This is a genomic window from Gemmatimonadaceae bacterium (genome assembly GCA_035633115.1).
GTDB lineage: Bacteria > Gemmatimonadota > Gemmatimonadetes > Gemmatimonadales > Gemmatimonadaceae > UBA4720.
Window position 1 is genome coordinate 1 of sequence record DASQFN010000102.1, and the last position, 57,671, is coordinate 57,671.

Consider the following 57,671-nt stretch of genomic DNA (forward strand, 5'->3'; position numbering starts at 1 on the left):
CACGAGCTTCGGCACGTCGGAATCGGCCGCCAGCGACCATCCAGCACTCGCTGTTAGTAATCACGCGCGTAATAGAAACCGCGCGGGCTAGCCGCTACCCCTTTACGACGACCTTGACAAAATCGGCCTCATAGAAGCTGCAAGCGAAGTTCCAACGTTGCTTCAACTTACCGAGTCCTGGTCCGCGAGAAATGCCGGTTTTGTATCACCCGACTGTTGTTTTTCTATCATTTTTTGACGTTCCCGTAAAAGGTTTGTCAATAAGTTGGATCCTGGGAAAATGGAAGCGTCGATAGACAACCAGTCGTCAGATGGGACACGGCGCGTGCAAGCGGGTGAGATTTTGGCTCATGGATACCGGAGGTCGATCAAATTTTGGTAAACTTTGTACTTTGCTGATCATCGCCGCAGGCTCGGTTGCCGGCGTTGCGCTCAGCAATGGCCCCCCGCGCTGCGCCGTCGATGAGAATAGCAGGGCCGGCCTTGAGGATAGCCTGTTCGACGGTTATCCCGTCCTCAAGTAAGACCGGACCCTGTCTTAGTCTGGCTCTCCGTCGAAGGCGCTTCCACAGGAACCTCTTCTTTCGCTCGACGCCGCCGCCGCTCTGCGCGTTTGACGGTTTTCTCGGCAGCGTCAGCGCGATCTCCTTCCAGAATGTCCCTCTTTAGAACTTCCGCGATGAGCAGCTTGCGTATTTCGTCCTCGCTCACTTTGAGCCCCGGGAAAAGCCCGCGGAGCTGCCTCCTGATCATGGCAAGAGATGGTGCCTGCAAAATGATTTGTGCTACAACGTAACGACTCGTAGCCTCTTTATGCTTCCAATACAGATCGATCTGCGACGCGTTTCCGGCCTCCTTGCTGATTAAGTAAAGCCTCTCGAGTATCTCCGCGGTTTTGGACGACTGATCCAACAAGTCGATCTGAAAAACCAGATCATGATCGATGGGTTGCTCGAAGCGGATGCGGTGAGCCTGCCAAGCCACTCCATTTGTCAGGATTATCCATTCTACGCCCTCGCGCGATCCGTACTCGATCGCTTGGCGCAAATGGTTGTCCTTGAGATCAGTGCCGATGGATTTGACTTCGATTAGGTACTGGAGTCGCCCCCGGACCTTGACAGCGAGATCGCAGAATGTGCTGCGGATCGCGACCTCTGTTGTAATGTCCTCGTATTTGTCGTAACCGAGGATGTCCGAGAGCATATCCTTCACAATTACGGAGGTGTCAGACTCGTTCACATCCCGCTTCCGGGCGGATTCAAGAATCCTCTGGTATTTGCGTAACCCAGTTTTTGCCCGTACTTCGAAGCGACTCGGAACCAATGTCATGCGCGCCTCACGTTTTGCGTCCGCAACAACATGCGTGCTCACGCAAGTGCCAGCAACCGCGGCGTGAAGTGCCCGCCAAAGTTCGTATCGTCCCAGACAACCGCCGCTCTGCCAACGCCCTCCGTGACTAACGTCGAGGAGCTGCAACGGAACTAGCAGTTACCCTAGCGTTCGGCTCACCGGCCACCAAACCGTCCTTTGAGCTTGTTCAGCGGGACTTGATACAAAACCGGCAGTCCACCGATATAAAACCAGCACTGACAGCCAGCCTAGTTTGCGCTACGCTTGGTGGCCGACGAACGAATACGGGGCGGAGCGTCGAATAACATCGCGCGCGGACGTGATCGCATTCGATAACTCATTACGCTCGCCGGCAAAAATGGATCTGCTTCGAAGGGCGTTTTGAGGAGTTCTCGTAGCGCAGTCAAACTAACGTTGCCTCTGGAGGCTCTGTGGCTGAAGAAAGGCTTGTCATCTGGCATGGTATTCCAACCGGATCGCTTCTAAAAATCCTGGTCACGCCCGAAATGGCTACCGTCGAAGGCAGAGGCTTCTTCAAATCAGCATCGGGAAGCAAAACGCCGCTTCGATTGGGCGTGACGGAACTCGTTGATAACCCCCTCAGGGTCCCCATACGGCAGGGCGACCAATTCTTTCTGTTAATTGAGATGACCTACTTGTCGCCATCGGATACAAGTGTGGTCGTTGACGCGTCCATCGCAGATGCAGATGGGCAGCCAGTGACGAACGCGGATGGAAATGTGGTCACGCCGTTTCGTTGCGAGTATACGGGCAGCCTAGGCGGTGCAAACGCCACGGATGAAGTCCAATTCAACGTTCGAGGCGCGCGATGACCGGGGCGTGTGCTCGATGGAGTCTAATCCTCTGCATCTATCTTCTAGCGACACTGCCCGCGCAAGCTCAGCTCAATCAGACGTGCCCCGGAACAATGACGATCGGAGATTGCCTGAAACGCTTGATGGGCGAAGGTGCGGTCAAAGATGAAACTGCCAAGGCGGCCACCGGTGCAGATCTTCAGTCGGGCACCTTGAGCTCAGCAATTCGCGATTTCCTGCCGCGTGTAGCTGGCGCCGTTGTACGCCCGGGCGTAGAGGAGGACCGTACAGGTCTCGCCCTTCGTTTCAATCAACGCATTGCCTCAGCGACTGCACAGGTTGGTGTTGAGCTCAACGCCCCGGCGATTTACGCACCGTTGCTCGATTCAGTTCCCGGATCGGTTCGTGATGCCACGAAAGAGCGGCTTGAGAAATCCCTCAAGGATCAAGACGACGTCAGCGCGACGCTTGCGATAAACTGGGAGAGCCAGCGTCTCGGGCGAACGTTCGCGCCTCACCGCACGGAAGTCTCTCGACTAGTAGCGTCGATAGCAGAAGCTGGCGGCGTGGATGACGTCCTTGCACTCGGATCAATGACCGAGTTGGACGTTAGTGGGAAGCTGCAGCCAGCTCGACGCTCTGAGGAAGTCTGCAAGGATGCTAATGCTGCGCACGTTCAACTTGGTTGTTACCTACCGGCATTTGCGGACAGCGTGCGCAATGCACTCCGAGCCGAAGCGGAAGGCCTACTCGCAAGGCGTCAGTTGCGTCGAGCAGCAATGGCTGATGCAGGTCTTGACGCAATCAGCGCCTTACTGAACAATCAGCCGCAACTAAACGTGTCCGCCTCGTACCGTTACCGCGATGATCTCGTCGGTCCGCGCGAAGTTAAAGCTTCGTTTCGTTATGAGGGAAGCACGCGTAATCTCAACTGGCTGCGTAGTCAATGCCGGCGACTGACGGGCGAATGTTTCACGCCACTCGTCAACGACGAGGGAACGCGTGACGCTATCGCGCGTGCCGCCCGCTACTGGTTCGAGGGAAGCTTCGTTTATCGCCCGGCGCACGATATCTCGTTACCGCCTGACCTTGTCGCTATCGAGGAAACGCGTTCGAGTGAAGCGAACTTCGGAGTAGGCTATGGACAGTATTTCGGGAAATTGGCTGAAGGCACAAACCGACCTCGCATCGACCTCGACGCTTCCTACCGGCATCAGCTAACAGGAGAAATTCGTACAAATCGGGCGATCGCCAAGATTGCTTACACCCAGCCATTCGCAGACGCGGTTTCAGGAATCTTCCGGCGTGACTTGGGCGAACAAGCCGGAATACTTAGGCGAGGTACAGAAAGGCCGTCTCCGCCACGTTCGGGCTGACGTATAAGCTCGTCCAGTCGGGATAAAGAGAAGTGACCCTCGACGTTACCGCCGCTCTTGTGGAGCCGCCTTCAGAGCCGGTAGGTGACCCGAACGGTAAAGTGGGATCTGAGCGAGTCGAAGCACCAGCTCGGAGCGCGCCGGTCACAGATCCGGGTTTAGGTCAATGGCAGGACCGTTTGCGTCCTTTTATGCAGCGGATGTTGGGTTTGCTTAGCGGTATTTTCGTTATCGCCCTCTTCTGGCAAATGCACACCGTACAACAACGAGTTTTAGAGGGCTCGGAACTGAAACTGGATTCCAGCGCACTCGCCGGAATCGATTGCAGTTCACTTGGTCAGTCAGCCTTTGCATGTGCTCGATGGCGCACTCTCGCTGCTTTGGAGGCTAATGTAATGCAGCGCCGCTATCATCAAGCCACGGCGGCCTTGCTCGCTCGTTTGTGGTTCAAGGCACTGGGCTTCATCACAGGGATGATCCTCTGCCTCGTTGGGGCAGCGTTCATACTTGGCAAGATTAGCGACACGACGCCAGCGCAGTTACAAGGTGAGGCGCCCTCAGCAAAATTTCTGCTGACCACGACTTCGCCGGGAATCATTCTCGCAACACTCGGCACATTGCTCATGGTGGTCACGATTACCTCGAACCCTCCCACAGAAGTCAAGGACGGGGCGGCCTACAGCATTTACGATCGAATGATCGTTGGACCAGATACCGGGCTGTCGCCAACGACCGCCACCCCCCGACCGACTTACATCCCCGGGTTCACTGACACCGCGGCCAGTCCACCGGGGACACCGTGACGTCGTTAACCATTCCTTCATCCGCCGGTTTCTTGTTTCAGACACCGGGAGGTATCGTGCGAATACATCTTCGACTGGTTCTTTCGGTGCTCGCGGCAGTAGTGATCTGTGTTTCTCCCGAATCGGTCGGAGCGCAGGCACCGCCCGCTGCCGTCTTCGCCGCATATAATGCTGACCACTTCGATGAAGCCATGCGTCTCCTAGAGACCCATAGAACCCGACACGGGCCAACCGTCAGTGGAGATTTTCTCTTCGGTTCATCGCTCTGCCGAATGCGCAATGCACCGCAAGCTCAGATATCAAGAGGAATAGATCTGCTGCAGTGGATGGTATCGGAATGGTCGGCGCGTGAAGGCTACAAGATCACGCGAAGGGATTGGGACGCTGTACAGAAAGAAATCCGCTTCTGTGAAAGCCGCTTACCGTCGGTCGACGCGACCTCGATTGGACGCTTAGGATCCAGGCCTTTGGTTGTCTCAACGGCTCCAAGCACCGATTCCCCCGGCATTCGTTTCCGACCCGTCGATGCGTCGATGCTGCTAAAAGCAAGCGACCTGTCCCGAACCCTGGATTTGCTGAAAACGTCTGACGAACTAAGCAAGGTGCTGGAACGGCTTCGTGAAGGAACTAAAGGTACCTTGGCGATTCCAAAGCAATAACCGCATCAGGCAGCGCCATGGCTGCGCAGAGTTTTCTTATGAGTCGGAGGAATCGCCGATGTCACCAAGACCACGCAAACGAATCATTACCTGCCGGCCGAAGTATTTGCCGCAGGAGCATTGGATTCGCGCGGCACGTCATGCGGTCGCAATCAATCCGATGAATCACTCGCCCGGCGAAAGGATGTCGGCGGCAATGCCGGGATTCGTCGATGGCCCCATGCGAATTGCAGTGAGAACGAAAAGATACTGGGGGCCCGCGGGCGTTCATCTTACCGTCGGCTTTCTCGACAATCCCCCGGCTGCTCTCCGCAAGAAAATTCTGCTGCACATGAACGCCTGGAACAAGATGGCGAACGTGAAATTTTCTCTCTCGAACACTGATCCGGTCGTGCGTATCGCGCGCATCGAGAATGACCCGGAAAACGACGGGTATTGGTCTTATCTCGGGACAGAAATCAAAGAGATAGAACCCGATCAGCCAACGATGAATCTCGAGCAATTCACGCTGAAAACGCCGGATGCTGAATTCTACCGAGTCGTGCGACATGAAACCGGGCACACGATGGGGTTTGATCACGAGCACATGCGGCGTGAGCTAGTGCAATTGATCGACGTCAAGAAGGCCATCGCGTTTTACCGCGAAGACCAACACTGGAGTGAGCAGGAAGTGCGCGATCAGGTTTTGACCCCGATCGAGGAGAGGTCTATCCGGGGAACCCTTCATGCCGACCCAAACTCGATCATGTGCTATCAGATCGACGGCTCGATCACGAAAAACGGAAAACCGATCTTGGGCGGTCTGGACATCGACAAGCTCGACTACGAATTCGCCGGCCTGATCTATCCCAAAGCGGTGCTGGCGCACGCCAGTAAGGCGAAGAAAAAGTCCAAGAAGAAGACCCGTAGGCAGGCGTAGACCGGGAGGTACACATGCCGAAACAGATACAGACTGACGTCGCTATCGTCAGCCTCAACGGTTTACGCGCTGGCTCGGCTGCAAGACCGAAGGCCCGAGCTGCAAGAGAACTTCGCTCGGCAGCAGCGACCACGTCGGAGTCGAATGTGGGAGTGGCACTCGCAAGGAGTTTGACCGGCCAGCAGCTCGAGCTTGTTATAGAGCTTCCGTTCGTACGGGAGGCAACTGCTCGGCCATCCAAGGGAGCGAAGCGTCGTATGACTCGTCGTGCTTCAACGCCCACGGCGACTGATGATAGACCGGGGCTAACGCTTGACGTCAAGCTTGCAGATGGCGAAGAAGCAGTGATCCTACTCGAGGAGGATGGAGTTTTTTCGTGGCACCTACAAAGCGAAGAAGTGACACCGCCGGAAGCGCATCACGCGGTGCTGCGGCAGCGTGCCATATCCGGAAGACGCGCTCCGAAAGGCACTCCGCGACTCCGTGTCAAACGTTTCACCCTCACACTTCCGCCAGCGAGTAAGCCGTTAGCCCAGTCCATTGCCGGGCGTCGTCGCGGGCTGGGATCCGCCATCGGCGGATTCGTTGTCAAGAAAGTCGTAGCTCGTGTATTTCGTTTCGTCGCTGGCAAAATCGTCGGACCGATCATCCATCACATGGAACGGAACGTTCGGACTGGATTGATCCGGATGGCCGATGTCGACTGCACCAAATGGCGTCTCATGAACGACTCTGAGCAGCTCGACCTTCCAGCCGGCCGTCCACCTCGCGTACTCCTCTGGTTCCACGGCACGTTCAGCAGCACGATGGGTTCTTTTGGAGCCCTCTCTCAAACGCCCCACGGCAAAGCGCTACTCAAAGCAACGCTGGCCAAATACGACGCGGTAATCGGCTTCGATCACGCGACGATGAGCGTCGACCCTATGCAGAACGCCAGCGACATGCTCGCTCGGCTGGAACGTCAGAAGTGGCCGAAGCCGCCGGTGTTCGACGCAATCTGTTTCTCGCGCGGTGGTTTGGTATTTCGATCACTTGTCGAGTCCGCTCTCCCTGCGTCAAACTTCAAGTACACCGTTGAACGAGCCATCTTCGTCGCATCGACTAATGGCGGAACCGAGCTTGCCCGCCGCAAAAACTGGAACAGACTGATCGATCGCTACACCAATCTGGCGTCCGCGGCCTGCGCTGCGATTGGAGTAGTGACAGCCAGCTCAGTCGCGACGAAGATCCTGGGTGAGGCGATAAGAGGTGTAGGCGCGCTTGTGAAATCGCTTGCGGTCGTGGCGCTCGATGAAGGGGGCGTTCCCGGTCTCGAGGCGATGGATCCGTCAGGCGGATTTGTCCGGAAAATCAATGACCTTCAAGCTGGCCAACCTCAACCAGCCAGCAGCTACTACTGCGTCATCACGTCCAACTTCGATCCCGACAAAGCGCAAAAGACCGGGAGTACACCCGAGTTCCCGCCCGGTTGGTGGCTGCGACTAGCTGACAATCCAATCGACGAGCTGATGAATAAGGAAAACGATCTTGTAGTGGACGTTCCGTCGATGTCGGAAATCGACCTGGGCGTCGGGGATTTCATCAAGAAACGTTTCGACTTCGGCACTAACGGGGCGGTTTATCACACCAGCTATTTTCTCCAGCGGGACACATCCGCCGAATTGGCTGAGTGGTTACAGCTCGTGGTGCCTTCGCCGATGGCAGCGCCGCGGCGGCAGAAGAAACGCGTGAAGCCTCCGGCGAAGCGGCCCCAGGCGCGCGCTCGATGACCAGGCACTATCGGCGAAGCCCCTTCGGTGACTCGCCGCTGGTGGCTCAGCTCCTTTGGGATCCTGATACGAAAGCAGCAATTGGATGATAAGAAACCCGCATTGCCTGGAAGCGAACAGCCCGCATCTTAGCGATCAGGGATCACAACACGGTAATGAGGCAACTCGCGGACGCGACCCTCATCTGAAACTTCTCGTAAGCAGTGTCCTACACCTTCGACACAATTATCCACGCTTTCCGTCGCTTCATTCAGGGCGCAAGGAGAGGCAACATGCCAAAATCAGCAGCCGGCGGAGACAATGGTGAGACAATTTACGTGGACCTCACCAAATCTGAGAATGTCGATCTAACCAAGAAATCAAAGGGCCCGGCGCCGCGAGTTGTCAAGTGGGACCCTGTCCAAGCAAAGACGCAAGGCGGGCAGTGGATCGCAAAGGGAATTGTTGTCATTTTCGGCTTGTCGATTCTGTATTCCGTAGTCGTCACTAGCCTCGGAGTGTGGCAACACTCCACCGCCTCTTCGGGAGTAAAGGAGTTTGGGGATGGCCTCGATGCCATTGCGAAATTCGGCACGACGCTCTTCTCGCCTCTTCTCTCGTTCATCTTGGGATACTATTTCGGCGAGAGGAACTCAGCACAAGCGAGTTCTCCACCTCCAAACGGCAACGCCGCGAGTGATGACAGTACCGAGCTCGAGCGCAATGGGTCGCCTAGTGAGCAAGAACCAAATTCGGAACCAGCGATCGATGAAGAAACCAAAGGAAAGGAACCCCTTCCTGCTGCCGAGAAACTCGATACAGCAAGCGGGACCGGTGGCGAAACATTGCCTGTCGCAGAAGCGGAACTGGCAGCCGAAACTGCAGCGCCGCCAGTTGACAAACCCGTGAAGGAGCTGACGCCCGCTCGAGACGAACGCAAGTCGCAGTGAACCAGAGAAGACACCACGGCCACCAGAGGCTCAGTAAGCAACACTAAAAACCCGCACGTCGCCGGAGGGCGACTATTGCACGGGAAGGTGGCCGAGCCAGTCCTACTTCGGAAGAACGATTTGCTTCATGACCTTACCGCCAGGCGTTGCCACGGCGATGACGTTTCCCTTTTCCGATTCATGATGAGCGATTTGCGTTAGGCTGAACGCAGTCCGAATTACATCCGTCAAACTGCGGCCCTGTTTCGCGGCAATCGTCTCCAATTCCCGGTACACGTTGTCCGGAAGGTTCACATTGAGGCGTTTGGACATGAGACTCTCCCCTAAGGCGAGTAGTAGTTGAGTAGCTAAACCTCCGATAATGAGTAAAAGATACACATAAACAGCCGCTATTGCAAGAGTGGATTCATGTACGCTCGCATCTCCTAATCCATTTTGCCTTTTGTCAAGGCGACATAAAACCAGCACTAGACATATACAAAACCAGCATTGTCGAGCCCCCATTCCTCCCCATGTTGAGGGTGGCGTGCAGACCACTGAGATAGCGCGTCTCACAAAGAGGAGTCCGATGGCTTCCAAACCAAGAACGAGAGGCTCAAAGCCCTCGAGTTCGAACGAGTCTTAGACCTCAATGTATATCTCACTTGCTTGGGCTCCCTTCAACGAAGCGAACGCCCATCAAATCGAGGCGGAGGTCATAGCTGTTGTGATGGGTGGTGAATTCGTCAACGTGTACGTTCCGTTCCACCGATTCATCCTCGCGAACATACGCAAGGGCAAAACGAGGGATGAAATCAAGGAGCTTCAAACAGACCTGCGGGTGATTGCCAAGGACCGCTTCTCATTCATTATCGCTGCTTCCCCCTTGGGATGGTCGATGGCCCGATCAACCGACATTCCCAAAGACAAGTGCGACGGAATATCCGACTATGGGTGACCCAAACCTCAAATTCTGGAGCGTAGTACTCCCAGTCTTGGTCATGGGAATGACGCGAACTGCCCACAGTCAAACGGATGCGGGCGTTGCTAGCGCGACTCCGCCGATCGTCTTCCTCGAGAAGGCCTATTTCTCCCTTGGAACTCCGACGGGCAAGAAGCTGCTCTTTGAAGGGCAGCCCAGCGCTCACTTTTTCTTTCGAAATGGGTTGAGCAATCCGGTGTGGCAGAAGCGCGGCGGCTGGCAGTACGCCGTGCCGTTGTCGGCGTTGTTTCTCGTGCGCATGAAGGACACGGTATCGGCGCCAGTCCTGACCCCGTCGTACCGAATTCGCCCTCTATACTTACAGCTATTTCACCTCTCACGCTCTCGCAACAAGCCAGCAGATTTCCGACTCTTTGGCATTGGACTGGGGGCTACGCATTACTCGAATGGTCAGCGAGGTTGCACCTACCTTGGGTTTTTCCGCACAGCGGGAAAAGAGGAATGTGAAGTCAGCGATCCCGTCTTGGCGGGCCAGTCGAAGGCGAACCTTGAGGATGGTGACTTCTCGACAACCTATTTCTCCTTAGCTGTGAACGTTCGTTGGGGCCGCCTTCAAGCGCCCCACTCGCCGTTGGCGCGACAACTGACCATAGGCGGCGAGTTTCAGGCGCATCCCTTCAACGTTCGCCCCGGCGGGATCAATGCCGCACAGGCACGGGAATGGGGCCAACATCAGTGGAGTCTTTCGGCGGAATGGGAATATCGAATTCAAGCCCGCAGATGGCCGGGTGTCACGAGGCTAGCGGGAGATTTTACACAGCGCTTCGGTGGGCAAGTCGATAGTCCACTTAATGCTACGACGCTCGAAGCTTCTTACGTTCTCGACCGCGTAGAGCATCTTGGAATCTTCGTCCGCCAACATTTCGGATTTGACTACTACAACATCCACTTTCAAGAGCGAAAGCCGTTTTTTGCGATCGGAGTGCTGTGGGATCCTGGTCGACTGGATGTGCTAGAAAGTGACTATGACGGTCAGTAACGTATTTTCGCTCGCTCTGAAGGAGGCTTGATGCCGCAGGAACAACGAGGACGGACTCGTCCACTCACGATCATTGCTCAGGATCCCAGCGTTAAGGGAAGGGATCGCAAAATTCTTCGTGCGTCGGTCGAAATCACGGTTGAGGAACTAGGCCCGGGTCCCTGGGGTCATCGCGTTCAGGTGATCGACTCAGACGCATCTACCGGCGCGCTTTACGAGCCGCTTACGCTGCCAAAACCAGCGCATGCGATATCGACGCCAGCAGATGACCCGTTCTCTGCAGCAACAGATAAGGAGCTTTTGTCCAATCCAAAATTCCACGCGCAGAACGTCTACGCGATTGTAATGCGAACGTTGCGCCGGTTCGAGTACGCCCTCGGCCGCCGAGTGAGCTGGAGTTTTCATGGGCATCAGCTGAAAGTCGCGCCCCATGCGTTTGCGGACGCGAACGCATTCTACTCGGAGAAGGATCAGGCGCTCTTGTTCGGATACTTTCCATCGATCATCGAGGATGGGAAAACCGTCTTCACGTGCTTGTCGCACGATATTGTTGCGCATGAAACCACCCACGCATTACTGGATGGCCTCAGGACACGCTACACCGACCCGTCTTCTCCAGACCAAGCTGCCTTTCACGAAGGCTTTGCCGACGTCGTCGCCCTGTTGGCTGTGTTTTCGCTCAAGGGCGTGGTCGAGGCGTCACTAGACGCTATCGACACCAAAAAAGTCGCGGGTCCAAAGCCTCGCAAAGGCGCGCTCAAACGTGCAACTGTTGATCGGGATCAGCTCAAGCCGGACAACCTCTTGAAGTCCGCCATGTTTGGCCTGGCTGAGCAAATGGGAGGCGAGCTTAGTGCTATTCGCGGCGATGCGCTTCGCCGATCCGTCATGCTGGCGCCTGACGCCAAGATTCTTGATCGGTCCGAGTTTCTCGAGGCACACAGGCGAGGAGAGGTTTTTGTTGCGGCGATCATGCGGACTTTCGCAAAGACTTGGTCGGCGCGATTAGATCGACTAGGAGACGTGGCGCCTGGCAAGGTAGACCGTGACCGAGCTGCGGAGGAAGGCGCGACGATAGCGGATTACCTCCTCACGATGGTCATTCGTGCTCTCGACTATTTGCCTCCAGTGCACCTGGAGTTCGGCGACTTTCTCAGCGCTGTTGTAACCGCCGACGTAGAAGCACATCCTGATGACGAGCGGTATCAATTCCGCGAGCATCTTCGTCGGAGCTTCAAAGACTTCGGCATAGCTCCAGCTTCTCCCATCCGCGATCCTGAGGCTGGCCTATGGGAGCCAATGTCGGCTACGGACTTCCTTTATGATCGTACGCATTTCGATGCGATGCAGCGCGACCCGGACGAAGTATTTCGCTTCATTTGGGAAAATGCGGAGCGTCTCCGCCTTTCCCTTGACGCATACAGCCAGGTCCAAAGCGTAAGACCATGCGTTCGAATTGCCCTGGACGGCTTTGTGTTACGAGAGACAGTCGTCGAGTTCATTCAGATTCTCAAGCTGTCAGCAGCTGAACTCTCCTTTTACAACATTTTTCCACCCTTGGATATGCCTCCGTCCACAGAGGTAACTCTCTACGGGGGAGGGACTTTGATCTTTGATGACTATGGTCGGCTCAAGTTTGCTGTACACAATCGACTCATGAATTCGGAACGCCAGACTCGGCGTCTTGCGCATCTGTGGCGATTCGGGGCATATGAAAAAGGCGCCTCACTTCGTGGGGACTTTTCTGCGGTTCACCGTGTGCGCGCCACCGGCGCGCTCATTGAACACGATAGGTGGTGACGTATGGCAAGTTCATCCGGCAAGTCAGCAAAAATCGATCAGCCCGTCGCAACCTCGGAGCGAGAAACGCCGACCGCCCTCCCGCTCGACGGAGATGCGTCTGTGTATCGGAACCGACGAACAGGATCCAGTCGCCGGCGAACATTGAAAAAGCGGCCGACTCAGCCCAGCCGACCACGTAAAACCACAAAGTCATTGAAAAAAGGAGCTGCCCGGACTTCCGCGCGTCGCGCGGCGAAACGAATTCCTGGAAAAAACGGAAAGGGTAAGAAACCGAACTCTCTTACGATTCGCTCATATCAGGTCGGCTTCGGCGATTGCTTCCTACTTTCGTTTGGATACAAGCAGGGTGACGCTCGGCACCTACTGATAGACTATGGAACCACTGGTGTACCGAGGGGCATCGAAGCAGGCAAGCAGATGCAACGCATCGCTGACGACATCGTGCGACAGGTGGGTTCCGAACCTTTTGCGGTCGTAGCCACGCATAGACATCGCGATCATATCAGCGGTTTTGCGACGGCCGCTAACCATAAGGGAACAGGCGATAAGATCCGGGCCTGTAACCCCAAGGTTGTCGTCCAGCCATGGACCGAGGATCCTGCCCTCGCGCCTAAGGCGACGGGCCCGTCGGCCAGCGATGGGCCAACACTTCGCGCGCGAGGTTTTACGGCTGCTCTAAGCAACATGCATGGAATCGCGGAAGCTGCCGTGGCCGAGGCACAGAGACTCGATCAGCGTGCGCCACGCAGCTTGGTGAAGCAACTGGCGTTTCTCGGTCAGAACAACCTCGCAAATGCTTCGGCAGTCAAGAATCTGATGACGATGGGGGCCGTGCAGCGATATGTCCACTTCGGCAGTAAGTCTGGCCTTGAAAGATTCCTGCCGGGGGTGAAGACTCGCGTCTTGGGCCCGCCGACGCTCGAACAGTCGGACAAGATCGGGACTCAGCGAAGCAAGGATCAAGATGAGTTCTGGCATCTGCAGGCCTTGGCGCAGACATACGTCAGGTGGGCCACCGCTGGACGAGCAGATGCAAGCGGAGAAAGCTACCCCCGATCTGAGGCTGAACTATTCCCTGATGCTGCTCGCCTCGAGTCTCGACTTCCGCCGTACGCGCGGTGGTTTGTTCCACGCATCCGTGCTCTGCGCGCTGAGCAAATGCTCGGCATAGTGCGATCTCTTGATGACGCACTTAACAACACGAGCGTGATTTTGCTTTTTGAGGTTCGGGGCAAGAAGTTCTTGTTCCCTGGCGACGCGCAGATCGAGAACTGGCAATTCGCGCTTTCCAAGCCGGCGATTCGCAGGCTGCTCCGGAAGGTCGATTTCTACAAGGTCGGTCATCATGGAAGCCTTAACGCAACTCCAAAGACGCTTTGGAACCTGTTCGAACGGAAGACGTCACTGGATAAGGTCCGAAGCCGCCTGCGAACAGCAGTCTCGACAATGAAAGGGAAACACGGTGATTCACGACGCGGTACGGAAGTCCCGCGCAGAAAACTGATTGAGGCATTGGAACAATCCAGTAATTTCACCACCACTCAGACTATTAAGGCCTCAGCGCTGTTCGAAGACATCTCGTATGAATTCAAATAACGCTCGAGTCGGAACTGTTGGTGATTCTTAGCAAAGAGCCAAAGGAGACAGCATGGCTCGGCCCGTCCCAGAAACAGACATCTATGCTCGGATTGGAGATGTAGCCGCCGGCAGTCAGGTGGCAGTCGGTCATCACATCGTGCAAATCGGCGATGTGAAAGGCGGCATAGTCTACGTCCAGAAGGAAGACCCGCGTCCTCCGCGTCCACGGCCGCAGCCCGTTTCTCTACGCCCGCGAGCATTCCCCGGCTTGCTCGACCGCGCTGACGAAACGGCCGAGAGCGTCCTCGCCCTTGAGTCGAACGAGTCGCTCGAATGCACCGGCGAGTCAGGCGCCGGCAAAACCAGCTTCCTTCGCCACCTCGCTCATCAGCCGCAGCTCGCCGGCTTCTCGGCGGGCGTGATCTACTCTCAGGTCAATCAGCAGTCCAACGCGGATCTTCTGAAGTCGCTCTTCGACGCTTTCTTCGAATACGACTCGCCAATCAAACCGACCGACACTGAGATCCGCCATTATCTGCAAGACTTCAAGGCGCTGATTCTGCTCGATGATGTAGACAGCACTGCCGAGCAGATTCAGCAGCTGATGAATATTGCGCCCAACTGTACCTTCATCACCGCTACGTCACAGCGAAGTCTCTTCGGTGAAGCGCGCGAAGTAGCGTTGAAGGGACTGCCAACCGCCGACGCGATAAGCCTGTTCGAGCGAGAGTTGGGCCGGACGTTATCCACCGAAGAACGGAATGCCGCCGAGCATATCTGTGAACTGGTGGGTTGTAATCCGCAAAGAATCTTGCGAGCGGCCAACCAGGCGCGCGACGAAAAACGTTCACTGGTCGACATCGTCCCGCCTGATCCATCTGTCCCTCTCGATCAGGTGCTCGCGGCGGCGGAAATTGAATCGCGGTCAGAGGATGAAAAGAAAGTCCTTTCCGCTCTCGCCGTTTTCTATGGAGCTCCCGTCGCAGCGCAACATATCGGCGCAGTTGCAGAGGTTTCAGGCGTTGAACGGATACTCGACGATCTCGAGCGACAGGGGCTCGTTCAGTCTCACGACAAGCGCTACGCATTGTCGAGCGATCTGAAAAACGCGCCGCTGGGAAATCTGACTTCGCAGCGAATGCGTGCACTTTCACATTTCAGTGAGTGGGTCGACAAAGAGCGGGGCAATCCTGAAGCAATCGCGAATTCCGCGCAGCCCATCCTTCTCATCCTGAAGTGGGGTGCCTCGGCCAAGTTCTACACCGAGGTCACACGCCTCGGTCATGGAACCGACGAGGCGCTGACTCTGAGTGGAAAGTGGGACATGTGGGGGGCCTCGTTGGAGTCGATCCTCGAGTCCGCTCGTGCCGAGAAGAATCGCGCGGAAGAAGCTTGGGCGCTTCATCAGCTTGGCACCCGCGCTCTCTGCCTCGGAGCTACTTCGGAAGCCAAGAGCGCGCTCACCAGCGCGCTTGCTCTGCGCGAAGCGCTGAACGACCAACGGGGAGCAGCGGCGACACGGCACAATCTGAACATTCTTCTAGGCCCGGCACCGCCACCGGATTCCGATGGCCCGGGCCGCGAGCCAGGACCGGGTGGGATTTCGCCTCTGATCAAATTCGGCCTGCCCTCGCTCGCAGGGGCCGGGCTGCTGGCTGTTCTTCTGTTCGGGCCTTTCCGCAGTAGGAATGACGGCTCGATCGGCGTCGTCGATATTCCTGCGCCGCCACCACCGACTGCGCCGCAAATCACGAGCTTCGCCGCACAGCCGAATTCATTGACCGATGAGGGAAGCGTCACGCTTTGCTATAACGTCCTCAACGGCGACGCATTGGAAATAGATAACGACGTTGGCCAGGTCAGACCTCCGAGCGCGGGCTGCATTGCCACCACGGTGAAAGAGACAACGACTTTTACGTTGACCGCCACGGGCAGTGATGGGCGAGTTGTGACGCAACAGGCGAGAGTCGACGTCGCGCATCCCGATATTGGCCTGGAGTTCACAGCGGAGCCTCAGACCGTTACTCGGCCAGACTCAGCGTTGCTCTGTTATCAGGCGAGCCGGGCGAGCTCGCTGACCATAGATCACGATGTCGGCCGAGTCCAAATGCCGTCGCCCGGACAGAGAGTCTGCATCGCCGTCCGGCCGAGTGAAACGACAACCTACACCTTGTCTGCAATCGGATCGTTCAACCGTACGGCGAGTCGTGAGCTTACCGTTTCGGTCGACGCGCCGCCCCCCGAGCCGCCAAAAGAATCGATTAGAATCCAATACTTCAGGCCGACGCGTCAGATTATCGTCGTCGGTGACACAGCCATACTCTGCTATAGCACTGTCGGCGAAGGGACGGCGACAATCTCTCCACAGCCTGGCAACGTCCGGCCTTCGCTGAGGGCGTGTGTGAAGGTGATTCCGAAAGTCACGACAGATTATGAGCTTAGCGTGACTGGACGACTGCCGGAGCCGAGCAGGAAAGTGAGAGTCATCGTTAACATCCCAGTGGAGTGATCCGTTGAAATCGAGGAGAAATCAATGACTGACGAAGCGAAGTCGGGAGATCGCATCCGAGCCACGGTTGGGAACGTCGGCGCGCGAAGTCAGGTGGCAGTTGGCAAGGATATCAGCCAGGAACAGACTCACGTTGCGGCGGCGGCGCTGACGCCTGCCGAAATGGCTCAGCTACACTCTATGTTCGACGAGCTGCGAATGAAGGTCGAGCAGGAAGCGCCGCCGGAGGAGAAGGAGAAAGCGCTCGAGCGCGTGGAAGAACTGAAGGAGGCTGTCACTGCCAAAGAGCCCGACTTAACCACTATTGAATACGTAAAGAACTGGTTTGTGAAACGTCTCCCAACCCTGGCAGGCTCAGTAGTTGGGCTCATCGTGCACCCACTCGTGGGTAAACTCGTGGAAGTAGGAGGCGAAGCTCTTGCTTCGAGTTTTCGTGAGCGCCTCGGAGTCGAGAAGGCCTGAGAGAGCTTCGGACTCACGCGCTCCCGTACAATGTCACGAAACATCGTAATCTGCTGCGACGGGACCGATAATCAGTTCGGTCCCTCCAACACGAGTGTCGTTCGCCTCGCACAGGTAGCTGTTCAGGACCCCGAGCGACAACTCGTTTACTACGATCCCGGAGTGGGAACGCTACCGGCGACATCTGCGCGGTCGAGAGTCGCGAAAGTGCTCTCGCAATGGAAAGCGCAGGCGTTCGGGGCAGATATCGACGACAAGGTGTGCATCGCTTACGGGCACCTCATGGAATTCTGGAAGCCCGAAGATCGTGTGTTCATCTTCGGATTCAGCCGCGGTGCATACACAGCTCGTGTTCTCGCCGGCCTGCTGTACTCGCTCGGACTTCTGCCGCCAGGGAACCAGCACCTGCTTCCGTACGCCATGCGGATTTTCAAGTCCCTCAAGACGAACACCAAGGGATATTGGGAGCTGTGCAACAATTTCCGATGGTCGTTCGCTCGACCGGTACCCGGCGACGATCAACGGCATTTCCCAGTTCAGTTCGTCGGCCTGTTCGACACCGTTTCTTCGGTAGGATGGATCTGGAATCCCACGAAATACCAGTACACGTTCCGCAATCCTACCATAAAAACAGTTCGTCACGCGGTCTCGCTCGATGAGCGCAGGGCTTTCTTCCGTCAGAATCTTTTCGGAAACGTAGACGGCCAGGATCTCATGGAGATGTGGTTTGCGGGTGTCCACTCCGACGTCGGTGGTGGATACCCTGAAGCCGGCGGTGGCCTGTGGCGGGTAACCTTCAACTGGATGGTTGCCGAAGCTCAGCTGAGTGGATTTCTCGTCGACTCCGATCGGCTCGGGGCGGTGTTGACTCGATCAATACCGCCGGCGAATCCGTGGGCCGAGCCACAGCATAATTCGCTCACAGGCGGCTGGTGGATTGGCGAGATAATTCCCAAGCAGGTGTACGATGCGCTCACCAAGACATATCGCTGGAAGGCCAACTTCGGCAAACACCGTTCGGTTTGACGCTCCTGCGGATCATCGCAGGGCTAGATCTCGGATACAGTGGCGCGGTTTCTGTCGCAGATAAGCCAGTTATTGGGCCAAGCCGAAGAGTGGGAATCGTCTTTCAAGACGCCCGACTCTTGCCATGGCTAAGAGTAGAATCCAACGTCGCGCTGGCGGCTCCCAAGAGCCTTTCGAAGGCAGAGCGCATTGATCTAGTTCGCTCGTCGCTACAATCCGCTGGATTGGAAAGCGGCCGACATTCCGCTTGGCCGCTCGAACTGTCTGGTGGCGAAGCTCGCCGGGCTGCGTTTGCACGCGCAATTGTGACCTCACCTGAGGTCTTGTTGCTCGATGAACCGTTTAGCGCCTTGGATGCATTGTCTCGAGATCAGCTCTATTCGGCGATAGTCGCTTTGGTGGATCCTACGCCGCCCCTCATAGTCACGCCGCCCGCATCCCGGCCGTCGGTCGTTCTTGTCACGCACGACACGGTCGAAGCAGCTCGAATCGCCGATCGAGTGCTTATTTTGGCGCGCGATACTCCGACGACTCTCGTAGCTCAACTCGCCACGGAAATCCCTCGGCCTCGCACGAGCCACGATCCGAGAGTCCAGCAATTCGCGAAGAGTATTGTCGAAGCTATCGTTCGCGATGAACGCTCCGACTAGGTGTCTCCGCGTGAGCTAAGATCACCTAGCCGTCGCGGGATGGTCCACGAATCCGCGCACCGGCGCCACCAGATCCGGCTACGTCCGTCCGTCGCCCGTAGGTCCTCGGCTCGAGAAGAAGCTCACTCAATATATGTGCGGCTAGTATCGGTGTGTCGACCCAACAATGACCACGCTATCCGCATCGCGCGGATCAGTTACGCTGAACGGCGCGTACCCCTCGTATGATCCTTCCCGTGTTGTGAAGTTCTGATAGCCGAGGTTGCCAGGCCGCTACGATGCCGACTGCGAGAAAAGACTCCACTACGTATCGACTCGTTGCCTCTTTGTGCTTCCAGTAGAGATCGATTTGCGATGCGTTCCCCGCCTCCTTGCTGATCAAATAGAGCTTCTTGAGTATCTCGCCAGACTTAAAAGATGGATCCAGCAGATCCACATGGAAGACGAGATCATGATCGATCGGCTGCTCGAACCGAATCCGGTGAGCCTGCCATGCTGCTCCATTCGTGAGGATCACCCATTCGACGCCCTCGCGCGATCCGTACTCAATTGCCTGGCGCAGATGATTGTCCTTGAGGTCAGTACCGACAGACTTGACTTCGATCAAGTACTGCAGCCGCCCTCGCACCTTGACGGCGAGATCGCAAAACGTGCTTCGAATGGCGACCTCGGTTGTGATGTCTTCGTATTTGTCGTAACCGAGGATATCCGAGAGCATGTCTTTTACAATTACGGATGTGTCGGACTCGTTCACGTCTCGCTTTCGAGCAGACTCGAGTATCCTCTGATACTTGCGTAGGCCCGCTTTGGCCCGCGCTGCGAAGCGACTCGAAATCAAAGTCATTTGCCTCTCGCGATTGCGTTCTCAGTAACATGTGTGCTCGCGACAACCCCAGCAACTGCGCGGCGCAACAGGCTTCATCCCCGTGCTGTGATACCTCCAGCAGATGGGGCTTTTGAGTCAAATCGACTCTGCAGGGCAGCGACTGCTAGCCGATCAACTCGGGGTGACGCTCAGCCAACCAAGCTCGGACCCTGTGCCGAAGTGTCGTTGCTATTTCGTAGACCTCTCTGACCTCGCCCTCTGTGGCCGAGCCGGCGCGTTCGTAGTTACTCACGTTCCGCTTCCGGCGGACGGCGTCAAGAACGTCAATGACGTCGCGATCGGCGCCGACGGTATACCTCAGGGATTGAATCGCCCTTTCGTGCGCTCGCAGCCGATCCGGCCGAAAGCCTTCGGCGGCAAGGGCAAGCGTGGCCAGTTGCAGAGCGGCATTGTATGCCATTGCGAGGCGCCAATCCGAGCTTACACCGGCGACCTTCGCATCAATCAAGTCGCGATCGACGACAGACAGCAGGTCGGCGATCTCTTCCGCACTTGTTTCATGCTCGACGAGCCATCGGTTCGCCAGCCAGCTTTGCAAGGTCATTCTCTGTCCCCAATAGCATGATCTTGGGTCGTTCCATAACACGGCGAACAAAATGTTCGCGGTGCGAATACTTCGATTTCAGCTCTTCCGGCGTATAGATCGTGGGATTTATTTCGCGGCCGAGGTGGCGTTGGAGGCGTCGCAATCGGGGCAACAGCTCGGCCAATGTGGCTCGACCAACTACTACGAGATCGATATCGCTTCCAGGCCTTTGACTGCCAGAAGCCACAGATCCGTAGATAAATGCCAGATCTACCAGCTCCTTTCTGTGAAGCCCTCTAAGCGCTCTACGTATGACGTCGGCAATCCCGGCAGTCTTCACCAATAAGTTGCGCAAGTCATTAAATACAGGCGCGCCAGGGTTCGCAGAGAAATAGACTTGCTGGCCCTGCGGGACCCGAAGTACAAGCCCGGCATTTACAAGCCGGGCAAGCTCGCGCTGAACAGCTCCCAATCCTGCCCCCGTTTCGCGGACGACTTGGCGCAAGTAAAACGACTTATCCGGCTGGCCGAACAGGAGACCAAGCACCCGGCGTTTTGTCCCACCGAAAAGGGCCTCCGCAACGGCATCAGATGTGTTCATCATATGGAGGACGGGCTGTATCCATTCTGATTACGCACGTACTCAATATGGTTACGGCCTCAGCTCCGGCGCCAGTCAAACCAAAGAACCCGGCGTGGTGCATACGCGCCGCTAACGTCTCGATCCCCTGATGACCTTGCTGCGGTGAGCCGTATCCTTGACTCGATTAGGGTAACCAATCAATCTTGCAGGCAAGTGCCTCCATCCTTTCCAAGTCTCGTTTCCGCAAAACACGAGACCCTCTTCCTCACGGGTGCGTCAGCCGCAGAGCCTTCCTAGGTAGGTTCGACGCAGGGTAATGACAGAGGGGGAGATGTTTATCGTTGTTCGTTTTCCGCGGCCATGGCCGGTCCATGAGGACGTGCAATTCTTTTCAGTTCCTTGTGAAGCCCAAACGTTGTCTATCGCCGCCACAAAGGACGGACGACTTCGGTTGCTTGTTCAACAAGGGGCTGAGGTAGTTGCAACCTTCCAAAGTCAGCCGATTCGCATCATCGGAGGCGGGTACGTACTTCTGAATCCCTCATGGCGCGGGAATGAGATCACTCTGCGCATCAACGGGCGAGAGATCAGTGCATCTACTAATGCAGGAGAGGTGCCTCTGGTTATTTCGACCAATGACCACCCAGTAGGCGTGACCCCGTCATTTGAGGATCCGGAACGCGCAAGTGCTTGCGCTGAATGGATGACCTGGCGAAAGAGGCGATTTGGAACTCCGAAGGTTGCACCGAAGCACAAGCGTCGTCTGAAAACACTTTCGGAGCAACTCGCAGAGCTTTCCCGTGCGACGCGGTCACTAGCAGACTTGGCGGCCATTGTTCAGCAAGGACGCCCTCACCTAATTGGACATTTGGCAACGGAACTCCGAGCTCTGGTCTATTGGAACGGGAAAAACTACAGCCCGCTACTCCTGCGACTGGCGGGTCAATTGGATATTCCGCTGCCACTTTACGCACTCGTTGACCAATCGGTTCCTCCAACGTTTGGCGATTCGAAGCTTCACGTCAAGACTAGTGAGGCCGCTAATATTATCCGGACATTGCCCTCGCAGCGGCTTTGCGATCTCCAGGACTGGTTGGAAGGAATCATGTTAACCGCCAGTTATGCGTCAGACGTGTACGCGATGACGCCAGGTCAGCGAGGAGACTTATCAAGGAAGGATTTGATCAGCAAAGTTGCAACGACGATGGGATCGGCTCATTACGATGAAGATTTGCCGATCGACCTCGAATTGCTGTTCCGAATTCAGGGGGGACCAAACAGCAACGAAATCGCCTGCTTTCTGATTTACGCTGCCAACATCGTCACGGCCATGAGCAGTCATGTTCTTAGCATGGCGGCAACGCGGATACTCCGAGAATCATTGACGAGTAAGGCCTAGCGCGAGCCGGAGCCGCTTCGCGGAGAACGAAGTTCGAAGATCCGTGCCGTCGGTACTCGAAGTGGTTTTCTTCAGGAGCTTGCAGCACGCCCGCCATCGAGCGTTCGACGAGCACTGGATTTCCAGCGGTTGGATGAGCCACAGCCGACGATTTCAAACGCCCTAGAGTTTCGGGCCTACATTGGCTCAGAAGTTGGGCGCAGGCACAATCGCGCAAATGAATCGGCTGGAACGTCGAGGTGGAAGGGAGAAACGTGGAAACGAAAGGGACTGGTGATCCAAGGCGATTGAATCCTGTAACAAAACCGGCCGTTCCCGATGCAAAACCGGCATATCGAGACTTCGCTCAACTCGTATATTCGCACCGAGGCCGCGAAAGCCTCAGCTTGGTCGGTTTATGCTACCGGACGTGGTCGCTGAGACAAGGTCAGACAACTAGTCCCTTGATTCCTTGGTAGAGGAGGATTGCGAATGCTTCGGCTAGCCTTCCGTACCTGCCCCATCCTTGCACTCTTTCAGCTGATCGGCGCGTTGGGCGCGGAGGCCCAACTAGTCACATTCCCGGCCGACGCGCCTTTGCGGATCAAGCAGTCTGACGGTCGTTTCATATACGGTTGCGGCACTTTGAAAGTGGACCAAGCGAAAAAAGATTCTGTAATCGAGTTCAGGTTTCGAAAACTCGGACGAGGAGAACCGAGGGACTCAATGGGGTGCGAATTGACTTCGACACCGATCAAGCTTGATTCCTCCCTCGCTTTGGAATTGCGGCAACTGAAGGGTGCAGCGGGAATAGGGGCACTAAAAGGGACCGCTATTGGTGCGACTCTCGCGGGCGCCAGCTACTGGTCTCTAGGGAACGCCCGACCAAAGTGTGAGAAGTGTTTCATTAACACTACTGCCGACTGGGTAGCAGTAGGCGGACTCCTTGGAGCAGCTGTAGGAGCCGCGATTGGAGCGGCGTATCCGAAAACCGAATGGGTGCGGCTGCGAGGTCCCGCTCTGGCCGCATCGCGTCACCGCGGGTTCGGACATTGGCTGCTTGGTAAGGTTCAAGTCGAGGGCACAGCCGGTGCCGGATTTGCGGGCGTTCGAGTAGGTGAGGTCCTCGTTTCGGACTCCACTTCAGCCGGTTACGTCCCACTCAAGAATTATCGATACGATTGGCGGCCTGCAGTTTCGACAGGTATCGTCGGCTATGTTTACAGCGACCAGCCAGCGAATCTTGGTGCAGGTCTGGGTTTTCAAATTGTTTCGCTGCCTACAACCAGCGGCAAGACCTTTCCCTTTCCAGCGATCACGTTTCACCTAGGGACGCCCCAGACTGAGTTTTTTGTCGGCGTGGTCCTTACGTCTACGGATAGCGTTGGAATTCCACGAGATTCTACCGGCAAAACAATACGCCAGGGGTTCCCTGCCAATACTCAGCAGTTTCTCTTTCCAAATACGCGGAAATCCCGCCACTTGTACGTCGGAATTCAGATCAAAGGAACAAGGAAGGGGGCAGCGGAGCTTGGAGTTCCAGATAATGCGCAAGTCGAAATTGATGTGAGAGACACGCTGCTCGTTGCAGGTAACACGCTTCGCCTTTGGGCACACCTCACCGACTCACTTGGAAACGTTGTAGGCACCGGCCCTCCAAAATTCGAAATCGTGTCAGGTGACGCGGCTCGTCTGGTTGACGGAAAATTGTTGATAGCAGGGGATTCCGCTGGGTCAGTTGTCGTCAAAGCTTCAATTGGCGGCAAGGAGAAGTACTTCACCATTCGTGTCACCAGACCAGCTGCCGCTCCGAGTCCTGTGATTGGTGCGGAGTCCGAAGGCGAGAGGCCGCGCAAAGCCAATTCGAATAGCTCATCCGCCGACGCGGCCGAGAGGATGCTTAGGCGTTTCCACGGCGACAGACTCAAGGAGGTATGATGCCTCACAAGATTCGCGAATTATGCGTTGCGGTCTCTGTCGCTCAAATGGTTATGTGGGTAGGCGTCGGTGCGCAGCAACCACCAATTCTCACGCCAGCCGTGACGTTTCCGAGCCCAGGTCAGAACAATATCTGGTTCAGACAAGGCACTGCCGACACGGTTCTGGTAATGACGCACGGAATCAACTCGAACAGTCGCGATGCCTGGCAACTCAACGGCGTTCCCGATGCGTATTGGCCCTTGATCATCGCCAAAGATTCTCAATTCGCGAATGTTGGCATTTTCCTGGCTGGCTACCCCACCTCGACGAGGGACACAACATCACTTGTCGCCGCGGCGGCAGGCATGTTCACCGCTCTCTCGTCGGTGGCGGATAGCGGAGGCAGATCGGTTGTAGACAGAGGCACAATAATATTTGTTGCCCACAGCTTGGGCGGGATCGTCACCCGAACTGTCCTTCGGGACAACATCGCGGCGTTCGCCTACAAGAACATCGGCCTGATTCTCTACTCATCACCGCATCTCGGATCGCGACTCGCTGACCTCGCCGTCAAGTTAGGCTACGCGAGGGGGAAGCTATACAAGGTCCTTAATCGCGACAACGAGATTCTCCTTTTCCTTGATAAGGAAACTCGGTTGGAGCTCAAAGACGTGCGCTGGTCAATTGCCGGCGCGAGCGCCTGCGAGAGCGATGATACCCGGCTATTCCTTGTCAGCATGCGAGTTGTCGACCGGGACAAGTGCAGCAACTATTTTGGCAAACCTACCGTTATCCCGCATACGGATCATTTTGCTGTCGTCAAGCCTCGGGACGAAGGCGCCGCACCTCACAAGATTCTCAAACAGGTGGTACAGGATTCGATCACGCCAATCGTTAATCGAAACGGCCGCATCATGCTGACCGCAAGGGTAACGATTAGTGCGGAGGCCGACACAATGGTCGAATCGCCGGAAGTGATCGCCGACACAGCGTTCATAACGACATGCCAGACATCATCCGCATTCCGAATTTCGCCACGCATCCATCGTGGCATGCCGACTATCCGCTGGGATTCCACCTCCTACCGGTCGGTGCTCAGCCTCACAACGGACAGAGGAATTATCACCATCTCAAAGCCCGAGGAGATTGGCGACTCGGCAATAACCATAGAAGGAGTGATCAACGTTCCCCTCCCGGACACTACGTCGACATGCGCCGCTCGATCCATGCTCGTGATAAACGGTCGACTTTTCGCGAGAGGCTGGCACAGGATTGCGCTGCCAGTGGTTCAACAGTCGGATCTGGTTCTGGGGCGACGATCTGCTTGCGTAACAAGCCCCTCACCGTCAAATCGGCTCCCCGCCAAATTCCGCAATCCGCAATGGCACTATACTGTCGACCTGAGCGGCTTCACGGGAAAAGCGAATATCCAGGCAACATTGTCGGATCAACATTCATCTGCATCACAGCTTGTAAGCTCCTTCTCCGGTACGGGAATGGGGGCGGTGGAGATCAACGCCGGTCTCATATGGCCACCGCCTACCGGCATTCCCGTTCGTTGTGGCTGAATGTGATCCCTTCCCCACGCGTGACGACAGCCTGAGTCGCTAGCAGCGGGGTGCCCGCCTGGATCAGTTCGAAGATGACTTCTTCTGCCGCACGACCGCCTGTCGGAGATGCTCGAGCGCACCAGGAGTATTAACCCACTCGGTCTTCCAGCCTTTCGAGTATCCGGCGGCTTCATCATCAGTGCCTTTCTACCAAAGTGTCCGGCGTGTCATTGGGTAGAGCCTTTCGTCCCAGCAAATAGGCGGGAAGAAAAGCATTGGCCGCAATCGCCGCGTCGAGCGCATTTGAAACGTCATCACCGCGAGCCTTCCGCTGGATCAGCCAGAGCGCCTTGTCGTACATCCATTCGGTTGAGTGGTCATCCGGGAACGACGCGAGAAGCTTCTCTATTGCGGCGTGAGCTTGAGCTTCGCGTAGCATCAGAAACAGCAGATACCGACACCCTAGCCCATCCGACGAATCGAGGCGGAGCAAATCCTCAAAATGCTCGCGCGCCTCGTCTGGACGATCAAGCGTCCAAAGACATATCGCCAGCTCACGTCGGGCTCGCATGTAAGGTCGCGTCTCCAAAATGCCCTAGGACTTTCCGGTATTCTCCTCGAACATCTTCTCGCCGACCGCGCGCCGGCCGGCGCGCACCCCTTCCTCGTCGTAGGCGCGCGCTTCGGCCGCGCTCATCGCTTTTTCATCGCCGAGCAATGTGAACGCGTCCGCGCAATCAGCTGAGATCTCGAGAGCTTCCTCGGCCATTTCGATCAGTTCCTCAGGGTCGTCCGCTTCCCATGCGTCGACCATGAGATCCTGCTTCCTCGAGTGGCGTGGTCGGCGCGGCCGCCTCCTCCGCCCTGCCTTCATCGAGAAGGGTATCGATATACGCGTCCGCTTCGCGCGGCCCGAAATTCTTTCCCTTCAACGCCCTCTTCAGTCCGACCATCATCCGTGCGGCGACCGTTGCGCTCACGGTGATTTCATCCTCATCCGTGGAAGGAGTCTCCTCGCTGCGTGCGCGATTCGGTCGCTTGAACCGCATTCCATGACTATGAAGTCACTTGGAAGCGTTCGCGTTATTGCGACAGGCATCGAATAGTTTCATCTTGCTACTATAATCTACACCGAGAGAGCCAACCAACGTCGTTGTGCGAGTCCAGTCCGCGCCGCTCAGCATCAAAAGCAGAGCGTCAGTGACCCCGGGGGCAGCAGAAACCCTCATCGGCTGGATCGATGATACAAGAACGACACTCCCCGTTGCAAAACCGGCATTTTCTGCCAGCGCATAACGTTGCATCGTTGAAACCGTGTCGCCTCTTGGCGCGACCGAAAGCACGCGGGGTGAAACTCCCGTATCAGTGCCCCTCGGCCGGTCGGGTCAAGCGAGAGGTTTTTCTGCGAGGTGGAGAGTGTCGAGCAGTAATATCGAGACCAAGGTGGTAGAGCTCGTCAGAAGCCACTGGGCAGGAGCAAACGTTCGCAACGTTCGGATTAACAACAGCTTCGACCAATTCATTCGAGGCTCGCTTTATGTCGTCGCAATTCATGACGCAAATGACCGGGAGCGAGAGAATTACGTCTATGTCGTCGGAAGGCACCTCCGGTTATTCACTGATCTGACCGAGCTCGCAATGGGAATCGGGGAGGACGCAACCCAGGACACCACGCACGCATCGTAGATACTGGCGGGACAGCGCACGTATGGTGCGGTGTTCATAGATCCGGCCAAAGAGGGGTGATCGATGGCAGGAGAGCCGTGGGATCCAGTCGAGCGCGATCGGCGCTATGCGAGCGCGAAAAGAGACGGTCTCACTCGGCTGCTCACCGAAGGGGACTCGTGGTTCGATTACCCGCCCCATCCGAACATTGTCGATTGGCTCGAAGCAGAAGGCCAGTGGGCCATTAAGCGTCTCGAGAAGAGCGGCGACACAGTCGAGAACGTGGCCAGCAGTACGAATCTCGCTGTGCTCAGCCGCATCGTCTTACCCTGCTCATTCATGTCAGCGGTATCGGCCCCGGCTCAGCTCGCCGTCGTCGGACAAACGAACGGACCACGAGTGACTGTTGTTGACGTGTCCAGCATCGCGCTCACTTCGTTTCCCTTCCGGCTGTCGTCTTCAGCGCATCGTTTACGTTCACCGGTGTGCAGCGTGTTGGCACAAACCTCGTCTCCGAAATCGCCGAGCATTACAAACACAAGTGCTCGCAGCTGCAGTTGACGAACATCCAGGGCTGGAGTCCGGGCTTCGCTCCCCAAGTAACGAGCCTTAACGTAGCAGGAGGTAGTGCTGCTTGAAATGATTTCCGCGGAACTGAGGTCGCCCTATCTCGCCTTCTATTTACGAGACGCGCCTCGCCGAACCGTACCGCCGAGAGCCGATGCAAAATCGACACTTCACCGCTATAAAACCGGCATTGTGGCGGTTGCACCACGTCGTATAGTGAGACTGCTGCCTCACGTTGAGTCCAACATGGCCCACCGATCCACCATCATCATAAACGGTAGCGGTATCTCGCGAACACCACCCCATCGAAGCGCGAAGCCCATGACCTGTACGACGAAAATACGAATTGCCAGACCGACGAAATCATCCGCGCCGGCAATGACTGGCGGAACAACAACCTAGCCGAGGCGCGCGCGGGCGCTTTGACAACTGGTACTACCCCTTGAGCGGGTCAAGGCTCTAGTAGGGCGGCGGCGCTGGGATGGGCGACGGAGACGCTATGGATACGCAAGCGCGAAAGCAGTCGGGCGAGAAGATGACGTACGACGCCTCTGGACGCCCACCACACGTGTTCGTCATGAGCGACGTTCGCATCGTGCGCTTCGGACTTTGTGAGCTGTTGCGCGCCGCTAGAATGGACTGGAACGTCACGATGGGCGCATCAGCTGGCGACGCGGTCGCCTCGCACACCTCGACGTTAGGCAACGGAAACACGGGATCGGCGTCGACACGCTTCGACGTGGTGGTCCTCGACATGTCGATGAAGGACGCGCTCGACTGCGCGCGCGAGCTCAGCGCCAATCGCGAGTGTTGCGTCGTGGCGTTCGCGGCCGTGGATTCCGACGACGCACTGCTCGCGTACGTCGAGGCGGGCATCGTCGGATTCGTGTCCCGCGAAGGATCGGTGGCTGACCTGATCGCGACGGTCGAATCGGCGCTCTCGGGCGAAGCATGGCTCTCGCCGCGGCTGACCGGCACTCTGATGCGCCGGCTCGCAGAGCTTCGATCGACGCATGAGCCGGCGGCGCCGAGTCTGGGGTTGACGCAGCGCGAACGCGAGATCCTTCGGCTCATCGACGAAGGCCTCTCGAACAAGCAGATCGCGGCGCGTCTCGTGATCGAGCTGGCGACCGTGAAGATTCACGTGCACCACATACTTGAGAAGACACATGCGCACCGGCGCGGTGAGGCCGCCGCGTTTCTGCGTCGCAGCCGTCGCTCGATCTGAATCGAAAGGTCTAGATCGCACTGTTGGCGGGGGCTGGTGAGGTGTAGGTCCACCCGTAGATCCAAGATCGATCCTTGGAGGAATAGTCGCGGCGCCCGCGTCAATGCATCCTGCCCAACACACGTTTCCAGCGACGGGAACTCCATGCGCGTGCTCCTGTGGGATCTGCCGATGTGGATGCGCGACATACTTGAACACGCGGTGTTGTCGACCGACGGCTTGACACTCGTCGAGGCGATCCCGGGCGCGCGTGCATTGCGTGGCGCGGTGGCGCAGGAGCGACCGGATGTCGTGATCACCGGAATGCGCGATCTCGAGCAACCGTTCGGCGGTTTCAGCCCGATGCTCTACGAGTTTCCCACGCTGCGCATCTTCGCGATCGACGCGGCGGGCCGCGACACGGTGCAGGTCACGCTCATCCCGTCGGAAGAATCCCTCGGCGATGTGATGCTCGACTCATTGATGCAGCTGATCGCCGATTCCGCAAGGAACGAGGACGTGCAGCCGACGCGGATGGTGTCTGGCGAATGAGACGATGCCCCCGCATCACGTGATCTCGAGCCTCGCTGCGATGTTGGCCGCGCCGGCAACGCCCGTGTTGTCGGCGAACCGGGTGCGCGCGGCACGTCCCGCGCTCTGGAGCGATTTGCCGAGCGTGGCGGTGGGCATGTCGCTGAGCGACGCTGGCACCGTCGCGCCTTCGCGCTTCCAACGCGAAGGCGACCAGATCGTGCATCATGTGGGACGTTTTGCGGCGCAGGCGGGAACGAACGGGTGGTCGGCCGATCTGCGGTCGCTCGATCTCACGCCGCTGCCCGTCAAGCACAAACCACCCGCGAACCTCGGCGACGTCGACATCAGCGTCACAAACGTGACGGGAACGCCGAAGACGTATCAGCTCGTCGCAACGCCGGCGACAGCGGACGAATACCGGTTCGACTTCGTGCGCGCCCGTGTCGTGTTCGGCGCACCCCAAGAGAGCGGCGACACATTCGAGATCGCACATTGGACGTTATCGTGGCGCGAGCCCATGCGTTGGGAGCGCCTTCAGGGTGCGCTGCTGCTCGAGCTCTGGTCGGTCAGCGCCACGGAGGCGGCGGGACTCGCCGAGCGTCTCCAGGACCGACTGAGCGAGTCGGCGCTGCCCCGCGCGTACGGGTTTCTCAAGCTCGCGCCACAGCGGGTGGAGTCCGCGGAATCGCTCCAGCACACGTCTGGTGTCGGCGGCCCGTTCTCCGTCTGGCGCCAGCGGCTCGAATACGCATTTGCTCATGAGTTCACGGGCGGTGGCGAAGCAGCGGACGGCGCGGCAATCCACCGCATCGCGGTCACCATCGACGACGCCACGCCCGATTCACTGACCATCGGCCACTAGCGACACTCGTTTCCACTCGCAACCGCGCAGGGAGCGCAACATGTCGGAACTCATCACGGAAACCATTCTCCCCGGGACCTATATCGAGGTCCGCACCGAAGGACTGTTGTCGATCGGCGCCATCTCGGTCGGGAACGTGGGACTGGTCGGTACGGCGGAGAAGGGAGACGACACGATCGTCAGGCTCGCCACCTACGAGGAGGCGAGAGCGAGCTTCGGCGAAGCGCCGGAGTGGAATCCTGCCGACCACGACGACAACCTGTCGCTAGTGCGCGCGGCGAAGCTCCTCTTCGACAACGGCGCACAGACGGTGTATGCGCTTCGTGCCTACGACGCAGCGACGGCCGTTACCGCGACCTTCACGCTCGGTGCGGACGCCGGCGCGGCACAGGGCCTCGGCTTGCGCGCACGCACACCTGGTACGTGGGGCAATCGGATCCAGATCCGCGTCGAGCCCGTGGACGAGAAACTGCGCGTCGAAGACGAAGTCGTGTCGCGAATCAACGGCGGCTTCGCACTCTCGGCGCAGAAGCTGCTCACGGCCGGTGCGGCGGCACCGGCGGAGACGCCGAGTTTGGGCAGCGTCACCGTGTGGGAGAACGGTCTGCCACGCCGCTATCAACTGCGCACGGATCCAGCGTCGGCGCACGTGGTGCGCGTCGATGCCGCGAGTCGTGTGTTGACGTTCGCTGCGGCGCCCGGCGCGACGGCGGAAGTGGTCGCGAGCTATCCGGTGCCCGCAGAGTCGGTACGAAAGGTGACGCTGCGCTACGGCAACTCGCAGGAAGTGTATGTGGTGCCGAGCCTGACGTATCTCGCGCAGTTGATCTCTGACGAGGAGAATCCGTCGCGGCTCGTCGAGGTCGCGCAGCTGCCGACGGGTGATGGACTTCCCGTGCTTTCCGATGCCGGGCAGTTCGTCGCGTTCACGACGGGGGCCAACGGCACCGTCGCGCCAGCGAGATACACCGAAGCACTCGACCGGCTCGTCGAGCAGGATGTGCAGATTCTGGTCGTGGGCGGACTGCCGTTCGCGCGCGCCAAGTCCGCGGTGCTGGCGCACCTTGAGAAATCGGAGAATGCGGGCCGGGAGCGCATCGCCTTCGTCGGCGCCGATAAGTCGAACGTCGACAAGGTATTGGAGAATGCGAATGACGTCGCCGACAAGCGTCTGGTGCTCGTCGGGCCGGGCCTCAAGCAGATAGATCCCGAGACGGAGCGTGCGATCGCGCTGCCCCCGGCGTACGCGGCCGCCGCGGTCGCGGGCCGGTTGGCCTCGGTCCCGCCGCATGTGAGCCTCACGAACAAGACGCTACTTGGCATCGACGGGCTGGACGCGGCCTACAATCAAGGCGAACTCAAAGCGCTCGTGCTCAATCGCGTGTTGGCGCTCCAGACAAAGCGCGGGGTGCGGGTCGTGAAGGGTATCACGACGCACGACGAGGCGTTCACGCAGATCACGACCCGGCGCATCGTCGACTACGTGAAGCAAGGCACGCGACTCGGCGCGAACCAATACATCGGGAAGCTCAACAACCGACGCGTCCGCGAGAACCTGCGGACGACGCTCGACCGCTTCCTGTCGGATCTCGTGCTTCGCGAATTCCTCACGGGATACAACCTCAACGTGACGGCCGACCGCGCGATGGAGATTCGCGGTGAGGTGCTCGTCACGATGGATCTCATGCCGACGTTCAGCATCGACGTCGTGCGCGTCATCATGAACCTCAGCTGAGGGAGTCGCCGTGTTTAACACGAATGTCTACTCGGGCGCCGATGGATCGCTCACGGTCAGCGAGGCGGACGGCATCGATGCCGACGTCTTCGGCAAATACTTCGGCGAGTCGGGACAGGTCGGGCGCGTCACCAACGTCTCCGTCAATGTCACGACGCAGGTTAAGCCGTTTCATGAGCTGGGGTCGCACGCAACGCGTGAGCTCCGCGCCGGGAACCAGCAAATCTCGGGCTCGGTGGAGCGAGCGTACATCAACGGCGCGTTGCTTCGCCTGATGCTCGGAAAAAACGCGACGGAGGAGGAGTCGACAACGATCAAGATGCCGACTTTCAGCATGAAGGTGATCCTCGACAACCTGCAGCCCGAAGGCGATCCTGGAAATAGCGTGCTCGCGCTCTACGGCGTGATCTTCGACTCCTGGCAGTTCAGTCTTCCGGAAGACGACTTCGTGCTCGAGCGGCTGACGTTCCGGGCCCGTCGCATCAGCGTCGCCGACGTCGAGGTTGGATGAGCAGCCTCCTGGTGTCAGCGGAGGACCTGCTCGCCGGAAGCGACGCCACGTACGACGTCGAGCTGTCGGTGGAGCTACTGCCGTCGTTGAATGGAGGCGACCCGCGCCATGTGCGCATTCGCCCGCTCACGCTCCGCGATGTGCAGCTCATCACCAAGGCTGCTCGCGACGACGACGTGTTGACGTCGGTCTTGATGATTCAGCGCGCGCTCGTCGAGCCGCCGCTCAAGGAGAAGGAGATCGCAGCAATGCGATCGGGCGTTGTGCGTTTCCTTGTCGAGCAGATCAATCGCATCAGCGGTCTCACGAGCGACGGCGACGCGCAGCGCGAGCTCGCCGAATCGCCGTTCATGCACGCCGCGGTCATTCTCGCGAAGGAGTTCGGCTGGACGCCGGAGCAGATGCGCAGCCTGACGCTGGCGCAGGTCGTCGGGTTCATCGAAGGATTGCAGCGGGTGCGATCATCACCCGCAGGAGCGCCCAGATGAACGCGGTCGCTCGCGATGTGTGCGCGCCGGCATCGGCCCCCGGCGATTGGCGACGATCGTTGTGTGCGCAACGCCTCGTGCTGCAATCAGCTCTAGTGCGTTCGGCGCTCAATGGCGTCGGCGCACGCTTTCGCGGCGCGATACTTGGCGAGGAACTGATCGCCACGCTGAGTGATCGTCTCGCGCGATCGCTCCAAGGCTGGGATACGCCGCAGAGCGAAAGCGTTCCGTCAACCGTGCCACCGCGAACCACCGTGAACGGGAATGACGATGCACCAGCAATGCGACGGATAGAGGCCGGCACTAGCGCGTTTAACGCGATGCAAAGCGCACGCGTCGGGAACGCGACTCGATCCGATGGCGTCGTGGAACGCGCGTGGGTTGAGCCCGGAGATGACAGCGCTGACAGTGCGCCGCGAGCCGGCCACATAGGTGACGCCGACGTCCCGTTCCTTCGCCAATTCGTGGATAACGTGCCGGCAGACCGCGCCGGTCAAATCCTTCGCGCCGTCGGTCTGGACGTGCCGAGCGACGAACACCGCCGCGACGCGCAGCGCACGTCACCGTTGGAGGCGGCGCTGCAACGATATCGGCAGACGCTGGAACGACCGACGAGCGAAACTGCGGCAAACGCGTTGGTGCTGCCGCCGACGATGCCGCGTCACGCGGAACGAACCGCGCGCGGTCCGGCATTGTCGAATGTAGAGGGGAAAGCGATAGCGGCCGGTGCACCGGAGCAGAGTGTCGGCTTTGGGCGACATCTTGTGACCGGCGCCGGCGATGCGCCTCTGAATGAAGCGCGTGACCCCCGATGGTGGAGCGCTCGCGTTGACGCGATTCACACCCGAGCGGAGTCGTTCGCTCCGGCGGCGCGCGCGGGACCGGCGCGCTTCGACGACGACGTCGCAGACGAGTCGGCGTTCGCGGACGTTCTCGCCGAGGTGCTCCATCGGCAAGCGCGCGCGTATGGGGTCGCAGTCCCATGAAGGTCAAGCCGATGCTGGGCGACTTCGTTCTTCCAGGACTCGAGTACATCGAGTCGTTGGAGCGGCGCGCGCTCGTCGAACATCGCGTGCCGGGGCTCGACGGAAATTACCTCCAGGATCTCGGGAGCGACCCGAATCGCATCATTCTGGCGGGCACGCGTGCCGGCGATGACGAGCGCGACGAGTTTCTCACGAGTATCCGCGAGCTCTTCAGGACCGGTCAGCCGACAACGTTCACCGCGGACATCACGACGGCGACCGATCTGACCGACGTCGTAATCGAAGACCTTCAAGTGGCCGAGGTGGCCGGCAGTCCCGACACGTTCCGGTATTTGGTTCTGGCGCGGAAATACACACCGCCGCCCGAACCGCCACCATCGGGCTTGCTTGATGCGAGCATCCTCGACGATGCACTGGGTGCACTCGGCGCGATGGACATTCTCGACGCGCTCGTCGACATCCCCACCGTGGCAGATCCGACAACGCCGCTCACCGGGGCGCTCGACGGTGTGAAGTCAGCGACGTCGGGGTTGGCGGGCGTCGCTGCGCCGCTCAACGCGCTCTTCGGGGTGTAGGGATCGCAGATGGGCACCTCGGCGTCCGCCTCCGTCTCGCTTTCCGCCAAGATTCCCGATCCGACGCAGTTCCTGTCGCTCGTGGAGTCGTTGAGCGGCAAGGTGAGCGGAGTGCATCTGCCGGTGATGCCAACAGCGCAGATCACGTCGCTCGTCACGACCTTCAAGCTCGAGCTTCCGGATCCGAAACGGTGGAGCGCGACGGTCACGGCCGACTCGTCGAAAATCGCCATGTCGATGCCCGATCCGTCGTCACTCATCGCTCCGCTCGAGCGGCCGATTGCTGCGGTGAAGGACATTGCTGCCACCGACTTCGCCGGAGCGATCAGCGATCTGACCGCGAAGTTGCAATCGTTCAACGTGGAGTTCGAGCGCGATCCTGAAGCGTTCGTGAAGGCGATGTTCACGCCGTCGTCGTCGGTCGCGGCCGAGATTCGCAACTCGCCGTTCATGCAAGTGCTGATGTCGATCGGGCGGCTGATCGGCGAGGAGGAGCTCGCGAAGGCGCCGGAGCGTGCGTTGGAGTTTGGCGCGTGGCTTCAGCAGCTGCTGCAGGACCGCATCGGGAGCGTGTTGATTGCGTTCGTTGCAGCCGGGGAGGTCGCGACGATGACTCGTCGGCTCGTCCGCGCGGCAGATCTCGTCGACGCCAGCGTGGATGTGACGAGCCTGCAGGCGCGACGAGAGGCAGCGCGCGCGGCGATGATCGCGGCAACCGCGAAGCTCAGCGGGGTCGTCGATGAAGTCCAAGTGCGGGCAGAGCTTGGCGCCGCCCGCGTCGCGCTCGATGCGTGGATAGGGGATGTGTCGAAGGCATTGGCGTTCGGCGAAGCATCGGCTGGGATCATGGGCATCGCCGTCGCCCGGGAGCGATTCGCGCGGTTGGGCGAATCGACCGCGAAGGTCAATCACCAATCGTTGAACGACGTCGCGACGAGTCTCGGTACGCTGATCGAAACGCGAAAGACGGCGATCCATCCGTCGGCGACGGTTGCGGACGAGCTCGACGCGACCGTGCGGCAGCTGTTGCTCGACTTGAAGGGACGCATTGACGCGTTCGACGTCTCGTCGATCGAGAAGGGCATCGATGATTTCGTCGCGACGGTCACGCTTCCGATTGACAAGCTCGAGGCGTTCAAGCGCGATGTCGAGCGTGAGGTGCGTGGTGCGCTGGAGACGATCCGTCAGGCGATTACCGCGGTGGATGTGACGCCACTGCGCGCGGAGTTCGATGGCGCGATGCATCAGGTGGAGGCAACGGTCGGTTCGCTCGCGGCGGAAGTGGGGAATGTGCGCAAGGTGGTCGAGGAGGCCATCGCCGCAGCGACCGCCGCGCTGCAAGAGGCGCATGACTTCGTTCTCCATCCCGAGCACGGCCTCAAGGCGCAGATCGATGCCGTGTTCGCTGCATTGCGTGATCTCCTCACGCAACTCAACATTCAGGGCGTCGTTGACGACGTCACGGGCGCCGTCAACGACATCGCGCGAGAGCTGGAGCGCATCGAGCTGGCGCCGGTGATCGATGCCACAGTGTCGGCGATCGATACCGTGGCCGCGATCCTCGACAAAGTGGCGCCGCTCCTCGTGACGGACGATCTGCGCGCGAAGCTGTCGGAAGCGACGGACTTTTTGCGGCAGGTCGACTTCGACGAGATTCGCGCAGCCCTACAGGAAGTCCTCGACGGCATCATCAACGGAATCAACACCGACGCGTTGGGCAAGATCGAGGAGGAATACAACAAGGCGGTCGCGGCGATCGGCAAATTGGATCCGACGCCGGTGCTGGAAGGTCTGCAAACCGACGTCTTCGATCCGCTGATCGAGGAGTTATCGAAGATCAAGCCGGCCGAGGAGCTGGCGCCGATCGTAGGCGCGTTCGCTGAGGCGATTGGGACGCTGCGCGCGTTCGATCCGACGGAATCGCTGCGGTTCCTGATCGAGTTCCACCACGACATCCGGTCTAAGTTCGACCAGGTGTCGCCGGACAAGCTGCTTGAGCCGGTGGTGCGCGCGCTGACCGAACTGCGGCAGGGCATTACGAAAGTGCTCAAGCTGCATGAAGCACACGCTGCCCTCGACAAGCTCGACGCCGCGATTGCGCCGGTTCTCGAGGCGGTCGATCTCGCGACATGGTTTGGACATCTCGATAGCGGGCTGACGGAGCTTCGCAACGCGATCGCGACCTTCGATCCGGCGGAGCTCCTCGGGCCGTTGGCGAGCGCGCTCCGTGAAGCGTTCGACAAAACTGGCGCCGTGCTCGACAAAGCCGGGCTGGCGTCCGTGTTCGAGGCACTCGCCGCAAGCGGTGACTCGCTGCAGATGCAGCTCGAGGGAGCACAGCGGAAACTCACCGGCGCGAGCAGCCGCGCCGCCGCGATCAACGTTGCGGCGATCATCGATGAATTCCGCCCGCTCCATGCGGCGTTGTCCGCGGCCGTTGCCGGCGCATCGGTGAGTGCCGGCGCGCGCGTCGAGTTCGCCGCAAGTGTCGCGAAGCTCGAGCCACTCACGGCGTGGGCGGGCGTTCAGACCCGCGCGCCGCGCGCAGAGAGAGCAATCGCAACCGTCAGCGTCGACTTCGGGACGATGTTGTCGAGCATCGGCCCGACGCTCGCGATGTCGCAGAAGGTGATCGACACACTCCGCATACTGCGGCGCCCCATCGAGGCCTTGTGGGAGCTCGCGCTCAATCCGTTGCGGAGCATCGTGCCCATCCCGGAAGGTGCTGGGGTCCATACCGTATTGCTCGCCGTGTTCGACGCGCTCGATCCACGAAAATGGAACGGAGAGATCAAACAACTCTCCGAGTCGCTCGTCGCCAAACTGCGCGTGTTGCTCGGCGCGACGGCCATCGCCGCGCTGCGTCGAGCGGTCGACAAGGTGAGTGGCCTCGTCGATGGGCTCAACATCGACGATCTCGTCGCCGCGTTGCGCGATATCCACACGGCTATTGAGGCACAGATCAACGCGCTCGATCCGGAGCCGTTGCTCGCGACGCTGAAGTCGACGTACGACGCGGTCGTCGGAGCGACGGAGGCGATCGATCCGGGGCCGTTCGTCGCGGAGCTCGACACGGTCTATTCGCGCGACGTGATCGGGTTAGTTGAGGCGATCAGCCCGAGGAAGCTGCTCCTCGAGCCACTCAAGTCGTTATTCGAGGAGATCAGCGCGATGCTCGGCGCGCTCGATATCGGAGAGCTGTTTGGTCCCGTGCTCGAGCAACTGCAGCGACTTCGCACGGAATTGCTGGACGGAATCACGCGTGCCGGCGCGTCATACGAAAGCATGCTGAACGCGATCCCGACCGAAGGCGGCGGGGTGAGCGCCAGCGTGAGCGTGGGATAGCCGGTGCCAGCCTATCTCACGCATGCGGCGGTCGTCATCAAGATGGCCGAATGGCTCGAGATGCTGCGGGCGCAGATCGAGGTGCGGCGCACCAGGTTCGCCGCGATTGGTCAGCCGATGACTTCGCTCGACGAGCGCCTCTACTATCTAGCGGGGCAGACGCTGCATTTCCTGCGGGAGGATCCGGCGGCGGCGGCGGACGTTGCGCTCCCGGTGACGGAGATCAAGAACGGCATCGGAACGCGTCTCTCGAAATACGCTCTCGTCGGATCGCTCGGGCCAGATCTTCCCGCCGCCGGCTACGTGTTGGCGATGAATCAGGATTGGGCGTGGCACACGCTGCACAACGGCGAGCCGCGCCGAGCGAAAAAAAATGCCCGCACAACGACGTTCATTCTCAAGCTGCTCGAAGTAGCGGAGAAAGACGAGAAAGATGGACGGCTGACGGCGGCGCAGCGGCGGCGCGTCGTGTCCTACGCTCTTGGCCATCTGTCACACGTGGCGGCCGACGTTCTTCTGCATCCGGCCGTGCATCACCTCACGTGGGACAAGAAGCGCGGCGCGCTCGATCCGCTCGAGCACAAACTGTTCGAGGTCGCAATCGACGCGCGGTTGGCGCAGGGGTTCTACAATCGCGACGATCTCTACGACGACATTCAGAGCTGGACGGATTACTACCTCGACAAAGGTGATTTCAAGGAAGACCTGAAGCTTCTGACGAGGGAGCTGAACGGGGCTTTCAAGGCAACGTTTGGCGAAGACCGACCAAACGCGCCGGTCTGTGGACTGGCCGATTCGACGAAGTGCGGTGCGCCGAAGTTCGACAGCGACTTCTTGATGGATGCCTACAGCAACACGACGAACTGGGCGATCGACGCCGGTTACGATCACGGTCCGGCTGGCATGGACGTCATCTGGACGCTGACGATCCTGACGGGCGCGATTTTGTCGGTCAACTCGCTTGCTGGAAGCACCGAGAAGTTCAGCACTCTATTCAACATCCCTGAAGATCAGATCACGGAGCTGACAAACGAGCAGGCGCCGGAGTGGCAGCAGGAGGGCACGGCGAGTATCGACGTCTGGCGCGACATCATCGACACGTCACTCGGCTGGGCCGACAAGGTGGCTCTGCCGTATGAGTGGCTCCTCGGCGGCAGCTTTCCGCTGCGATTGATCACGTTCAATCAGGCGCCAGACGGATTCTTCGGACAGGACGAAGGCGTTGAGGACAGCAACCCGGCGATTCGCACGGTGAACGACGTCGTCTGGGGATTGAAGACGTTCGGCTTCATCATCCTCGACGAGCTGGCGCCGAAGTTCACGGAACAAGACTGGTGGAGCTGGCTCTGGTTCGTCGTCGACAACGCTCACGACTTGATCGAGCATTTCGCGCTCCAGTACGAGTCGCGCAAGGAGAACTACAGCGAAGACCGTCTCGGCAATGCGACGTGGGCGCCGAAGAAGATCCTCGGCACGTCATATTTCGTGGCGAACGCGTTGACGATGTTGTGGAAGTCGACGCGTACGAACACCGACGGGACCCGGGCGAAAGGTGTCGAGGCCGAGGACTTCATCTTCCCGCTCATCTTCGCGAACGTGATCGCAGGGGTCTTCGTGTGGAGCGGGATGTGGCGCGACCATCTGCTCTTCAAGACGACGAAGTCGCGATGGCCGTCGTCGGATGTGAAGCCGGTCGAGCAGCTCCTGCCGGTGCACACCGTGGGTGGGCGCAAACAATTCGACGCGGTGAGCGCACAGAAGTTCAGCGTGCGCCTCTTTGCGGATGACAAGCTTACGGCGGAAGGAACGGAGGCGTACTACCCGGACGGCGGCGGCGGCCCGAGCGACGTCGACGGACAAAGGGAACGCGATCTCGCCGCGCGTAAGGCACTGCTTGCGGAGCTCCCGAGTCACGAGTACACGCTGCCTGAGCTGCTGGATCACGCGGCGCGTTTTGCCGGTCTGCTCGGCATGGCCGCGATCGCCTACAACGAGACGGCGGCGCCGGTGCGGCCGCACATGACGGAGATCTTCAAGGACTGGAATCTCGATTTCTCCACCGTCGACCAGTGGAAGGAATTGCTCGAGCCGGGGATTGCCGATGACATGGGCGTGTTGTACGCGGCGAACCTCTATGCGGTCGACCTCGAGCAACAGGCCGCTGCGCCAAATCTGTCCGCAATTGGCCGCTTGCGTGCCGCGCTCGGACTGACGGACGTAGCTGGCGGTCTCATCGCCGACTTCACCCATGAGGGATTTCTCATCGATGCGGTCGACGCGGAGACATCGCGCGCCTTGCGACTCACGCGGCCTGGAGCGGTCGTACTGCCGAACCTCGACGTCGACACGCCCCCGGCGTCGCCGCTTCCGTCGCCGCTGCCTGTGCGCACGGGCGATCTCGATGCGCTGAAAAACGACACGATCAATCCGCTTGGAAACGATCTCGCCGAGCTCACGGAGTTTCGGATTCGAAAACCCTCGAGCGCAGGATCGCCACACACGGTGGTGCTGCGGTTGCACGCATTGGACGCGAGCCGCGTACGCGTGTTCATGAAGGACGCAGGAACGTCAGACACCTGGCCGGTCGTCCTGGGCTTCACGACTGCGGGAAACAAGACCGAGTTCGAGATTCCCGCCGCAGCCCCCAACGAGACCGACTACGTAATCGAGCTCAAAGGATTCGCCGGCGATCCGGGATTGCCCGCGCCGACGGGCTCAGGGCCGCTCTCTCCGGCGCCATTCGGCACTGCCGGGGCGAGCGTCGGGGCACCGGTCGTTCCCGAGCGTCGCGAAGCCGAAGTGTGGATCGAAGTCATTCACAAAGACGGCGCCACTGAAGTGCCGGGCATCCGCGACCTCGGCCTGTTCGGCGTTGCGCCGCTGCTGCTGCTGGACAACATGAAAAAGGCCGAGCGCCTGTACGCCGTATTCGTGCCGGATCAGTTCGACGGCGCCGGGAATTTGCTGCTCCCGGGCAATTTTCCATTCGTGTCCGATCTCGCCCGGGCGCTGCGGTCCGATGCGGGCATCGCGCCGAAGGTGACGTTCCGGACAACGCCGGCGGTGAGTGGAACGCTGGACGATTTCGTGCCGCATCAGCCGGTGAAGGCGGGCGATCCCGACGAGGCCAGCGCGTTCTACATCGTCGACGGGATGACGTACGGCCACCTCGCGCGGAAGCGCGTGGCGTCGGACCCCGATCTCTTCCTTTACGATCCCTGGGTGCAGGACGAATTCGAGATCTGTTATGTGCACGCGCCGCGGTCGTGGATGCACGTCGTTCTCCACAACCCGCGGAAGCGCGAGCTGGCCGACTTCGTAGAGAAGGAGCTGCCGGCGGTCGACGTCGGACTCTTCAACGGCGTGAGCTCTGACAGCGACAGCATCAGCTACGGCGGCAATTTCGAAGTGTCGCCGCCGGTGCCTGTCGCAACGTTGGCCCAGCCGCGGGGCGCCGCCGGTGCCGAGGTGCTCGCGCAGCCCGTGTCGCCGCTCGGGAAGGTTCTGCTCGGCGAAGGCACGCCGTTCCTCTTCGACATCGCGGAACGATTCGGCGCGGAGCTGCAGGCGCGTACGATCAGCGCGGACCTCAAGTCGGAGATGAACGGACACAACTTCTTCATCTCGACGAGCGACACGGTCGACATTCGCGTCGGCGATCGCGAGTGGCTCATCACGACGCCGGCGATGGGGCAGTCGCTGCTCGTCAAGCGCGAGCCGGGCAAGCTTAAGGTCCATCTCGCGCGCCTGGCGACGAAAGAGTTCAAACACTTCCTCGAGGCGCAGCGCGCGCAGCCGATCGTCACCGTCGACACGTCGTGGCTCGCTGTCGGTCACGTGGATGAAGTCTTCATTTTCGTGCCGGCGCCGTCTGGCGGTGGAAAGAGCTTCCGTCTCTTGATGGCATCGTCGAAGCTCGCGCTGGACATCTTCCAGGAAGCGCAGTTCCTCAATGCTGCAGACCCGGTAGCGCATCCGCTGACGAAGACATTCCGCGGACGCAATTGGCTTCGGCCGAGACCGGGTCGAGCGACGACGACGGCGGCGGAGACGGTCGCACAGACGCTCACGACGCACGGCACGTTCAACCGAGAGTTGCAGATCCGGCGGCTCACGCCAATGGAGGATCGGCTCAAGGCGACGCTCGGCCTCGACGCGGCAGACGTCATTCGCGTGCCGGTTCTCTATGACGTGATTCCGACCGCCTTCCTCGATCAGATGGGCGCGCGCGTGCTCGACGCGACGACGGCGAACGGCGTGCGCGATCTCACAACGGCCGCGTATTCACCTGGCGTGGTGAACCTTCAGCTGGTCGACAACCTCGCGTTGGTTCCGAAGCCGCACGGGCCGCGTATGAAGCCCGACGACGTCGTGAAGGTGATGGACAAAGTTGGATTGCCGGGATTGGCGGTCGGCGATCTTCCCGCGCCGGGAAGCGAACAGTGGGTGCGTGTGGGAACGACCGCCAGCGCACTCGCGGCGACCTTCGGCAGCTCGGCCGCCGCCATCAAGGGCGACCCACGCAATGCCGGAAAGTTCACGGGGGGCGGCGCGGTGAAGCTCAACTGGGATCGCATCTTCATTCCCGAAAATACCGTCGACCTCCTCGAGGCCCACGTGCACGTACAACTGACGAAGCTCGGTCTCAAGGTCCACTTCATCGAGGATTGGGACGATTACCACATCATGGAGGGCGAGGTGCACTGCGGAACGAACGTGCGCCGCACGCCCATCGAAGCGGACGTCACCTATCGCGGTCCAAAGTGGTGGGACTGCGAGAGCGTGAAGAACTGAGGTGAAGACGCCATGACTCGAGCCGACTTCAACGCCCGATTCAACACCTGCGTGCAGCAGACGGGAAGCGCGTATCGTGACGCGCGTGAAGCCATTCGCTCGGCGGGACCGGAAGTCACGCCGTGGCTTGCCGAGGAGCGCGCGAGCAGCGACGGGCTGGTTGCGGCCACGGCGGCGATTCTTCAGCTGTGGCGCGCAACACCAGATCTTGCGAATGAGATTCTGTTCGTCGCGCGCGGCGAAGGCGCGGGCGGCGAAGACGCAACGCCGGTGAGCGGAAAACTGTCCGTCGGGCGTCTCGGCAGCCGGCTCGTGGCGTATGGCGATGAGGGCGTTCCACGCCTGATCGAGCTTGCGCTGAAGGGCGAGCCCGGCACCGAGGACGCAATCGCTCCGGCGCTTCAAGCCTTGATGCTGATGCGGCCGCCGCTTGCACTGCCATATCTCGTCGACGCGGCGAGCCGCAACACGGGAGTGGTGGAGCGCAGCTCGGTGCTCGCGGCGTTGGGCGAGATGCGGCACGACGGCGCGAAGGACGCGGCGCTCGCGGCGCTGACCGACGCGTCGGCGAAGCCATCGTTGCGCAGTGTCGCAGCAGCGGTGACCGGACAACTGGGTGACGTGCGCGCGGCGCCGGTGTTGTTGGCGATGGCCGCCGATCCAACGGCCAACACGCGCCTCCGAATGAGCGCGGTAACGGGACTGGGTCAACTCGGCGACGCAGCCGGTGCGAGCGCAATCGTCTCACTCGCCAGTCTCGCACGCGGTCGTGACGAAGGGCTCGCGCTCGCCGCCGTCGCCGCCCTGCAAGGAATCGCGAGTGCGCGCTCCGCGCTCGACGAGCTGGCCCGCAGTGCAGTCATCGCGTCAGTGCAGTCCGCGGCGCGGGATGCCAATTCTTCCATCGCCTGACGAGACGATCATGGATACCGTGTCATGCAAACTCAAATTGGGCGCCTGGGAGATCGATACGAAGGACGATCCGCGCACTGAGCTTTTGCAAGTTCTCACAGAGCGCGGGATGAACTCGCCCGCGGGACGTTGCGAGGTGTCGCTGTTCGTAACGCCGGCCGCCAAGCCCGGGCTTCTCGAGCAGGCCGTTGGCGCCGCGGCGTCGGCGCTGGGCATCGGTGGCGGCGGGTCGTCGGGACCACCCAAGTTCTCGATGGACGTTCGCGGACTCGCCGTCGCGCACGATGATGCGATGGAGATCACGCTGTCCAACGGCGATCGATCGGCGAAGGTAATGACAGCCAAGGTGGATCGCGTGACGGGCCATCAAGGGCACGTGCGCTTCAGTGGGCGCGCAACGCTGGCAGCGGCGGCGCGCGCGCGCACCGATCGGGTGTTTCTCAGCCAGGGCATGGCGCAGATCGCCGGCGATCTCGCGACCGATGCGGGCGTCGGCACCGGCCAGATCGACACGGGTGACACCTATCCGTATTTCGTCGCCGACACGGCGCAGACGGTCTTCGATCATCTGCTGTCGCTCGCGCAGCTCGAAGGGATGGATCTCTACGACGATGCGGACGGGGCGATCGTGATGCGGCGGTTCGCGAAATCTGGCGCGGACCGAAAGCTCTATCACGGAATTCATCTGCTGGACGCGCGCGTCTACCACGACGTGACCGCCTGTGATCGTGTGCAGGTAACCGGCGAGGGACCGTCGAGCTCGGGTGGATCACAGAAGTGGCATCATCTCCTCAAGGATCCGGCGACCGTGCAATCGACCGCGGGCCAAGGCAGCGGTGCCCGACTCCTCGCGCGCTCGGCAGCGCGCTCGAGCGACGCCGTCGAGCGACTCGCGAAGGGCCGATTGGGCGCGGCGCTGGACGGTGCGACGCGCGGAACGCTCCGTTTGCTTGGCGATCCCACGATCACGTTGGGTGATGCCGTCGAGGTGACGAGCGCGCCGTGGCCCGAAGCCAACGGCGTTTACAAGGTCGTGCACGTTCGGCATCGCGTCGTAAAACGCGACGGCTATGTCACCACGCTCGGCGTCACAGGCATGGGCGGCAGCGACGCCGCCGGCGACATGCTCGGCGCCGCGTTGGGTGCGGTGGCGGGGCTGCTCTGATGTTCGACGCCGTCGGCGTGATCCGCGCGATCGTGGGCGAGCAATTGCGGGGCTATCGCACCGCGGAGCTTGGCGTAGTGACCGCGGTGTACGCGCACGCCGGCGGATCGGACGCCGACTGGTATCAGTGCGACGTGCGGTTGCGCGATTCCGGTCTCGAGCTCAAACGGGTAGCCGTCACGACGCAGCGCATCGGCGCGGGTGCGCTGCCGGACGTCGGCAATCTCGTATTGCTCCAGTTCATCGGCGGCGCGATCGACGCGGCGGTCATCGTCGGCTGTCTGTACAACGAAGACGACGCGCCGCCAAAGATCAAAGCGCACGAACACGTCTACGTCTCGCCGCACAGGGAAGAGAGTGGGATTCGCCGCTTTCACATCGAGTTGCCAAACAGCAACTCGCTGACGCTCGACGACGACAAGCTGAAGCTCGAGATGGGGCGCACGACGATCGAAGTGACTCACGACGGCGATGTCGCGATGAACGTCGGCGGAAAGTTGAGCATCGTCGCCGACGGTGACGCGAGCATCGAATCGAAGGGGAGCATCGCGCTCAACGCGGGGACCGACGTTTCGGTCGAGGGGATGAACGTGTCGGTCAAAGCGCAGGCGGAAGCAAAGTTCGAGGGCAGCGCATCGGCGACGCTCAAGGGCGCGGCGGTCACGCTCGCGGGTCAGGCGCAGTTCTCACCCGCTTAGGAGAATTCTCGAAATGCCTGGATGTCCCGTCACCATCGGATGCAGCGTCGTCGTCTCGCCTGGAATGGCGATCGCACCGGACACCGGCGTTATCACCATGATTCCGCCCGGGGGACCGTTGGCGAACGGAATGCCGCTCGCTTTTGCCGGCGCCATGTGCACGATGGTCAACTCCGTTACCGGCGTTCCATATCCGCTCGTGATCGGGTCGCTCATTCCCAGCATGGTGAAAGCGGGTGGCCAGCCATTGGTACGCGTGGGTGACGCCATTCCCGGCGCCCCGGGCGTGCTCACCATTATCGGCCCGCCGGCGTCGCCAGCGGTCGTCGACTCCACCGGGTGACCCCGATGACCGACGACCTCCTCGGACGCGACCTTGACCTCGGCTTCATCGCCGATGAAGAAGGGCGTGTGCTCGCCGGACCGTCGATGCGGGCGGATCTGCGCGCGAAACGGCGCGAGGGAGCGAGCTCGCGCAAGCTCGATCTCGCGACGATCGATGGCCGAGCCAATCTGGCGCAGGCCATCATCCTCCGGCTGATGTGCGAACGGGAGGAGCTCTCGGTCCTCGGCGTGCCGTGGTACGGGTCGCGGCATCATCGGCTGATCGGCGAGCCGAATACGGAGGGCAACCGCGCGCTCGTGAAGCTCTACGTTCTTGAGTGTCTTCGTCAGGAGCCTCGGCTCGAGAAAATCCTCAAGGTCGACGTCCGGCCAGGCGACGGCCTCGCGAAACGCGACACGTGCCGGATCGAGATCTCCGCACAAATCATCGGCAGCGCCACACCGCTCAATCTCGTCGTGCCGTTCTCGTTCGGCGGAGGTGCGGCATGACCTTCGTTCCGCAGCCATTCGAGCAAATCGCCGACGACCTGCTCACCGCGCTCACCGGCGGTGTCACGCGCGAGGAGCATCAGTTCATCGGCTTGGAGGAGAGCTACGGCGTCGCGTCGCCCGACGTGATTCCAGAAAGTATCGGCGTGTCGGGGCAGATCGGTGCGACCTACGTGCGCTTCGATCGCGACATCGATTACACGCTCGACTTCACCAACGGCACCATCCGGTTCAAAGATGGCGGGGGCGCTCGGCGTCCGGACGACCGGAGTTTTTTCTATCTCAGCTACTACCGCTCGGAGACGCCGAAGAAGCTCACCGATCGCAATCCGGGAAGCGTGACCTTCTTGCTCGCGAACGCGTTCGCGCGCGAGGTCGCCGTGCTACAGAAGCAAATGGCGTTCATCTACGACTCGGCCTACGTCGAGCTCGCCACGGGAACGTCGCTCGAGCATGTCGCCGCGCTGCTCGGCATCACGCGCAAGGATGCGCGCTTCGCGATGGGCGAAGTGTTGTTCCTGCGCGATACGCCGGCGCACGGCGACATCTCGATTCCGGCCGGCACCGTCGTCGCCACCGAGCGCGGCGAGAGCTTCGAGACCGTCGAGCGACGCACGCTCAATCGCGGCCAACTGTCTGTGACGGCCGCGATCCGCGCGACCGTCGACGGCACACCGGGCAAGGTCGACGCGCGCACGATCGATCTTATCACGCGGCCGATCTTCGGCATCACCGGCGTGATCAATCCCGAGGCCACGGCGTTCTCGACGGAGAAGGAGACCGACGAAGCGCTGCGCCGCCGCATCAGAGGAACGATCGAGCGCGCCGGCAAAGCGTCGCTCGAGGCGATCAAGCTCGCGCTTCTCGAGCAGGTGCCCGGTCTGAATGACACCAACGTGCAGGTCGTCGAGCGAACCGACGTCGCCGGCATGGTCGACGTGAAGATTGGGCTTGGCGATCAGGTCGACGACACGCTCATTCGGCGCGTCGAAGATGCGATTCTCTCCGCGCGTGCCGCGGGGGTGCGCGTCACGCACAACCTGCCGCGCAAAGGCGCGCGTACTGACGGTGAAGGCGCTGCGGTGTTGATCGCCGAAGGAGCGCGCCCGCCGGTGCGTCTCGATCCTGACGTCGTTGCGCGCAACGCGACGGGTGTGCTCGAGCTGCAACTCGTCGTGCTCGTGCGTCTGCTCGACCCGGCGCTGAGTGCGGCGCAGAAAGACGGCGTCGAAGAAGAAATTCGCGCGCGCGTTAAGGCCTACTTCGAGTCGCTGCCGATGGGAGCGCCGGTGATCCACAGCAAGGTCCTCGCGGCGGTCGTCGGCCACGACGCCGTTGCTGACGCGATCGTCAAATTGGGGGCGGCCGGCTCGCTGGCTCCTTCCATAGAAGGAAACCTCGATACGGATGGTAGAAAGGCCCATGTCGCTGCGGCCTCGATCGCCGTCGCGCTCATGGCCGAGCCCGTGACGATCGACGTGCTCGTCTTGCTCGATAGTCGTCAGACGCCGCCGACTGGGGCGCAGACGGACGCCACACGTTACGCCCTCGAGGCGTTGTCAGCATCGGGCGCGCGCGTGCTGACGAAGAGCGACATGCTTGCCACGCTCACCGCCACGCTTCAACCCGCGACGACGCTGGCCGCGCGCAACCCGCTGGTCGTCAACGCGACCTACGGCGACACGGGGCGCCAACTCGTCAACGCCGAGCGCATAGAGCTCGACGAGCACCACATCGTCGAGTGGCGCACAGTCACGTTGCAGCTCGAGGGCGTGTAGATGCCGAAATCGTCACGCATCCTCGGCCTCTTTCAATCGACAATCGCCACCGAATCTTTCTCGACGTTGGCGACCGTCGTGTCGGCGCTTGCCGGGCCCATCGAGGAAGCGGACACTCTTCTTTTCCGGATTCAGCGCGCGCATCGCATTCGCGTCGCAACGCAGACCAATGATGTATTGCTGCTGGCAAATGCGCTCAATCTCCAGGAGCAGCACTTCAGCGATCTGCGTTCGGACGAAGACATCAGCTACGACCGGCTGCTGACAGCAATGAAGCGTCGCGTCGAACGTGTCGCGCGTCTTCACCTCGACGCACTCGGCACACCCAAAGCCGTGGTCGACGCCGCCGCGATCATGCTGGATGCCGAGCTGACTCGGAAGACCGACACGCCATGGTTACGTCGTCTCGATGCCGAGGCGTATTCGTATGTGACCGACATCGACTTCGGCGAGGGCCGAAGCGGCGGACGACAGCGCGGCCGCATCTACCTGCACGAGAACCCGCTCCGCCCGCGCACGGTGCCGTCGACACCGCGCACTCCGCTCGACGCGTGGCTCGTGTCGGGCGACAACGTCGATTCGTCGCCCGCGCGGATCGTGATCGACGGCATCGACGATCGCGCCGTATTGCCGAGCGTGTTTTGTCCGATGACCGGACAAGGAGTGACGTTTTATGGCGTCATTCCCGCCGGCTCTCGTCTCGTTATCGACGTCGAGGACGGCGCTCGCCTCGATGGCCGTCCAGTGAACGACTGGGTGAGCTTCGACGTCGGCGCACGCGCGGACTATGGCCGCTACAACGCCGACGGATACGTCGTCGAGCGAGACGGCGCGCGCGATCCGTTCGACGGCGACATGTCGCGACTCTTCACCGCGCCGTACCGCCGCATCAAACCGGTGCCGAGCATTCCGCCTGGGACCACAGAGTGGGTTTTCGCGGTCGAGGAGGGAACGTACGACCAGAGCAACGCGGACTACGCGGTCTACGCGTTGCCGCCCGAGCCGCGTGCCGTGTTCGACCAGGATCCGGGGTACGACGAATCGGTCTACGACTTTGCGCCGAGTGCGTCGGTTGCGATGACGTGGTATGAACGAATGCCCTGCGCGTTCAAGCTGCTGGTGCCTGCGGAGACGCCGGCGTACGCGCCGGATGCTCCGCCGACCTCAGCTGTAGTCCCGGCAGAGATCGAGGCCGCGAATACGGAAGCGCACTACGCCACGACCGACCTCGGTCGTATCTCGGCGTTCGTCACGCGCTGCAGGGCCGCCGGCGTGCGCGCGTTCATCGACACCATTCGTCCCGAGTGGGTACTCGGAGAATCCATCGTGCGTGCGGCCGACGCGTCGTCGGGGCCAGGCATCACCACAGCGACGACCATAGTCCGACTAGAGGGGAGCGATCGCATTATCCCCGTCGATCCGGCGACACCAACGTCAGCGACTTGAGGAATTCATCATGGCCGATTTCAGCCTGGGCGCGAAAGCGATTAAGCACACGATCTCGCCGTCGTCACCGATCTTGAGAGCGGCGCTCACGGCGTCTCCGGCGATTGCGGCGGTCAAGATACCGCCGCGCTTGATCTTGCCGACGATTCCACCGGCACCGGTCGCGCCGGCGCCACCTCCGCCGACGCCAGCGCCAACTCCGGCGCCGGTTGCGGCATTGCCGACGCTCCCGCCGGTGCCCGACGAGAATCCATTCAATCATCTGCCGTTCCCCGCGCCGGGCGACCGCATTCGCGCGGACGACTTCAGACAGCTGTCCCTCTGTCTGCAATTGCTGCAGGCGAGCACGCAGTTATCCGCGGCGCTGTTTGGGCAGACGGTCGCCGCGGCACGTCCGTTCCTCGCGGCGCAAGGACGCGTGTTGTCGCGCATCATGAGCGTGTTCGGATCGGTGCTCGAGGACGCGAGCGACACGTCGTTCGATCAACGAATAATCATGATGGTGCTGCCGGTGGTCATCGGAGAGCCGGAGGTGCAAGTCATCGTCAGCGAGGCGGTGGAAACGCGGCGCCTCGCGCCCGAGCTTCGCGGGAACAGCTACGCTGCGGCCGAGGGCGCGCTACGTGCGAGCATCGGGCAGGGAACGATCTCGGCGTCGCCCACACGTGTTCCGCAAGTCACCAACATCTCGCTGGCCGATGCGATCGCGTCGATCGGCGCTCCATCCACAATAAGGAGACCCTTGTGACTTCCATTCGACCGACGTTCGCGACTGGCGGAATTGCCGCCGCTCTCCGCAGCGCTGTAACGCCCGGCATCGCCGGCGCGGCGGCAGCGCCAACGGCTCCTGCCGCTCCGCCAACACCGCCGGCACCGCCGCCAATGTCGACGTTGCCTCCGTTTGCATTTCAGCCGCCGCCACCGCCGGGCGGAGTGCCGAGCTTTCCCACCATAACGGAGCCACCGGCTGCGCCCGATCCAACGCCGCCCGCCCCACCAGCCGCGAATCCGACGTTCGCGTCGGTGCGGCCGAATCTCACGGCGGCCGCAATCGATCCCAGGTTACTTGCCGCTCGCCAACCGCCGGTCTTCACGGCGGTCCCACCGATCCTCACCGCGCCGCCGCCGCAGCGCACGGTAACGCAGGTCGCGCAGGACGCGATCGCGCAGTTGCGCAGCGCTCCCCGCGACACCCTGAGCGAAGCGGTGCGAACGCTCCAAGCGAAGAGCGTCCAGGGAAAGGACATCATGAGTCTTCTCGAACGGCGCACGCGCATTGGCGAGGTGCTGAGCGGAAGCGCGTCGCGCTGGTCGGCCGACACGGTCGGCGATTTCGCAGCCGCCTTTCAGATGGATGCCACGCGTACCGCGGCGATGGATCTCATCGTGGCATTGGCGGTCATCAACGACGCCGGCGTTGAGGCAGAGCTGCGCTCGGAAAATCTCCCGCCGACGACGCCGCAAGACTTTTTGCAAAATCGGAAAGTCGTCTTTCAGTATCCGCCGGCCGGCACGGAGCTCACGTCGCCCTACGTGATTCTCGTCGCCGTCGAAGCCCAGGACTTCGCGCGGGCCGACGAGGCCGTGAGTTCCATCTACGGCCAGCTCGTCGACTTTCAGTCGTATCGCATGCCGCGCGACGCGGCGTCGAGGTTGGGGTAGGTCATGATCACGACTGGCCGGTGGTTCAACATGGCGCAATCCTCGGAGAGCGGATCGCGCGGGATGCTCCTCGGCACACACCTGACCGAGGCCCTGAGCGTGTTCTATCTCGATCCGGTGCACGACACCGCGCTAGAGCCGGGAAAAGACGCAGTGATCGAGGTGCCCGTCGACGCGCTACCGTTGAACGCCGATGTGAAGAGATGCACGGGCAAGATCCGTGCGGGCGTAATAAGCCACACTGCCTCACCCGAGCAATCGAGCACGGGCGTGACGATCACCGGTCCCGGCAACGATACGAAGGATTATACGATCGCCGTAGACGCGCCGACGCGTCCACGCAACGTCACCGTGCGGCTCGACGGCGGCGACGTCTTCTTTCGTTTCGGCGACCAGATGACGGCGAACGAATACGCGCTCCCCGACTTCTCGGCGAACGTCAATGCGTTTCTCGACACCTACACCGGACCACTGCCTGTGCGGCTGCGCTTCATCGTCACATCCGACTCGACCGGGAGTGCCGACATCGTCCTCGACCCGCTCGACTTCACGCGGATCCAGACGCAGACGTGGGTGAACGCCGCAGACGGCACGACGCGCGCCGAGAAGCCGTTCGAGCTCGATTTCGGCGATCTGCGCGACGCCGAGCTGCTGGCGCTGCCCGCCGACGGAAGTCAGGAGAAACTCGTTGCCCTCTCCTACGACGTCACCGGCGAGTTTGGCCCGGAACGCACGCTCGGCGAGGCGACGCTGCATCACGCGACAAACGAGTTCGCGAGCATCGGGAGCGACTTCGGTGTCGCTCAGCGTGTGCGGTCGAACGTCGACGCACAAGTCACCGGCGTGGCGCTGGCGATCTCCAACGAGACTGCAGCAACGCTCTACGTTGGACTGCACAGCGACCTCGACGATCTTCCTGACGCCGGCTCGCCCGCGCTCGGAGAATCACAGGTTGCGATCGATGCCGGCGATGGCACGCCGCGCTGGTGTTACGCGACGCTTCAAGCACCGGTGATGCTCCGCGCGGGGGAGCCGGCGTGGATCGTGTGTCGCGGTATTCAAGGCAGCGCGCGGCTCGCGGTTGCGCGAACCGACGTCGCGCTCCTCGAATATTTTCGAATCAGCCGCGGCGGACATCTGTGGCGCACGTTCAGCCAATCCGATCGCGATACCCCACGCGGTCTCGCCCGACTGGTGTATCTGCCGGACGCCGAGAACGGCGCGGCGGCGGCTGAGTTGCTGCTCGCGTCGGCAAGCACACAGGTCGTACACGCGACGTCGGCGCTGGACCCGACGGCGCAGCTCACGTCGCAGCGCCTGGCGCTGACCGGCGTCACGGCCGGCGACCACATCGTGGCGACCATTCGCTCGAGCGCGCGAGGCACGCTCACGCTGCAGAAAGTCATTCAGGAATACACCTGACTCGAGAGCACACACATGCAACCGCGCAACATCGAGGTCTTCGACGGCCTTCGCATCACGACCGATCACTTCGATCACCTGCAGGGATCGATTCATTCTGCGCTCGAGGACTTCCGTGGCATCCTCGGTCTCGGGCGAGTGCATCGTGGCTTTGGTGTGACCGCGGTCGACGAGCATTCGATCCAGATGGATCCCGGACTGGCTTTCGATGCGCAGCGGCGTCGCGTCGTGAGCGATGAGCCGGTGAAGCTCGAAGTGCCGGCGGCGATCGCGACGGCCCCGCAGTTCGTCTGCCTCAGTTACGATCAAGGCGCTGACGGCGAGGTCGAGGGACATCTGACGCGCGTCTGGGACTCGGCGCGCATCGACATCCGGGCGACGGCTCCCGCGGCCACCGACGACGCCATCATGATCGCCGAGCTGCAGCCCGCCGGGGGCGGAGGCTTCACGATCCGCATGGGTGGTGTCGCGACGGTTGTGGAGGCGGCCGATGAGGAAACACTGACGGCCGTCCCGAAGTCGGATACCGCAACCGAGCCGCTAGCTCCGCGGTTTGCCGTGCGTAGCGGTGTGTTTGCGATGCCCGATGCCACCGTCGATCGCAGCGTGACCGCGCGCATGGCGTCCGCGATGCGCGCTGGAGCTTCGGCGGGAGCACCGGTGGCCTCCAGCGAGCGATTGGCTAGCCAGGAGGTGCTCGCCGGCATCGCCATCGCCACGATATCGATCGACGCGGTGGCGCGACTCGCGGCGTCGCCGTCCGCGGACGGCGAACCGGGTGCCGGCGATTGGTGGCGCTCAGAGAGCGCGGGACACGGGCAAGGGCACGTCGGCGACGATGGGTCCATCCCACAGTTCGGCGCGAGCATGTCGACTTGTCACTGGCCGTCGGGAAACGCATATGGCGGCGCGACGTTCGCCGCGAACGCCTTGCTCACTGTGAAACCCGCCGTGCCGGGGTCACCCGACGAGTTGGCGCGCGACGCTTGGCTCGCCGGGTTGCGCCTCGTACTACGCTGCGTGCCACGCAACGGCGACGGCTTCGCGATCGACGCGTTCCTCGAGTGGGAGGGCCAAGGCAACGAGACGATCGCAGCGTGGCTCGAGACTTGGACCGGCACGCTGCAATGGATGGCCGAGGGTGGTTGGAGTGCCGCCGGCATGACACTCCCTGTGACCATCACTCCGGGAGGATGACATCATGGCAACGCTGAGCGGTTCTGTCCTCCTCCGGGGAACGAAGCAGAGCATTCCCGAAGTCAGCGTGGTTCTCACGAAGGGGAGGACCACGGTTGAAAAAACCGTTACCGATGCGGGAGGCAGCTTCGGGTTCAAGAGCGTCACGGAGGGATCCAAATACGTCATTCGCGTCACGGGCAGCGGCATTAAGCCGGTGAGCACCGATCCCTTCGACGTGCGCGGCAACATGAAACGAATCATTGAAGTAGACGTCAGCACCGTCACTACTCAGACCACGGCGACCACCAGCACCTCAACCACAACGTTCACCGACACGAGGACCATCATGGGCACCACACTGACTTCCGCCACGACCGACACCTCATCCAGCACGGCGACGTCGGCGACGTCCGCCACTACGGCAACGAGTGCAACGACGGCCACCGTCGCACCGAGCCCGTCGTCTGCAACGAGTGCAACGACGGCCACCGTCGCACCGAGCCCATCGTCTACAACGAGTGCAACAACGGCCACCGTCGCACCGAGCCCATCGTCCGGTCCGCCGGCCGGCGGCACGTCGTTCGACGACTTGCTCTCGCTCGTCAGCGAAAACAAGTACGATCCGAATCCAGCTGTCAACATCGACGAAGCGCGCCAATTCCGCCGTCTCTACACAATCGGCAACTACTCGCTCGCCCGTGTCAGCGGCGCCATCGCTGCGCTCAACACGCTCCTCAATACCTCCACCCCGCCCGGAAGTAGCGGTCAGACATCGACGCTCCCGCTGATCAGCAAGCAGGCTTTGATCGACAAGCACCAGGCGACGATCGACAGCATTCTTGCGCGTGCATCCGACAATACCCGGACGGAAGCCGATCTCCAGATGGCCATTCGCGGCCAGTTTGATCTCGGAACGGGCGCGGTACCAAACGTTAACGTCGCGTTCAAGGGACTCTTCCGCGATTTCGTCGGGCTCTGCGCGAACGACCTTCTCGCCGTCGATCCACAGGCCGTGGCGGTCACCGATCTCACCGAGCAGCAGAAGAAGGAAGAGCTGATCAACTTCCTCAAGCGCACGAAGCGCGCGCTGTTGCGCCTCGTCGAGAACATGAGCATCGCCGGCACGCTCGGCAGCGGGTCGCTGGTCGACAAGTGGTCCCGCGTGTTCAAGGACTCCATCGACGTGCTCGGCGACGTGGGGCAATTCGTCGGAGACGACGACAACGATCGCCGTCATGTCTGGTCGATCGTCGCAGAGCTCAACCGCGTTTCGAAAGCTGCGAACGACGCGTACGTCGTGCACGCACGTGAAGGCGGCCTGATGCTCAACGATGCCGTCGACGCCTATCAGCTTCTCAGCACGAAGGGCGACCTTACGAAGGAAGGCACGTCGCATTTGCGCGATTTCTTCTTCGACGCTGCGAAGTACGACATTCATGGCGAGACAATTTCGACGCGTCTGCGGCGGAATGCCTTGCTCATTCAGGAAAACTGGATCGCTGCGTGGGGTTGAGCAGTATCGGTCATTACAAGCACCGCCGTAAAGCAAAGCACCACCGTCTCATCCCAAGCAACATTTTGAGATTGCGAGCGAACGAGGGATCTGCTTTGCGCCCTTAGGCAGATCCGTTCGCTCGCTACCGTGCGAGAGGACACCATGCACGTCGCCGTCATCACGACCTTCGTCGAGCTCTTCGAGGCATTCTCGCTGTGCAACGTCGTCAGCACGCAGCTGCAGATGCTGCGACACAACGGGCATCACGTCACCTTCGTCGCTGGTGACGGATTCATGTCTCAGGGTGCCTACGCGCACCCGGCCATCGAGCAGATACGACTGCCAGTGCTGCATGTCACGCACGAGAGCGATCTGGCCGACCGGCCTGCTGCTTTCCGTTCGGATGTGGATTTCGTCAAAGGGCGACTGCGGCCGGCCATCGAACGATGCGACGTCGCCATCACGCATGACATTCTGTACCTGCTGCAGCATCTGGCGTACAACATCGCGTGTCGCGAGCTTGCGCTAGAGTTCCCGAACGTCCGGTGGCTGCACTGGATCCACTCGGCGGCCGAGGCGCATGTTGACTTCCCACGAGGCGATCCGCGACGCGCGCGATTCACGCCATTCCCGTTCGGGACGATTGTGTACCCAAACCGCACCGATGCTTTCCGGGTGGCGCAGCAGTTCGGGCTCCCCGAGGATGCTGTCGCAGTCGTTCCGCACGCCATCGATATCGCCGAATGTTATGGTTTCCACCCGCTGACGCGAGCCATGGTGGAACACTTTGGCCTCGAGCGGCCCGACGTGCTGTCTGTGTATCCGACGCGGCTCGATCGAGGTAAGCAAGCGGAGCGGGCCGTACGACTCTTCGCTGAGATCAAGCGTGCGGGCGCGAGCGTCGCGCTAGTAATCGCGAACTTTCACTCGACGGGCGAGCGTTTCGTGCGGTACCGGGAGGAGATTTCTGCCGAGGCAGCGCGCCTCGGCCTGACTCCGAACGAGGTCGTCTTCACGAGCAATCTACCGCCGCTGCCGGGCATGCCGGGGCCAGCGATGACCCGCACGGCGATCGAGCTGCCGCACCAAGTCGTGCAGGATCTCTTCCGCCTGACGAACGTGTACGTGCACCCGTCCGCCTCGGAAACGTATTCGCTCGTTTGTCAGGAAGCGGCTATCGCCGGCAACCTTCTCGTGCTCAACGAGGACTTTCCGGCAATGCGCGAGCTCTATGGTGACGCGGCGCTCTACGCACATTTCTGTTCTTCGCAGATGTTAACGGTGTACGCGCCGAACGAAGCGGCCTACTTCAGTGAGGTCGCGCGGGACATCCTTGCCCAGTTCGAACTCAATCCCACGCTTGCTCAGCGCACGCGGATTCGGCAGACGCGCAACCTTCGCGCAGTGTACGATGAACACTTCGGGCCCGTGCTCGAGGCCGCGCGGGCGTCAGTAAGTCGCGCTGGGTAGTCATTGTCGCTTTGTGGGAATCGATGCGCGTTGTATTGCGTCGAACCAATTCTTCATCATCTGCGAGCTCGTCGTGCGGCAGTCACGGCGCAAGGTGCGGATCCCAACCGCCGATAGGAGCGATATACGCGAATCCCTCGTCGTCGATGTAAGCCACGATGACGCCGATCTCGTCGATGTGACTTACAGCATGCGTGGAAGGTCAAGCGAATGCGACCGGCCGAGCTCTGGCCTTACCTCTACGATCGTCCGCAGACGACTCCGCTCCTCTGGATCAGTGAGGGAATCACCGACTTCTATGCCGATCTCGCCGAAGTCAGACGCGGGCTCATAAATGCCGAGCAGTTCTACGCGATGACGACCGCGAAGGTCGAGCAGATAACCGATGGGCCTGCGATCGCGCTCGAGACGCATCGCTTTTCGCATGGGTCCATCCGGTGGATGGTACCAATGACGTCTATTACCCGAAGGGCTCGCTGGCTGGACTTCTGTTAGACATCATGATTCGGGACGCGAGCGACAATCAACGCTCGCTCGATACAGTCAGGATAATTCTCCTGCCATACGAGGTGCACCGTCTCACCAGCGCGTGCCAGGGCAGCCATTATCGACCGGGTCCATAGATTGCTGCCCGACCCTTCCCGCAGGCACCCGTGAAGAATTCAGACCGTTCTGCCCTCCAGCCCGAGGGAACTTGCAACAACAGGGTTATCATCTCGGGAACAGAGCGTTCATCTATTTTCGCTTTTGAGTCCTGCTTCGGGATATGTAAGTAAGAACTAATTCCTGCACGCCATTTCAAAGTTGGCATGTGAAGCACGCCAAGCTTCCGCCGATATGGACTCCCGCCTTTGTCTAGGGATCTCGGATATCGGCCACCTGTGGTCGG

Annotated in this window: 52 protein-coding genes and 1 pseudogene; 42 read left to right on the forward strand and 11 right to left on the reverse strand. The window is 60.5% G+C overall.

The features are described 5' to 3' along the window. Positions 1–516 precede the first annotated feature (516 nt). Positions 517–1,239 carry a hypothetical protein gene (locus tag VES88_11990; GenBank protein ID HYN82216.1) on the reverse strand — a complete coding sequence of 241 codons (723 nt, stop codon included), beginning with the start codon at positions 1,237–1,239 and terminating at the stop codon, positions 517–519. A gap of 542 nt (positions 1,240–1,781) precedes the next feature. Between VES88_11990 and VES88_11995 the strand changes: the two genes are divergently transcribed. From VES88_11995 to VES88_12015, 5 genes are all read left to right on the forward strand, one after another. After that, a complete protein-coding gene (locus VES88_11995; GenBank protein ID HYN82217.1) occupies positions 1,782–2,183 on the forward strand; it encodes a hypothetical protein in 402 nt (133 codons plus the stop codon). Between the two features lie 95 nt (positions 2,184–2,278). Beyond that, positions 2,279–3,541 (forward strand): hypothetical protein, encoded by a 1,263-nt coding sequence (locus tag VES88_12000; protein HYN82218.1) that lies wholly within the window; start codon positions 2,279–2,281, stop codon positions 3,539–3,541. A gap of 32 nt (positions 3,542–3,573) precedes the next feature. Next, complete coding sequence (locus VES88_12005) at positions 3,574–4,344, forward strand: hypothetical protein (protein HYN82219.1); 771 nt, start codon at positions 3,574–3,576, stop codon at positions 4,342–4,344. Then, complete coding sequence (locus tag VES88_12010; GenBank protein HYN82220.1) at positions 4,341–5,003, forward strand: hypothetical protein; 663 nt, start codon at positions 4,341–4,343, stop codon at positions 5,001–5,003. Before VES88_12005 ends, VES88_12010 begins: the two co-directional genes overlap by 4 nt. Before the next feature lie 58 nt (positions 5,004–5,061). Further along, positions 5,062–5,922 (forward strand): M12 family metallopeptidase, encoded by an 861-nt coding sequence (locus VES88_12015; protein HYN82221.1) that lies wholly within the window; start codon positions 5,062–5,064, stop codon positions 5,920–5,922. A gap of 527 nt (positions 5,923–6,449) precedes the next feature. On the opposite strand, the gene VES88_12020 is transcribed toward VES88_12015, so the two are convergent. Continuing rightward, positions 6,450–6,710, reverse strand: a complete 261-nt coding sequence (locus tag VES88_12020) for a hypothetical protein (protein HYN82222.1) — start codon at positions 6,708–6,710, stop codon at positions 6,450–6,452. A gap of 18 nt (positions 6,711–6,728) precedes the next feature. Between VES88_12020 and VES88_12025 the strand changes: the two genes are divergently transcribed. Further along, positions 6,729–7,691: a hypothetical protein gene (locus tag VES88_12025; protein ID HYN82223.1), complete on the forward strand. Its 963-nt coding sequence runs from the start codon at positions 6,729–6,731 to the stop codon at positions 7,689–7,691. A gap of 272 nt (positions 7,692–7,963) precedes the next feature. Next, positions 7,964–8,620 carry a hypothetical protein gene (locus tag VES88_12030; GenBank protein HYN82224.1) on the forward strand — a complete coding sequence of 219 codons (657 nt, stop codon included), beginning with the start codon at positions 7,964–7,966 and terminating at the stop codon, positions 8,618–8,620. Positions 8,621–8,722: 102 nt separating this feature from the next. Here VES88_12030 and VES88_12035 read toward each other — a convergent pair whose 3' ends face one another. Further along, a complete protein-coding gene (locus tag VES88_12035) occupies positions 8,723–8,932 on the reverse strand; it encodes a ribbon-helix-helix protein, CopG family (GenBank protein ID HYN82225.1) in 210 nt (69 codons plus the stop codon). Positions 8,933–9,251: 319 nt separating this feature from the next. On the opposite strand from VES88_12035, the gene VES88_12040 reads away from it, so the two are divergent. The 7 genes from VES88_12040 to VES88_12070 all read left to right on the forward strand — a co-directional run bounded on the left by VES88_12040 (position 9,252) and on the right by VES88_12070 (position 17,959). Then, on the forward strand, positions 9,252–9,557 hold the full coding sequence (locus tag VES88_12040; GenBank protein HYN82226.1) for a hypothetical protein: 306 nt from the start codon (positions 9,252–9,254) through the stop codon (positions 9,555–9,557). 43 nt (positions 9,558–9,600) lie between these two features. Further along, positions 9,601–10,581, forward strand: coding sequence for a hypothetical protein (locus VES88_12045; protein ID HYN82227.1), 981 nt, complete (start codon positions 9,601–9,603; stop codon positions 10,579–10,581). Between the two features lie 387 nt (positions 10,582–10,968). After that, positions 10,969–12,381 carry a hypothetical protein gene (locus tag VES88_12050; GenBank protein HYN82228.1) on the forward strand — a complete coding sequence of 471 codons (1,413 nt, stop codon included), beginning with the start codon at positions 10,969–10,971 and terminating at the stop codon, positions 12,379–12,381. Between the two features lie 420 nt (positions 12,382–12,801). Beyond that, the gene (locus tag VES88_12055) at positions 12,802–13,980 is read left to right on the forward strand and encodes a hypothetical protein (protein HYN82229.1); all 1,179 of its coding nucleotides are present in this window, start codon (positions 12,802–12,804) and stop codon (positions 13,978–13,980) included. 52 nt (positions 13,981–14,032) lie between these two features. Continuing rightward, a complete protein-coding gene (locus VES88_12060; GenBank protein HYN82230.1) occupies positions 14,033–16,471 on the forward strand; it encodes an AAA family ATPase in 2,439 nt (812 codons plus the stop codon). A 24-nt stretch (positions 16,472–16,495) separates the two neighbouring features. Further along, the gene (locus tag VES88_12065) at positions 16,496–16,933 is read left to right on the forward strand and encodes a hypothetical protein (GenBank protein ID HYN82231.1); all 438 of its coding nucleotides are present in this window, start codon (positions 16,496–16,498) and stop codon (positions 16,931–16,933) included. A gap of 30 nt (positions 16,934–16,963) precedes the next feature. Continuing rightward, positions 16,964–17,959 carry a DUF2235 domain-containing protein gene (locus VES88_12070; protein HYN82232.1) on the forward strand — a complete coding sequence of 332 codons (996 nt, stop codon included), beginning with the start codon at positions 16,964–16,966 and terminating at the stop codon, positions 17,957–17,959. Positions 17,960–18,802: 843 nt separating this feature from the next. Here the strand turns inward: VES88_12070 and VES88_12075 are convergent. From VES88_12075 to VES88_12085, 3 genes are all read right to left on the reverse strand, one after another. Next, positions 18,803–19,363, reverse strand: a complete 561-nt coding sequence (locus VES88_12075; GenBank protein HYN82233.1) for a hypothetical protein — start codon at positions 19,361–19,363, stop codon at positions 18,803–18,805. A 235-nt stretch (positions 19,364–19,598) separates the two neighbouring features. Then, complete coding sequence (locus VES88_12080; protein ID HYN82234.1) at positions 19,599–20,039, reverse strand: hypothetical protein; 441 nt, start codon at positions 20,037–20,039, stop codon at positions 19,599–19,601. Further along, on the reverse strand, positions 19,993–20,622 hold the full coding sequence (locus VES88_12085) for a nucleotidyltransferase domain-containing protein (GenBank protein ID HYN82235.1): 630 nt from the start codon (positions 20,620–20,622) through the stop codon (positions 19,993–19,995). The genes VES88_12080 and VES88_12085 overlap by 47 nt, the downstream gene beginning before the upstream one ends. Positions 20,623–20,920: 298 nt before the next feature. Here VES88_12085 and VES88_12090 point away from each other — a divergent pair, with 298 nt between their 5' ends. From VES88_12090 to VES88_12100, 3 genes are all read left to right on the forward strand, one after another. After that, positions 20,921–22,003 (forward strand): hypothetical protein, encoded by a 1,083-nt coding sequence (locus VES88_12090; protein ID HYN82236.1) that lies wholly within the window; start codon positions 20,921–20,923, stop codon positions 22,001–22,003. A 531-nt stretch (positions 22,004–22,534) separates the two neighbouring features. Then, the gene (locus VES88_12095; protein ID HYN82237.1) at positions 22,535–23,920 is read left to right on the forward strand and encodes a hypothetical protein; all 1,386 of its coding nucleotides are present in this window, start codon (positions 22,535–22,537) and stop codon (positions 23,918–23,920) included. Positions 23,921–24,021: 101 nt separating this feature from the next. Then, positions 24,022–25,470, forward strand: a complete 1,449-nt coding sequence (locus VES88_12100; protein ID HYN82238.1) for a hypothetical protein — start codon at positions 24,022–24,024, stop codon at positions 25,468–25,470. A gap of 178 nt (positions 25,471–25,648) precedes the next feature. Here the strand turns inward: VES88_12100 and VES88_12105 are convergent, their stop codons facing one another. From VES88_12105 to VES88_12115, 3 genes are read right to left on the reverse strand one after another with little or no spacing between them, the layout of a single operon-like run. Beyond that, positions 25,649–26,023, reverse strand: a complete 375-nt coding sequence (locus VES88_12105) for a hypothetical protein (GenBank protein ID HYN82239.1) — start codon at positions 26,021–26,023, stop codon at positions 25,649–25,651. A 24-nt stretch (positions 26,024–26,047) separates the two neighbouring features. Further along, complete coding sequence (locus tag VES88_12110; GenBank protein ID HYN82240.1) at positions 26,048–26,266, reverse strand: hypothetical protein; 219 nt, start codon at positions 26,264–26,266, stop codon at positions 26,048–26,050. Then, positions 26,235–26,501 carry a hypothetical protein gene (locus VES88_12115; protein HYN82241.1) on the reverse strand — a complete coding sequence of 89 codons (267 nt, stop codon included), beginning with the start codon at positions 26,499–26,501 and terminating at the stop codon, positions 26,235–26,237. Before VES88_12115 ends, VES88_12110 begins: the two co-directional genes overlap by 32 nt. A 367-nt stretch (positions 26,502–26,868) precedes the next feature. On the opposite strand from VES88_12115, the gene VES88_12120 reads away from it, so the two are divergent. The 15 genes from VES88_12120 (at position 26,869) to VES88_12190 (ending at position 45,496) form a co-directional block, all read left to right on the forward strand. Next, entirely contained in the window at positions 26,869–27,138 is a 270-nt protein-coding gene (locus VES88_12120) for a hypothetical protein (protein ID HYN82242.1), read from the forward strand. 63 nt (positions 27,139–27,201) lie between these two features. Next, positions 27,202–27,678, forward strand: coding sequence for a hypothetical protein (locus tag VES88_12125; protein ID HYN82243.1), 477 nt, complete (start codon positions 27,202–27,204; stop codon positions 27,676–27,678). Positions 27,679–28,183: 505 nt separating this feature from the next. Beyond that, positions 28,184–28,912, forward strand: coding sequence for a response regulator transcription factor (locus tag VES88_12130; protein ID HYN82244.1), 729 nt, complete (start codon positions 28,184–28,186; stop codon positions 28,910–28,912). A 171-nt stretch (positions 28,913–29,083) separates the two neighbouring features. Then, on the forward strand, positions 29,084–29,443 hold the full coding sequence (locus tag VES88_12135) for a hypothetical protein (GenBank protein HYN82245.1): 360 nt from the start codon (positions 29,084–29,086) through the stop codon (positions 29,441–29,443). 4 nt (positions 29,444–29,447) lie between these two features. Next, the gene (locus VES88_12140) at positions 29,448–30,287 is read left to right on the forward strand and encodes a hypothetical protein (protein ID HYN82246.1); all 840 of its coding nucleotides are present in this window, start codon (positions 29,448–29,450) and stop codon (positions 30,285–30,287) included. A gap of 40 nt (positions 30,288–30,327) precedes the next feature. After that, positions 30,328–32,022, forward strand: a complete 1,695-nt coding sequence (locus tag VES88_12145; GenBank protein ID HYN82247.1) for a phage tail sheath subtilisin-like domain-containing protein — start codon at positions 30,328–30,330, stop codon at positions 32,020–32,022. A 10-nt stretch (positions 32,023–32,032) separates the two neighbouring features. Further along, entirely contained in the window at positions 32,033–32,533 is a 501-nt protein-coding gene (locus tag VES88_12150) for a hypothetical protein (protein HYN82248.1), read from the forward strand. Continuing rightward, the gene (locus tag VES88_12155) at positions 32,530–33,021 is read left to right on the forward strand and encodes a hypothetical protein (protein ID HYN82249.1); all 492 of its coding nucleotides are present in this window, start codon (positions 32,530–32,532) and stop codon (positions 33,019–33,021) included. Before VES88_12150 ends, VES88_12155 begins: the two co-directional genes overlap by 4 nt. Then, positions 33,018–34,007 carry a hypothetical protein gene (locus tag VES88_12160; GenBank protein HYN82250.1) on the forward strand — a complete coding sequence of 330 codons (990 nt, stop codon included), beginning with the start codon at positions 33,018–33,020 and terminating at the stop codon, positions 34,005–34,007. The genes VES88_12155 and VES88_12160 overlap by 4 nt, the downstream gene beginning before the upstream one ends. After that, positions 34,004–34,582 carry a hypothetical protein gene (locus tag VES88_12165; protein HYN82251.1) on the forward strand — a complete coding sequence of 193 codons (579 nt, stop codon included), beginning with the start codon at positions 34,004–34,006 and terminating at the stop codon, positions 34,580–34,582. Before VES88_12160 ends, VES88_12165 begins: the two co-directional genes overlap by 4 nt. A 9-nt stretch (positions 34,583–34,591) precedes the next feature. Next, positions 34,592–37,927 (forward strand): hypothetical protein, encoded by a 3,336-nt coding sequence (locus VES88_12170; protein ID HYN82252.1) that lies wholly within the window; start codon positions 34,592–34,594, stop codon positions 37,925–37,927. A gap of 3 nt (positions 37,928–37,930) precedes the next feature. After that, positions 37,931–42,721, forward strand: coding sequence for a protein-arginine deiminase family protein (locus VES88_12175; GenBank protein ID HYN82253.1), 4,791 nt, complete (start codon positions 37,931–37,933; stop codon positions 42,719–42,721). Positions 42,722–42,733: 12 nt separating this feature from the next. Beyond that, the gene (locus tag VES88_12180; protein HYN82254.1) at positions 42,734–43,633 is read left to right on the forward strand and encodes a hypothetical protein; all 900 of its coding nucleotides are present in this window, start codon (positions 42,734–42,736) and stop codon (positions 43,631–43,633) included. Continuing rightward, complete coding sequence (locus VES88_12185; protein ID HYN82255.1) at positions 43,611–44,798, forward strand: hypothetical protein; 1,188 nt, start codon at positions 43,611–43,613, stop codon at positions 44,796–44,798. The genes VES88_12180 and VES88_12185 overlap by 23 nt, the downstream gene beginning before the upstream one ends. Then, entirely contained in the window at positions 44,798–45,496 is a 699-nt protein-coding gene (locus VES88_12190; GenBank protein HYN82256.1) for a hypothetical protein, read from the forward strand. The genes VES88_12185 and VES88_12190 overlap by 1 nt, the downstream gene beginning before the upstream one ends. Here the strand turns inward: VES88_12190 and VES88_12195 are convergent. Further along, complete coding sequence (locus VES88_12195) at positions 45,485–45,832, reverse strand: hypothetical protein (protein HYN82257.1); 348 nt, start codon at positions 45,830–45,832, stop codon at positions 45,485–45,487. The two genes, VES88_12190 and VES88_12195, sit on opposite strands and share 12 nt — an antisense overlap. Before the next feature lie 12 nt (positions 45,833–45,844). Here VES88_12195 and VES88_12200 point away from each other — a divergent pair, with 12 nt between their 5' ends. From VES88_12200 to VES88_12240, 9 genes are all read left to right on the forward strand, one after another. Further along, positions 45,845–46,330, forward strand: a complete 486-nt coding sequence (locus tag VES88_12200) for a hypothetical protein (protein HYN82258.1) — start codon at positions 45,845–45,847, stop codon at positions 46,328–46,330. Then, on the forward strand, positions 46,327–48,108 hold the full coding sequence (locus VES88_12205) for a baseplate J/gp47 family protein (GenBank protein HYN82259.1): 1,782 nt from the start codon (positions 46,327–46,329) through the stop codon (positions 48,106–48,108). The genes VES88_12200 and VES88_12205 overlap by 4 nt, the downstream gene beginning before the upstream one ends. Then, entirely contained in the window at positions 48,109–49,554 is a 1,446-nt protein-coding gene (locus VES88_12210; GenBank protein ID HYN82260.1) for a hypothetical protein, read from the forward strand. A 10-nt stretch (positions 49,555–49,564) separates the two neighbouring features. Then, positions 49,565–50,302: a hypothetical protein gene (locus VES88_12215; protein HYN82261.1), complete on the forward strand. Its 738-nt coding sequence runs from the start codon at positions 49,565–49,567 to the stop codon at positions 50,300–50,302. After that, a complete protein-coding gene (locus VES88_12220; protein ID HYN82262.1) occupies positions 50,299–51,216 on the forward strand; it encodes a hypothetical protein in 918 nt (305 codons plus the stop codon). The genes VES88_12215 and VES88_12220 overlap by 4 nt, the downstream gene beginning before the upstream one ends. A gap of 3 nt (positions 51,217–51,219) precedes the next feature. Continuing rightward, positions 51,220–52,638 carry a hypothetical protein gene (locus VES88_12225; protein HYN82263.1) on the forward strand — a complete coding sequence of 473 codons (1,419 nt, stop codon included), beginning with the start codon at positions 51,220–51,222 and terminating at the stop codon, positions 52,636–52,638. Positions 52,639–52,653: 15 nt separating this feature from the next. Beyond that, positions 52,654–53,835, forward strand: coding sequence for a hypothetical protein (locus VES88_12230; protein ID HYN82264.1), 1,182 nt, complete (start codon positions 52,654–52,656; stop codon positions 53,833–53,835). A gap of 4 nt (positions 53,836–53,839) precedes the next feature. Continuing rightward, a complete protein-coding gene (locus VES88_12235) occupies positions 53,840–55,330 on the forward strand; it encodes a carboxypeptidase-like regulatory domain-containing protein (protein ID HYN82265.1) in 1,491 nt (496 codons plus the stop codon). A gap of 144 nt (positions 55,331–55,474) precedes the next feature. Further along, entirely contained in the window at positions 55,475–56,782 is a 1,308-nt protein-coding gene (locus VES88_12240; GenBank protein HYN82266.1) for a hypothetical protein, read from the forward strand. 82 nt (positions 56,783–56,864) lie between these two features. On the opposite strand, the gene VES88_12245 is transcribed toward VES88_12240, so the two are convergent. After that, positions 56,865–56,960 carry a hypothetical protein gene (locus tag VES88_12245; protein ID HYN82267.1) on the reverse strand — a complete coding sequence of 32 codons (96 nt, stop codon included), beginning with the start codon at positions 56,958–56,960 and terminating at the stop codon, positions 56,865–56,867. Between the two features lie 20 nt (positions 56,961–56,980). Between VES88_12245 and VES88_12250 the strand changes: the two are divergent. Then, positions 56,981–57,277: pseudogene (locus VES88_12250) on the forward strand (hypothetical protein). Positions 57,278–57,671: the final 394 nt, after the last annotated feature.

Coding starts and splice junctions, on each gene's coding strand:
- VES88_12000 (HYN82218.1), top strand. CDS start 2,279: ATGACGATCGGAGATTGCCTGAAACGCTTGATGGGCGAAGGTGCGGTC.
- VES88_12015 (HYN82221.1), top strand. CDS start 5,062: ATGTCACCAAGACCACGCAAACGAATCATTACCTGCCGGCCGAAGTAT.
- VES88_12025 (HYN82223.1), top strand. CDS start 6,729: ATGGGTTCTTTTGGAGCCCTCTCTCAAACGCCCCACGGCAAAGCGCTA.
- VES88_12030 (HYN82224.1), top strand. CDS start 7,964: ATGCCAAAATCAGCAGCCGGCGGAGACAATGGTGAGACAATTTACGTG.
- VES88_12035 (HYN82225.1), bottom strand. CDS start 8,932: ATGTCCAAACGCCTCAATGTGAACCTTCCGGACAACGTGTACCGGGAA.
- VES88_12040 (HYN82226.1), top strand. CDS start 9,252: ATGTATATCTCACTTGCTTGGGCTCCCTTCAACGAAGCGAACGCCCAT.
- VES88_12045 (HYN82227.1), top strand. CDS start 9,601: ATGGGAATGACGCGAACTGCCCACAGTCAAACGGATGCGGGCGTTGCT.
- VES88_12055 (HYN82229.1), top strand. CDS start 12,802: ATGCAACGCATCGCTGACGACATCGTGCGACAGGTGGGTTCCGAACCT.
- VES88_12060 (HYN82230.1), top strand. CDS start 14,033: ATGGCTCGGCCCGTCCCAGAAACAGACATCTATGCTCGGATTGGAGAT.
- VES88_12065 (HYN82231.1), top strand. CDS start 16,496: ATGACTGACGAAGCGAAGTCGGGAGATCGCATCCGAGCCACGGTTGGG.
- VES88_12070 (HYN82232.1), top strand. CDS start 16,964: ATGTCACGAAACATCGTAATCTGCTGCGACGGGACCGATAATCAGTTC.
- VES88_12080 (HYN82234.1), bottom strand. CDS start 20,039: ATGACCTTGCAAAGCTGGCTGGCGAACCGATGGCTCGTCGAGCATGAA.
- VES88_12085 (HYN82235.1), bottom strand. CDS start 20,622: ATGAACACATCTGATGCCGTTGCGGAGGCCCTTTTCGGTGGGACAAAA.
- VES88_12090 (HYN82236.1), top strand. CDS start 20,921: ATGACAGAGGGGGAGATGTTTATCGTTGTTCGTTTTCCGCGGCCATGG.
- VES88_12105 (HYN82239.1), bottom strand. CDS start 26,023: ATGCGAGCCCGACGTGAGCTGGCGATATGTCTTTGGACGCTTGATCGT.
- VES88_12110 (HYN82240.1), bottom strand. CDS start 26,266: ATGGTCGACGCATGGGAAGCGGACGACCCTGAGGAACTGATCGAAATG.
- VES88_12115 (HYN82241.1), bottom strand. CDS start 26,501: ATGCGGTTCAAGCGACCGAATCGCGCACGCAGCGAGGAGACTCCTTCC.
- VES88_12125 (HYN82243.1), top strand. CDS start 27,202: ATGGCAGGAGAGCCGTGGGATCCAGTCGAGCGCGATCGGCGCTATGCG.
- VES88_12130 (HYN82244.1), top strand. CDS start 28,184: ATGGATACGCAAGCGCGAAAGCAGTCGGGCGAGAAGATGACGTACGAC.
- VES88_12135 (HYN82245.1), top strand. CDS start 29,084: ATGTGGATGCGCGACATACTTGAACACGCGGTGTTGTCGACCGACGGC.
- VES88_12140 (HYN82246.1), top strand. CDS start 29,448: ATGCCCCCGCATCACGTGATCTCGAGCCTCGCTGCGATGTTGGCCGCG.
- VES88_12145 (HYN82247.1), top strand. CDS start 30,328: ATGTCGGAACTCATCACGGAAACCATTCTCCCCGGGACCTATATCGAG.
- VES88_12155 (HYN82249.1), top strand. CDS start 32,530: ATGAGCAGCCTCCTGGTGTCAGCGGAGGACCTGCTCGCCGGAAGCGAC.
- VES88_12160 (HYN82250.1), top strand. CDS start 33,018: ATGAACGCGGTCGCTCGCGATGTGTGCGCGCCGGCATCGGCCCCCGGC.
- VES88_12165 (HYN82251.1), top strand. CDS start 34,004: ATGAAGGTCAAGCCGATGCTGGGCGACTTCGTTCTTCCAGGACTCGAG.
- VES88_12170 (HYN82252.1), top strand. CDS start 34,592: ATGGGCACCTCGGCGTCCGCCTCCGTCTCGCTTTCCGCCAAGATTCCC.
- VES88_12180 (HYN82254.1), top strand. CDS start 42,734: ATGACTCGAGCCGACTTCAACGCCCGATTCAACACCTGCGTGCAGCAG.
- VES88_12185 (HYN82255.1), top strand. CDS start 43,611: ATGCCAATTCTTCCATCGCCTGACGAGACGATCATGGATACCGTGTCA.
- VES88_12190 (HYN82256.1), top strand. CDS start 44,798: ATGTTCGACGCCGTCGGCGTGATCCGCGCGATCGTGGGCGAGCAATTG.
- VES88_12200 (HYN82258.1), top strand. CDS start 45,845: ATGACCGACGACCTCCTCGGACGCGACCTTGACCTCGGCTTCATCGCC.
- VES88_12205 (HYN82259.1), top strand. CDS start 46,327: ATGACCTTCGTTCCGCAGCCATTCGAGCAAATCGCCGACGACCTGCTC.
- VES88_12210 (HYN82260.1), top strand. CDS start 48,109: ATGCCGAAATCGTCACGCATCCTCGGCCTCTTTCAATCGACAATCGCC.
- VES88_12215 (HYN82261.1), top strand. CDS start 49,565: ATGGCCGATTTCAGCCTGGGCGCGAAAGCGATTAAGCACACGATCTCG.
- VES88_12225 (HYN82263.1), top strand. CDS start 51,220: ATGATCACGACTGGCCGGTGGTTCAACATGGCGCAATCCTCGGAGAGC.
- VES88_12230 (HYN82264.1), top strand. CDS start 52,654: ATGCAACCGCGCAACATCGAGGTCTTCGACGGCCTTCGCATCACGACC.
- VES88_12235 (HYN82265.1), top strand. CDS start 53,840: ATGGCAACGCTGAGCGGTTCTGTCCTCCTCCGGGGAACGAAGCAGAGC.
- VES88_12240 (HYN82266.1), top strand. CDS start 55,475: ATGCACGTCGCCGTCATCACGACCTTCGTCGAGCTCTTCGAGGCATTC.